General features: G+C 36.7%; 63 protein-coding genes and 1 other annotated feature (1 of these 64 running past the window's edge). Of the genes, 18 read left to right on the top strand and 45 right to left on the bottom strand.

Annotated elements, in window-relative coordinates; genetic code table 11:
• From spoVAC to ABES02_RS20510, 4 genes are all read right to left on the bottom strand, one after another.
• On the bottom strand, positions 1-330 hold the 5' portion of the coding sequence (spoVAC, locus tag ABES02_RS20525; RefSeq protein WP_430139121.1) for a stage V sporulation protein AC. Its footprint begins 147 nt before the window's first position; only the first 330 of its 477 coding nucleotides appear in the window; the start codon lies at positions 328-330; the stop codon falls past the left edge of the window.
• Between the two features lie 16 nt (positions 331-346).
• A complete protein-coding gene (locus tag ABES02_RS20520) occupies positions 347-814 on the bottom strand; it encodes a YhcN/YlaJ family sporulation lipoprotein (RefSeq protein ID WP_430139119.1) in 468 nt (155 codons plus the stop codon).
• Positions 815-973: 159 nt separating this feature from the next.
• Positions 974-1102 carry a hypothetical protein gene (locus ABES02_RS20515; protein ID WP_430139117.1) on the bottom strand — a complete coding sequence of 43 codons (129 nt, stop codon included), beginning with the start codon at positions 1100-1102 and terminating at the stop codon, positions 974-976.
• Positions 1103-1183: 81 nt separating this feature from the next.
• Complete coding sequence (locus ABES02_RS20510) at positions 1184-1540, bottom strand: DUF1360 domain-containing protein (RefSeq protein ID WP_430139116.1); 357 nt, start codon at positions 1538-1540, stop codon at positions 1184-1186.
• Between the two features lie 128 nt (positions 1541-1668).
• Here ABES02_RS20510 and ABES02_RS20505 point away from each other — a divergent pair, with 128 nt between their 5' ends.
• Positions 1669-2184, top strand: a complete 516-nt coding sequence (locus ABES02_RS20505) for a CotY/CotZ family spore coat protein (protein ID WP_430139115.1) — start codon at positions 1669-1671, stop codon at positions 2182-2184.
• Positions 2185-2229: 45 nt separating this feature from the next.
• Here the strand turns inward: ABES02_RS20505 and ABES02_RS20500 are convergent, their stop codons facing one another.
• The 3 genes from ABES02_RS20500 to ABES02_RS20490 form a co-directional block, all read right to left on the bottom strand.
• A complete protein-coding gene (locus tag ABES02_RS20500; RefSeq protein ID WP_430139113.1) occupies positions 2230-2709 on the bottom strand; it encodes a CotO family spore coat protein in 480 nt (159 codons plus the stop codon).
• Between the two features lie 113 nt (positions 2710-2822).
• Positions 2823-3593 (bottom strand): enoyl-ACP reductase FabI, encoded by a 771-nt coding sequence (fabI, locus tag ABES02_RS20495; protein WP_430139111.1) that lies wholly within the window; start codon positions 3591-3593, stop codon positions 2823-2825.
• Between the two features lie 105 nt (positions 3594-3698).
• The gene (locus tag ABES02_RS20490) at positions 3699-5558 is read right to left on the bottom strand and encodes a monovalent cation:proton antiporter family protein (RefSeq protein WP_430139109.1); all 1860 of its coding nucleotides are present in this window, start codon (positions 5556-5558) and stop codon (positions 3699-3701) included.
• Between the two features lie 96 nt (positions 5559-5654).
• Here ABES02_RS20490 and prpE point away from each other — a divergent pair, with 96 nt between their 5' ends.
• Positions 5655-6410 (top strand): bis(5'-nucleosyl)-tetraphosphatase PrpE, encoded by a 756-nt coding sequence (prpE, locus tag ABES02_RS20485; RefSeq protein WP_430139106.1) that lies wholly within the window; start codon positions 5655-5657, stop codon positions 6408-6410.
• An 18-nt stretch (positions 6411-6428) separates the two neighbouring features.
• On the opposite strand, the gene ABES02_RS20480 is transcribed toward prpE, so the two are convergent.
• Genes ABES02_RS20480 through ABES02_RS20465 form a run of 4 tightly spaced genes read right to left on the bottom strand, consistent with a single transcriptional unit; the run spans position 6429 to position 9209 of the window.
• The gene (locus ABES02_RS20480; RefSeq protein WP_430139103.1) at positions 6429-7331 is read right to left on the bottom strand and encodes an RluA family pseudouridine synthase; all 903 of its coding nucleotides are present in this window, start codon (positions 7329-7331) and stop codon (positions 6429-6431) included.
• Between the two features lie 17 nt (positions 7332-7348).
• The gene (locus tag ABES02_RS20475; RefSeq protein WP_430139100.1) at positions 7349-8143 is read right to left on the bottom strand and encodes an NAD kinase; all 795 of its coding nucleotides are present in this window, start codon (positions 8141-8143) and stop codon (positions 7349-7351) included.
• 50 nt (positions 8144-8193) lie between these two features.
• Positions 8194-8832, bottom strand: a complete 639-nt coding sequence (locus tag ABES02_RS20470) for a GTP pyrophosphokinase (protein ID WP_430139097.1) — start codon at positions 8830-8832, stop codon at positions 8194-8196.
• Positions 8833-8849: 17 nt separating this feature from the next.
• A complete protein-coding gene (locus tag ABES02_RS20465; protein ID WP_430139094.1) occupies positions 8850-9209 on the bottom strand; it encodes a hypothetical protein in 360 nt (119 codons plus the stop codon).
• Positions 9210-9332: 123 nt separating this feature from the next.
• Between ABES02_RS20465 and ABES02_RS20460 the strand changes: the two genes are divergently transcribed.
• The 3 genes from ABES02_RS20460 to ABES02_RS20450 all read left to right on the top strand — a co-directional run bounded on the left by ABES02_RS20460 (position 9333) and on the right by ABES02_RS20450 (position 11381).
• Positions 9333-9923, top strand: coding sequence for a CYTH domain-containing protein (locus ABES02_RS20460; protein WP_430139092.1), 591 nt, complete (start codon positions 9333-9335; stop codon positions 9921-9923).
• Positions 9924-10114: 191 nt separating this feature from the next.
• Positions 10115-10525: a globin gene (locus ABES02_RS20455; RefSeq protein ID WP_430139089.1), complete on the top strand. Its 411-nt coding sequence runs from the start codon at positions 10115-10117 to the stop codon at positions 10523-10525.
• Positions 10512-11381, top strand: coding sequence for a ClpXP adapter SpxH family protein (locus ABES02_RS20450; protein WP_430139086.1), 870 nt, complete (start codon positions 10512-10514; stop codon positions 11379-11381). The genes ABES02_RS20455 and ABES02_RS20450 overlap by 14 nt, the downstream gene beginning before the upstream one ends.
• Before the next feature lie 511 nt (positions 11382-11892).
• Here the strand turns inward: ABES02_RS20450 and pepF are convergent.
• From pepF to spxA, 5 genes are all read right to left on the bottom strand, one after another.
• Positions 11893-13710, bottom strand: a complete 1818-nt coding sequence (pepF, locus tag ABES02_RS20445; RefSeq protein WP_430139084.1) for an oligoendopeptidase F — start codon at positions 13708-13710, stop codon at positions 11893-11895.
• Between the two features lie 134 nt (positions 13711-13844).
• On the bottom strand, positions 13845-15041 hold the full coding sequence (locus ABES02_RS20440; RefSeq protein ID WP_430139081.1) for a competence protein CoiA: 1197 nt from the start codon (positions 15039-15041) through the stop codon (positions 13845-13847).
• A gap of 104 nt (positions 15042-15145) precedes the next feature.
• Positions 15146-16657, bottom strand: coding sequence for a cardiolipin synthase (cls, locus tag ABES02_RS20435; protein WP_430139294.1), 1512 nt, complete (start codon positions 16655-16657; stop codon positions 15146-15148).
• Positions 16658-16731: 74 nt separating this feature from the next.
• Entirely contained in the window at positions 16732-17403 is a 672-nt protein-coding gene (gene mecA / locus ABES02_RS20430) for an adaptor protein MecA (RefSeq protein ID WP_430139078.1), read from the bottom strand.
• A 312-nt stretch (positions 17404-17715) separates the two neighbouring features.
• Positions 17716-18111 carry a transcriptional regulator SpxA gene (spxA, locus tag ABES02_RS20425; protein ID WP_430139075.1) on the bottom strand — a complete coding sequence of 132 codons (396 nt, stop codon included), beginning with the start codon at positions 18109-18111 and terminating at the stop codon, positions 17716-17718.
• Between the two features lie 571 nt (positions 18112-18682).
• Between spxA and ABES02_RS20420 the strand changes: the two genes are divergently transcribed.
• Complete coding sequence (locus ABES02_RS20420) at positions 18683-18868, top strand: hypothetical protein (protein WP_430139072.1); 186 nt, start codon at positions 18683-18685, stop codon at positions 18866-18868.
• Positions 18869-18907: 39 nt separating this feature from the next.
• Here the strand turns inward: ABES02_RS20420 and ABES02_RS20415 are convergent, their stop codons facing one another.
• The 5 genes from ABES02_RS20415 to ABES02_RS20395 all read right to left on the bottom strand — a co-directional run bounded on the left by ABES02_RS20415 (position 18908) and on the right by ABES02_RS20395 (position 24718).
• Complete coding sequence (locus tag ABES02_RS20415; RefSeq protein ID WP_430139069.1) at positions 18908-19849, bottom strand: ABC transporter ATP-binding protein; 942 nt, start codon at positions 19847-19849, stop codon at positions 18908-18910.
• Complete coding sequence (locus ABES02_RS20410; RefSeq protein ID WP_430139066.1) at positions 19850-20935, bottom strand: ABC transporter ATP-binding protein; 1086 nt, start codon at positions 20933-20935, stop codon at positions 19850-19852.
• 17 nt (positions 20936-20952) lie between these two features.
• Entirely contained in the window at positions 20953-21981 is a 1029-nt protein-coding gene (opp3C, locus tag ABES02_RS20405; protein ID WP_430139063.1) for an oligopeptide ABC transporter permease, read from the bottom strand.
• Positions 21978-22910, bottom strand: coding sequence for an oligopeptide ABC transporter permease (gene opp3b, locus ABES02_RS20400; protein WP_430139060.1), 933 nt, complete (start codon positions 22908-22910; stop codon positions 21978-21980). The genes opp3C and opp3b overlap by 4 nt, the downstream gene beginning before the upstream one ends.
• Before the next feature lie 113 nt (positions 22911-23023).
• Positions 23024-24718 (bottom strand): peptide ABC transporter substrate-binding protein, encoded by a 1695-nt coding sequence (locus ABES02_RS20395; protein WP_430139058.1) that lies wholly within the window; start codon positions 24716-24718, stop codon positions 23024-23026.
• 221 nt (positions 24719-24939) lie between these two features.
• Here ABES02_RS20395 and ABES02_RS20390 point away from each other — a divergent pair, with 221 nt between their 5' ends.
• Positions 24940-25305, top strand: a complete 366-nt coding sequence (locus ABES02_RS20390; RefSeq protein WP_430139055.1) for a DUF3899 domain-containing protein — start codon at positions 24940-24942, stop codon at positions 25303-25305.
• Positions 25306-25351: 46 nt separating this feature from the next.
• Positions 25352-25607, top strand: a binding site (T-box leader).
• 50 nt (positions 25608-25657) lie between these two features.
• The gene (trpS, locus tag ABES02_RS20385) at positions 25658-26647 is read left to right on the top strand and encodes a tryptophan--tRNA ligase (RefSeq protein WP_430139052.1); all 990 of its coding nucleotides are present in this window, start codon (positions 25658-25660) and stop codon (positions 26645-26647) included.
• Positions 26648-26704: 57 nt separating this feature from the next.
• On the opposite strand, the gene ABES02_RS20380 is transcribed toward trpS, so the two are convergent.
• From ABES02_RS20380 to ABES02_RS20320, 13 genes are all read right to left on the bottom strand, one after another.
• Entirely contained in the window at positions 26705-27451 is a 747-nt protein-coding gene (locus ABES02_RS20380; RefSeq protein WP_430139049.1) for a YjbA family protein, read from the bottom strand.
• 170 nt (positions 27452-27621) lie between these two features.
• Positions 27622-29412 carry an oligopeptide ABC transporter substrate-binding protein gene (opp4A, locus tag ABES02_RS20375; protein ID WP_430139046.1) on the bottom strand — a complete coding sequence of 597 codons (1791 nt, stop codon included), beginning with the start codon at positions 29410-29412 and terminating at the stop codon, positions 27622-27624.
• A gap of 18 nt (positions 29413-29430) precedes the next feature.
• A complete protein-coding gene (locus ABES02_RS20370) occupies positions 29431-30339 on the bottom strand; it encodes an ABC transporter permease (protein WP_430139043.1) in 909 nt (302 codons plus the stop codon).
• A 22-nt stretch (positions 30340-30361) separates the two neighbouring features.
• The gene (gene opp4B, locus ABES02_RS20365) at positions 30362-31330 is read right to left on the bottom strand and encodes an oligopeptide ABC transporter permease (protein WP_430139040.1); all 969 of its coding nucleotides are present in this window, start codon (positions 31328-31330) and stop codon (positions 30362-30364) included.
• Between the two features lie 17 nt (positions 31331-31347).
• Positions 31348-32274 carry an ABC transporter ATP-binding protein gene (locus ABES02_RS20360; RefSeq protein WP_430139037.1) on the bottom strand — a complete coding sequence of 309 codons (927 nt, stop codon included), beginning with the start codon at positions 32272-32274 and terminating at the stop codon, positions 31348-31350.
• Complete coding sequence (locus ABES02_RS20355) at positions 32261-33283, bottom strand: ABC transporter ATP-binding protein (protein ID WP_430139034.1); 1023 nt, start codon at positions 33281-33283, stop codon at positions 32261-32263. Before ABES02_RS20355 ends, ABES02_RS20360 begins: the two co-directional genes overlap by 14 nt.
• 256 nt (positions 33284-33539) lie before the next feature.
• Complete coding sequence (locus ABES02_RS20350) at positions 33540-34313, bottom strand: DUF2268 domain-containing protein (RefSeq protein WP_430139292.1); 774 nt, start codon at positions 34311-34313, stop codon at positions 33540-33542.
• A 305-nt stretch (positions 34314-34618) separates the two neighbouring features.
• On the bottom strand, positions 34619-35857 hold the full coding sequence (fabF, locus tag ABES02_RS20345) for a beta-ketoacyl-ACP synthase II (RefSeq protein WP_430139030.1): 1239 nt from the start codon (positions 35855-35857) through the stop codon (positions 34619-34621).
• Between the two features lie 50 nt (positions 35858-35907).
• A complete protein-coding gene (locus ABES02_RS20340; protein WP_430139028.1) occupies positions 35908-36840 on the bottom strand; it encodes a beta-ketoacyl-ACP synthase III in 933 nt (310 codons plus the stop codon).
• Positions 36841-37068: 228 nt separating this feature from the next.
• Positions 37069-37266 carry a ComZ family protein gene (locus ABES02_RS20335; protein WP_430139025.1) on the bottom strand — a complete coding sequence of 66 codons (198 nt, stop codon included), beginning with the start codon at positions 37264-37266 and terminating at the stop codon, positions 37069-37071.
• Positions 37267-37286: 20 nt separating this feature from the next.
• The gene (locus ABES02_RS20330) at positions 37287-38234 is read right to left on the bottom strand and encodes a BMP family ABC transporter substrate-binding protein (protein ID WP_430139022.1); all 948 of its coding nucleotides are present in this window, start codon (positions 38232-38234) and stop codon (positions 37287-37289) included.
• A gap of 159 nt (positions 38235-38393) precedes the next feature.
• The gene (locus ABES02_RS20325; RefSeq protein ID WP_430139019.1) at positions 38394-39224 is read right to left on the bottom strand and encodes a hypothetical protein; all 831 of its coding nucleotides are present in this window, start codon (positions 39222-39224) and stop codon (positions 38394-38396) included.
• Positions 39225-39305: 81 nt separating this feature from the next.
• Positions 39306-40028 carry a hydrolase gene (locus ABES02_RS20320; RefSeq protein WP_430139016.1) on the bottom strand — a complete coding sequence of 241 codons (723 nt, stop codon included), beginning with the start codon at positions 40026-40028 and terminating at the stop codon, positions 39306-39308.
• Positions 40029-40227: 199 nt separating this feature from the next.
• On the opposite strand from ABES02_RS20320, the gene ABES02_RS20315 reads away from it, so the two are divergent.
• The gene (locus ABES02_RS20315) at positions 40228-40410 is read left to right on the top strand and encodes a DUF2929 family protein (protein ID WP_430139013.1); all 183 of its coding nucleotides are present in this window, start codon (positions 40228-40230) and stop codon (positions 40408-40410) included.
• Positions 40411-40460: 50 nt separating this feature from the next.
• Here the strand turns inward: ABES02_RS20315 and clpB are convergent, their stop codons facing one another.
• Entirely contained in the window at positions 40461-43055 is a 2595-nt protein-coding gene (gene clpB, locus ABES02_RS20310) for an ATP-dependent chaperone ClpB (protein ID WP_430139011.1), read from the bottom strand.
• A gap of 122 nt (positions 43056-43177) precedes the next feature.
• Complete coding sequence (locus ABES02_RS20305; RefSeq protein ID WP_430139008.1) at positions 43178-43357, bottom strand: YjzC family protein; 180 nt, start codon at positions 43355-43357, stop codon at positions 43178-43180.
• 300 nt (positions 43358-43657) lie between these two features.
• Here ABES02_RS20305 and ABES02_RS20300 point away from each other — a divergent pair, with 300 nt between their 5' ends.
• Positions 43658-44332, top strand: coding sequence for a Crp/Fnr family transcriptional regulator (locus tag ABES02_RS20300; protein ID WP_430139290.1), 675 nt, complete (start codon positions 43658-43660; stop codon positions 44330-44332).
• A gap of 34 nt (positions 44333-44366) precedes the next feature.
• Here the strand turns inward: ABES02_RS20300 and mobB are convergent, their stop codons facing one another.
• Together mobB and ABES02_RS20290 are read right to left on the bottom strand one after the other, a co-directional pair.
• A complete protein-coding gene (gene mobB, locus ABES02_RS20295; protein ID WP_430139004.1) occupies positions 44367-44891 on the bottom strand; it encodes a molybdopterin-guanine dinucleotide biosynthesis protein B in 525 nt (174 codons plus the stop codon).
• On the bottom strand, positions 44885-46150 hold the full coding sequence (locus ABES02_RS20290; protein WP_430139001.1) for a molybdopterin molybdotransferase MoeA: 1266 nt from the start codon (positions 46148-46150) through the stop codon (positions 44885-44887). The genes mobB and ABES02_RS20290 overlap by 7 nt, the downstream gene beginning before the upstream one ends.
• Before the next feature lie 234 nt (positions 46151-46384).
• On the opposite strand from ABES02_RS20290, the gene ric reads away from it, so the two are divergent.
• On the top strand, positions 46385-47080 hold the full coding sequence (ric, locus tag ABES02_RS20285) for an iron-sulfur cluster repair di-iron protein (RefSeq protein WP_430138998.1): 696 nt from the start codon (positions 46385-46387) through the stop codon (positions 47078-47080).
• Positions 47081-47158: 78 nt separating this feature from the next.
• Here ric and moaA read toward each other — a convergent pair whose 3' ends face one another.
• Positions 47159-48175, bottom strand: coding sequence for a GTP 3',8-cyclase MoaA (moaA, locus tag ABES02_RS20280; protein ID WP_430138996.1), 1017 nt, complete (start codon positions 48173-48175; stop codon positions 47159-47161).
• Positions 48176-48474: 299 nt separating this feature from the next.
• Here moaA and ABES02_RS20275 point away from each other — a divergent pair, with 299 nt between their 5' ends.
• A complete protein-coding gene (locus ABES02_RS20275; RefSeq protein ID WP_430138993.1) occupies positions 48475-49173 on the top strand; it encodes a Crp/Fnr family transcriptional regulator in 699 nt (232 codons plus the stop codon).
• 28 nt (positions 49174-49201) lie between these two features.
• On the opposite strand, the gene ABES02_RS20270 is transcribed toward ABES02_RS20275, so the two are convergent.
• Positions 49202-50326: a TIGR04053 family radical SAM/SPASM domain-containing protein gene (locus ABES02_RS20270; RefSeq protein ID WP_430138990.1), complete on the bottom strand. Its 1125-nt coding sequence runs from the start codon at positions 50324-50326 to the stop codon at positions 49202-49204.
• A 173-nt stretch (positions 50327-50499) separates the two neighbouring features.
• Positions 50500-50808 carry a metal-sulfur cluster assembly factor gene (locus ABES02_RS20265; protein WP_430138987.1) on the bottom strand — a complete coding sequence of 103 codons (309 nt, stop codon included), beginning with the start codon at positions 50806-50808 and terminating at the stop codon, positions 50500-50502.
• A 213-nt stretch (positions 50809-51021) separates the two neighbouring features.
• Here ABES02_RS20265 and ABES02_RS20260 point away from each other — a divergent pair, with 213 nt between their 5' ends.
• From ABES02_RS20260 to ABES02_RS20250, 3 genes are all read left to right on the top strand, one after another.
• Complete coding sequence (locus ABES02_RS20260; protein ID WP_430138984.1) at positions 51022-51837, top strand: Cof-type HAD-IIB family hydrolase; 816 nt, start codon at positions 51022-51024, stop codon at positions 51835-51837.
• 111 nt (positions 51838-51948) lie between these two features.
• The gene (locus ABES02_RS20255; RefSeq protein ID WP_430138981.1) at positions 51949-52101 is read left to right on the top strand and encodes a hypothetical protein; all 153 of its coding nucleotides are present in this window, start codon (positions 51949-51951) and stop codon (positions 52099-52101) included.
• Between the two features lies 1 nt (position 52102).
• Positions 52103-52288 (top strand): DUF3813 domain-containing protein, encoded by a 186-nt coding sequence (locus tag ABES02_RS20250; RefSeq protein WP_430138979.1) that lies wholly within the window; start codon positions 52103-52105, stop codon positions 52286-52288.
• Positions 52289-52335: 47 nt separating this feature from the next.
• On the opposite strand, the gene ABES02_RS20245 is transcribed toward ABES02_RS20250, so the two are convergent.
• Positions 52336-53097, bottom strand: coding sequence for a BsuPI-related putative proteinase inhibitor (locus ABES02_RS20245; RefSeq protein ID WP_430138976.1), 762 nt, complete (start codon positions 53095-53097; stop codon positions 52336-52338).
• Positions 53098-53115: 18 nt separating this feature from the next.
• The gene (locus ABES02_RS20240) at positions 53116-53958 is read right to left on the bottom strand and encodes a YitT family protein (RefSeq protein ID WP_430138973.1); all 843 of its coding nucleotides are present in this window, start codon (positions 53956-53958) and stop codon (positions 53116-53118) included.
• A gap of 109 nt (positions 53959-54067) precedes the next feature.
• On the opposite strand from ABES02_RS20240, the gene ABES02_RS20235 reads away from it, so the two are divergent.
• Positions 54068-54922, top strand: coding sequence for a DegV family protein (locus tag ABES02_RS20235; protein ID WP_430138970.1), 855 nt, complete (start codon positions 54068-54070; stop codon positions 54920-54922).
• 26 nt (positions 54923-54948) lie between these two features.
• Here the strand turns inward: ABES02_RS20235 and ABES02_RS20230 are convergent, their stop codons facing one another.
• Complete coding sequence (locus tag ABES02_RS20230) at positions 54949-55080, bottom strand: DUF3941 domain-containing protein (RefSeq protein WP_223592870.1); 132 nt, start codon at positions 55078-55080, stop codon at positions 54949-54951.
• A gap of 71 nt (positions 55081-55151) precedes the next feature.
• Positions 55152-56015: a CvfB family protein gene (locus ABES02_RS20225; RefSeq protein ID WP_430138966.1), complete on the bottom strand. Its 864-nt coding sequence runs from the start codon at positions 56013-56015 to the stop codon at positions 55152-55154.
• 136 nt (positions 56016-56151) lie between these two features.
• Between ABES02_RS20225 and ABES02_RS20220 the strand changes: the two genes are divergently transcribed.
• Both ABES02_RS20220 and ABES02_RS20215 read left to right on the top strand, forming a co-directional pair.
• Complete coding sequence (locus tag ABES02_RS20220; RefSeq protein WP_430138963.1) at positions 56152-56643, top strand: YajQ family cyclic di-GMP-binding protein; 492 nt, start codon at positions 56152-56154, stop codon at positions 56641-56643.
• Between the two features lie 106 nt (positions 56644-56749).
• The gene (locus ABES02_RS20215) at positions 56750-57622 is read left to right on the top strand and encodes an SDR family oxidoreductase (RefSeq protein ID WP_430138960.1); all 873 of its coding nucleotides are present in this window, start codon (positions 56750-56752) and stop codon (positions 57620-57622) included.
• Positions 57623-57671 lie beyond the last annotated feature (49 nt).

Here is a 57671-nt window from a genome sequence, read left to right as displayed (position 1 = left end):
AGCAGAAATAACAGCATTCCCAAAACCGGTTACTGGAACTGCACTGCCAGCACCCGCAAATTGTCCAATTCGGTCATAAATTCCAAAACCGGTTAAAAGCATCGATAAAAAGACCATTGTTGCTACAGTCGGATTTCCAACACTTTGTTCCGTAAAATTGAAGAAATATATGTAAAAATAACTGATAGCCTGGCCTACGACACAAATGATACCGCCTACAAAAAATGCTTTTACACAATTCTTTAGAACAGGGCGTTTAATCTCATGCTTTTGCTGAAGTTGTTGGTAATTTCTCTGCTGGGGCGTCATATTTTTTTGCTTATTCGACATCTTTATTCACCCTTTCTCACTTCAATTCTTCTGTCATTTTGACGATTTCCTTAAACCGATTTTCTGCATCCTTATGAGTAAATTTCTTGGATTTCATTCGTTCATCCAGACGTACTGCTTCCAAAAATATTTTATAGTCACTTGAAACAGTAAAATTCTCTTTCGGATATTTTTTTTCTAGCATTTTATTTACATTCTTTTCAATTTGCTTCATTCGGAACCGATGTAAATGCTTAACCTTGTAAACAACGAGTGTATCTTTTTTCCCTTTTATGACAGCGACATCATATAATTCCGGCATTTCGCTAACATCTTTTTTAATTTCTTCTACTCCGTCACTATTCTTTTTTTTATCTGTAATGACTGGATTAGGATTCGTCGTTTTCAAAAGGGCCAATTTGCTGTCTTTCGCTTGATGATTTTGACTGCAGGAGGAAAGTATTGCAAGAAATACTATGACGATCAATCGAAGAATAATGTGCATATGATTTCCTTCCCTTGATTGAGTTTTTTTGACATTCTGCTACCATGTAGTTTTTTCGACATTCTGTGAAATTATTACTCGATAAGACTAAATTTTTACTACCATCTAATTTTAAAGAAAATTAAAAACTGCTAGACATAACTAGCAGTTTCCACGAGATTACTTTGATGTTTTTTTACCACAGCCGCATCCTTGTGACTTAATTGCCTTTGATGGTTGATAGCCTTGATCAGATTTCGAACTCTTTTTCTTTTTATTTTCGTTATTTGTGCCATTCTTGTCGCTCATTTAACCTCTCCCTCCATATACAAAACAATTGCTACTAGATAGAATATGAGGAATAAGGAAGTCTTGTCTCCACGAAAAACATTATTTTTCAATAAAATAATGTACAATTGTTTCAATCATCGAGGCAAGGCCAGCAATGGCTAAGATAAGAATAATCGGTGCTGAATACCTAGGTATCAGTAAAAAAAATGCTACTACTAAAGCAGAAGCCCAAATTCCCGTACACCAATAACAGCTCAAAAGCTCGCCAAAAAACTTTTTTACTCCTCTTTTCTTTGGCAGGTAATAAACCTCTATTTCACCAGAATCGTTTTCTTCTTCTATTTCATCAAAAAACGGGGCACGGATAAATACAGTTATTTTATCAAAAACAAGTAACCTTGTAAGCCTAAAGCTGGCCAAGGATAAAATGAGTAAGTTAATGATACTTATATCCATATTACATCTATCCCTTCCTTTTATTCGCCTAATTTTTCTATTCAAGGCGTTTGTCCGTTACCCAAAAAGGCTCTGTAAAATATGTTAGTAGTGTAAGAAATATAACAATGTTTAAGGAGGAAAAATAAATGGGTTGTGGATGTCATGATCATGATGATCGTCACGGAAACTGCGTTTGTCAAGTAGTTCGTGCGATAAAAGATATTCAAGATAATGCAGTAGAAGAAGCGGAATGTGCGGAGTGTACCAGTTGTTTTAATGAACCACTTGGTTCATTAGTTTCACCAACTAGAAGAGATCCGGTTGATACTCGTGTTTTTGTATTAAGTACAGCGGATGGATCTCCATTCCATGCTTTCTTTAGCGGCGAAGGCAACGCTTGTGTATCAATCTTCTTCCGTGTGGAAGATGTATTTGATAACTGTTGTGCAACACTTCGGGTATTAGTACCTGGCCGAAGAGAAGGCGGCAACTTTGTTCCAGTCAATCTAGTTTCTAGCGGAGACAGATGCTGTGTTGACCTTACTAGAGTTTGCCAGGTTGAACGTTTCCGTGCTAGTAACGACTGTGTCACTGTTGATTTAAAATGTTTCTGTGCTGTTCAATGTATTGCGGACGTTGACCTAGGAATTTGTAACGCTTAAGTAAATGAGCCAGTCGGGAATCGGCTGGCTTTTTATAATTCTTTCTTATCGTTTAATCCCTATCATAACGACATTTTTTATGTCTTCGAAAGCTACGGTTTTTATTGATTGATTCGGTAATTGGATGGTCACCTGGTTGTCAGCATATTCCTTAAGGTAACCTTGATAGCTTTTATCGACTGTATATAGTACGCATGGCGCAGGTGGGAGAACCTTCGGAAAGTTTATTAAATATTCTAACCGCTCCTTTATATCCATTTCCTTAAAAGGTTTCACTCTAGAAAAAGAAGGTTGTTTATTTTCTTGATGCGAAGCAACTTCTGTTTTGGGAATATCTTTTTGAATGGGTTGATGAATTGCATCCTTTTTCGCTTTCATTTTTGGTTCTTCTTTAGGGATTTCTTCCTTTGGCAGCTCCTTTTCTTGCCGGTTTGTATAAATTTCCTGCATGTTATTGTTCAATGGAGTCTTGGAGTTTGACTGATTAATAAAGAGCAGCGGTTCTTGACTCCTTTTTTTTGACATACTAAAGCACCTCCATTACATATTCCTTCACTTTATATGTATGCGATTTGCCTATCCTCGTTCATATTGTTTTTTACAAATAAAAAGCCCGCTTGGACAGCGGGCTTACTAAATTAAAGAATATGAAATCCAGAATCGACGTGAATGTTTTCGCCTGTGATTCCGCGAGAGAGTTCACTGAAAAGGAATACAGCGGTGTCACCCACTTCTTCAGGTGTTGTCGTTCTTCGTAATGGTGCCTTTTCTTCAATTTCTTTTAAAATGGTATTAAAGTCACTTACACCTTTAGCTGACAAGGTGCGAATTGGTCCAGCAGAGATAGAGTTGACACGGATATTATCTTTACCTAGGTCGGCCGCTAAATAACGAACACTTGCGTCTAATGAGGCTTTGGCAACACCCATAACATTATAGTTTTGAATGGCGCGCTCTCCACCTAAGTAGGTTAGAGTTACAATACTGCCGCCTTCAGTCATTAAGCCGCGAGCTTCCTTCGCCACAGCTGTTAAGGAATAAGAGCTGATATTTTGAGCGAGCAAAAAGCCCTCTCTCGTTGTATTCATATATTCGCCTTGCAGTTCCTCTTTATTGGCAAAGGCGATGCAGTGCGCAACCCCGTGAATCGCTCCTACTTCTTCTTTAATTTCTGCAAAACACTTGGCAATTGCTTCATCACTTGTTACATCACATGGAAGCACAATCGTGCCTTCTGCTTCTAAAGAACCTGCTAAATCACGAACGCTGCTCTCGAGCCTCTCACCTGCGTACGTAAACACTAACCGTGCCCCAGCATTATGAAGTGAACGTGCAATTCCCCATGCGATACTACGTTTATTGGCAACACCCATTACTACATATGTTTTACCAGCTAATGAAAGATTCATCTTGAAAAATTCCTCCCACAATAAATACGTGTTATTAGTACTTGGTACTAATTGTACACTAATTTAAGAAAAATGAAAAGCAGGGCACCAGGATTAGACTACTTTTTAACAGTTTTCACAAAATTCCAGCTCTCTTTTCAGTTCATCAACATATTCCTTTGAACCAGTTACGATTAGACGGTCGTTTTGTTGCAGCTCCGTATCACCATGTGGCACAATGGAATCCTTCCCTCTAAAAATCCGAACAAAAATGATATCTCCTGTAAACGGAAATCTCCTTAACGACATTCCATCAAAATGTTCGTTCATCATTTTTATTTCGAAAAGCCCCGTTTCTTGGTTCGTTAAAATATTTATAATGCTCGGGGATTCAATTAATGCCCGGAGCAATGCTTTCGTTGACATAAAAGAGGAAAACACTTCTATATCTTGCTCACGGAGACTTTGCTCCAAATCTGGACTTTCAATCCGGGCAATGACCCTTGGAGCTCCATTTTCTTTTGCCGCAAGTGAGAGCACCGCATTTTGCTTCTCATCACCTGTTGAAATCACGACAATCTCTGATTGATAAACCTTTGTTTTCGCAATTGTCTCCATTGAATAATCCTCGATTTCCACTATATCAAAAAGAGAGTCGGCAATCTGTCTATCTGACTTTTCCATGATAGTATGATAAAGAATCGGAATATAAAGACCCGATTTTAATTCACGGGAAACCGGCAGCGTAACCTGATTGGCCCCTAAGAAAGCTACACTGACCTTTTTACTGGCAGCCGCTTCTTTTGGAAACAGTTTTTTGAAGACAATCGGTGTAAAAATAGACGTGATAACAGCAACTAATATTAATGTTCCACTCATTTGCTCGGTTATTACTTCCATCCGCTCTCCAATGGTTGCAGCTGCGATGACAAGCGAAAGTGTCGATGTTAAAAGGAAACCTGATGCAGCAACTGTTTTCGTATCATACCAAATTTTTAAAAGGTACACAGGTACTAGCTTAGATAATAGCAGTCCAATCAACAGGAGTGGGATTAATAATAGCAACTTTTTTTCACTAAATAATGACCAAACATCGAGATTTACACCGACCATCACGAAGAAAATTGGGATTAAAAATCCATAGCCGAAAGAATCCAGCTTATGTACAAGCTCTTGGTTTGGAGACAGTAATGAAACAAGAACGCCTGCTAAAAACGCCCCTAAAATGTTTTCTGCTCCGACTGTTTCTGAAAGTCCGACTAAAACAATAATTAGTGTGAATACCGCCCTCGTACCAATTTGAACCGTTCCCGTTGATAATGCCTGCACAAAGCTCCGGCTTTTAAATCTTTTTCCGATAAAGTAAAGTCCGACACCTGCCGCAAATAAAATCAACAGCAGCCATGTATTCCCATGTCCCGCTTCATAAAGCGAAACAAACACGGCAAGTAAAATCATTGTAGCTAAATCAGCGATGACCGCTACCAACAAAATAATTTGGCCAATAACCGTTTTCATTAAATGCGCTTCTTTCAAGGTTGGGACAACCACCCCCAACGAAATGGTCGAAATGATCAACGTCATTAAGAAGGCATTATCAATAAATCCTGCCAAAACAAACAAGAAAGATAATCCAAGTGAAAAAATGAAAATTCCTAAAAAGATGAGAGAGGAGACTACAAACGAATTTGGCTCTTTCTTTCCATTAGGAAGTGTCTCCCGTTTGTTACCTCCAGAGAAGGCAGTAAAATCAATTTCGAGACCACTTAAAAACATTAGAAAAATAAACCCAAGGGTTTTCAAAGTAGATAGCCAAACATCCTCATGAACCAAATCAAATCCACTTTTTCCAATAATAAGTCCCATAATAATTTCTGCAACAACAACGGGAATAAAATTCAACTTAAATCGATGCAACATAATTGGTGTTAGAAAGGCCATTGTGACCACAACTAGCAAAGAAATGACAGATAAATGCTGTTCCATTTTTATGCCTCCTACTGAACCCACGAAGCAAGGATTCTTTTGATAAAAAACGACTATAATACAAAAAATAATTGAGAATGAAGGGGGTTATTGTTTATGAACGTTGATATAATTGGCGATATACATGGGTGTTTACCTGAATTTCAAGATCTTACAAATAAACTTGGATATAGATGGGAAAACGGGATTCCACTTCATCCTGAAAAAAGGATGCTGGGCTTTGTTGGCGACTTAACGGACCGAGGGCCAGCATCACTTAAAGTAGCGGAAATTGTTTGGGAGCTGGTTAATAATTATAAAAGAGCATATTATACGCCTGGCAATCACTGCAATAAACTTTACCGCTTCTTCCTTGGCAACAAAGTTCAGATTACTCACGGACTTGAAACAACTGTAGCAGAATATGAAACATTATATAAAAAGGATAAGCAATCCATTCGTCAAAAATTTATTGAACTATATGAACAAGCACCACTTTATTTAGTACTTGACGATCAAAAATTAGTTGTTGCCCATGCAGGAATTAAACAGGAGTATATCGGAAAAAAACACTCAAAAGTAAAAGAGTTTGTTTTATATGGTGATATAACGGGTGAAAAACACCCTGACGGCTCACCTATTAGAAGGGATTGGGCTCTACACTATCATGGGAATGCCTGTATTATCTATGGCCACACTCCAGTGAATGAACCTAGAATCATTAATAATACTTATAATATTGATACCGGAGCAGTATTCGGTGGAAAACTAACAGCTTTAAGATATCCCGAAATGGAAATAGTTTCGGTCCCTTCTACTATGCCATACATTCCAGAAAAATTTAAACATTTCGACCTCATTGGGAGCAAATAATAAAAAAGGCTGACCTTTTTAAAACGGGTCAGCCTCTAAAATATTTAGCATTTCAGCAGGTAAAGGTGCAAAAAAGGTCATCGTTTCTTTTGAAAATGGATGGATAAATTTGATTTTTTTACAATGAAGGGCTTGCCTTTCCATTAATGAGATTCGCCCACCATATAAATCATCTCCAAGAAGTGGATGCCGGATGTATGACATATGTACCCTAATTTGATGGGTCCGACCCGTTTCGAGTTGAAGTTCGATATGGGTAAACAAATGATGCCTCTTTAGCACCTGAAAATGGGTGCGGGCATATTGTCCATCTTCTCGGACCTCTCTTTCTATGATGCTATCCGCTTTTCTGCCAATTGGAGCGGTTATTGTTCCTGCATCATCTTTTATCGAACCTTCTGCAAAAGCCTCATAGGTCCTCTTCACCTGACCACTCCGCTGCATTAGACTAAATAAATGATGGACATAACGATGTTTAGCAATTAAAACAATTCCTGAAGTATCTCTATCCAGCCTTGTTACGATATGAGAAGTTGCTTGCAGTCCTATGCTTTCATAATAGCCAACGAGGGCATTCGCTAAGCTGCCAGTTGGGTGTTCCCTGGATGGTATGGTATTCATACGGGCGGGCTTATTTACAACAAGCAGGTAGTCATCTTCAAATATAATCTCTAAGGGGATTTCTTCCCCTTTTAACCCTTCACTTGGGTCTTCTGGAGGAAAGATAACTTTTAACTGATCACCCTCAAGAAGCTTATAGCGGACATTTACTTCCTCATTATTAACAAGAATTTTCCCGCCGTTAAACTTGATATCTGTTAAGGCTGTGCGCGATATTTCTTCCTTTTTTAAAAATTCTTTGACTAGCATTCCGGTATTGGCACCTTCAATGACCCATTTCATTTGAAATTGCGATAACATCTATTACGGCCTCCAGATTAATCAGAAATGAAGGAATCGTGTACTCTTTTCCAAAATGGAAACGGACGGAAGCGAGCAAAACGGATTTTTTCATCTGGTACCCGGAATTGAATCGACTTTACGTCTTTATGAAGCAATGTCAGATGATCAATGGTAATCTGGAAATCAGAGCGATTAACAGGCTTAAGCATACAAGTATGATGGGCCGGGAGAATGAGCGGCGAACCTACCGTTCTAAAAACTTTATTATTAATAGAAGCCATTTCTGCCACTTGAAGAGCGGATATGGATGGATGAATGATTGCCCCGCCAAGTGCTTTATTATAGGCTGTACTGCCTGATGGAGTAGAAACGCAGAGCCCATCACCCCGGAAGCGTTCGAAATGCTGACCGCGAATTTCAACATCCATCACTAGTGTTCCCTCAACACTTTTAACAGTCGATTCATTTAAAGCTAAATACCTTGATTCCTTTCCAGCATGTGAATAACGGATAATAACTTCAAGGAGCGGATATTCCACTACTTGATAAGGGGTTTTCGCAATCGCAATCACAAGCTTTTCAATTTCATCTGGAATCCAATCCGCGTAAAAGCCCAGGTGCCCTGTATGAATCCCGACAAACGCAGTTTTATCCAAACGGCTGCTGTAACGATGAAAAGCATAAAGCAGCGTTCCATCACCGCCAATCGAAATAACGATGTCAGGCTGATCTTCATCGTACTTAAGATCAAAATCAAGTAAATAGGTTCTCATTTTGTGCATCAATATATTTGATTTTTGATCTCCTTTTGACGTAATTGCAAATTTCATATCAGTATTTCTCCTTGTTCAAAAAAAATTTCAAAAGGCGGTTCTGGAAATTAGTTTTGTTCTTCTTGTTTCTGTTCTTTCTTTCTGGTAAAAAAAGCCTGTGCCTCTTGGATTTCTCCGCGTATTAATGACATTTCCTCGTCCAAGCGGAATGCCGCTTCAGCAGCCCTTTGCAATCTCATTTTTATATCGCTTGGAAAAACGCCCTTGTATTTATAGTTAAGAGAATGTTCAATTGTTGCCCAAAAATTCATCGCTAATGTTCTGATTTGAATTTCAGCAAGAATTTTCTTTTCCCCATTTATTGTTTGGACTGGGTAGCTTATGACAACATGATAAGAACGATATCCGCTTGTTTTTTCATGGGAAATGTAATCTCTTTCCTCTACGATTTCAAAATCATTACGGTTTCTTAATAGGCCAACAACCCGATGAATGTCTTCTACAAACTGACACATAATACGCATCCCTGCAATATCTTGCATTTCTTCTTGTAATTTATCTAGTGGAATTCCTTTTTGATTTGCTTTATCAAGGATACTTGCAATAGGCTTAACTCTTCCCGTTACAAATTCAATAGGAGAATGTGTTGAGTCAAGTTCAAACTGTCCTCTTATTCCCTTTAGTTTTATTTTCAATTCATTTACTGCTTGTTTATATGGCGCTAAAAATTGGTCCCAATGCTTCATGAATCCCACCTCAATATCTAGAAAATACTCTCAACCTTTGTGACCATTTCATGCCCATAATTACTATTTCCTTTAATATTGCTAATAACAAATTCTAATTCATCATGAAAATTTATTAATTCTATTTCTTGGTCATTTTTTATCATCCATACAGGAAGCTTTTGATCATATGCGGTTTTAATTGAGGTCCAAATTGGTTCAGGTAAAACGATATATGTATAATCTTCTGGATCCTCCATTATATAAATGAAGGAATATTTGTCTGAATCCACAAGAATTTGACCTGATGGGTTTAACCCGTCAATTGGAACATCAGCCTCTAAAAGAAGCTTATTATCAGTTATGTTTGTTTTAAGAATTGATATTCTACTTTTCATATTATTTACCTCCATCGTTCACTCCCCTATTTTAGCATAATTCACCCATTTCTCCCAAGGATTGCAGTTTGTGTAATTCATGAGATAATGAAATGACTAATTAATTGGAAGGAATGACAGTAAGTGACGCAACAGGTTGAAATCGAATTTAAAAATTTGCTAACAAGGCAGGAATATGAAAGGTTTTTAAATGAATTCAATATAGATAAAAAACAAATCTTCACTCAGGAAAACCACTATTTTGATACGTCTGATTTTGCCTTAAAGAGTAGAGTCACTGCGTTAAGAATTCGCCGAAAACAAGATGATTATGAAATGACCCTGAAACAGCCTGCTGATGTTGGCCTCCTTGAAACAAATCAATTAATTACCACTGAAGAAGCGCTTCATGCGTTTCAGGTTGGGGAACTTCCGTTTGGAAATATAAAAAAAATAATCGAAGAAATCGGTATTTCTTTTTCTGAATTAAAATACTTCGGATCATTGCTAACTAACAGGGTCGAAGTCGAATACACCAAAGGCTTACTTGTCCTAGACCATAGTCAATATTTAAACAAAGAGGATTATGAATTAGAATTTGAAGCGGAAAATTTTCAAGAAGGAAAGCTTATTTTCCTTCAACTACTTGATCAATACCATATTCCTATAAGAAAAACAGAAAACAAAATTCAACGATTTTATAATCAAAAATATGCGAACCATGAGCAAATCTAATTGGAGATAATGATTATATGGATATATTTCCATTTGTCATTTTCTCCTTTTTCTATTAAGAAATAACTTCATTGCATACATTAAATAACATGTTAAACTGTTAAATTTGCCTTTTTAAGGCTATTTATTTGAGATATGAAAAATGCCTTGTTAAAATAAAACATACGAAAGTCATTAAAGGAGTTGTCAACATGATAGAGAAAAAGCTTACACCCTTTGAAGCTATTGGGGAGGAAACTCTACACCGTCTTGTGGATACTTTTTATGGACTTGTTGCACAACATCCTGATCTTGCTCCAATATTCCCAAATGAATTTACAGAAATTGCTCGTAAACAAAAGCAATTTTTAACACAATACTTAGGCGGTCCAAGCCTTTATACAGAGGAACACGGTCACCCAATGATGCGGGCCCGTCATTTGCCTTTTCCTGTTACTCCAACTCGTGCTAAAGCTTGGTTATTTTGTATGACTCAAGCGATGGATATGATTGGATTAAGCGGCCCAATTAGGGATGAATTTTACTCACGACTTTACCTAACAGCCCAACATATGATAAATACTCCTGAATTTGAAGAGTATTCTGGTGATGATCGTGAATAGTTCCTGGCATTCAAGCTCTAAGCAAAATTGTACCGATAAAAAGCCGATTGAAATTTACATGTTTATCGATCCTTTATGTCCTGAATGTTGGGCACTTGAACCAATCTTAAAAAAGTTGCAGATTGAATATGGGCGTTATTTTTCAATTAAACATGTTTTAAGTGGAAGACTGGCTAATTTAAATCTAAGCAGAAAGAAAAGTTATGAGAGTATGGCTGATTTATGGGAAAAAACAGCGAGTAGGTCGGGAATGTCATGTGACGGAAGCCTTTGGTTAGAAAATCCGATCAATACTCCATATAATGTTTCCATTGCCTTAAAAGCGGCAGAATTACAAGGGAGACGTGCTGGAATCCGTTTCTTACGTAAAGTACAAGAAGTATTATTTTTAGAGAAGAGGAATATTTCAGATTTAGAAGTTCTTAAGCATTGTGCCCAAAGAGCCGGGCTTGATATAGAAGAATTCACTAATGACATGCACTCTGAAAGTGCCGCAAAAGCCTTTCAATGTGATTTAAAGATTACTTCAGAAATGGATGTTCAAGAAATTCCAACCTTAGTATTTTTTAATGAAAATGTCGAGGATGAAGGAATAAAGATAACTGGTACCTATCCATATGAGGTTTATGTTCAAATTTTAGAGGAAATGATGACGGAAAAGCCGATCCAATCATCCCCTCCACCGTTAGAGACTTTTTTAAAGTTTTTTAAATTTGTTGCTTCGAAGGAAATTGCTGTCGTATATAATATGTCCATTTCACAGATTGAAAAAGAAATGAAAAAACTTCTATTAAAGCAAATAGTCGAACAAATACCAGCAAAATATGGAACGTTTTGGAGATATATCGAAGAATAAAACTGTTGGTTATAAAATTCCGACAGTTTTATAGTTGAACAATAAATAAAAATGCCTTGCAGTTTTTACGGCTGCAAGGCATTTTTTATTAATACGAACAAAGGGGATGGGAGAAATTTTTCACGGTCAAACAAAGGGGTATATGTTTGTAGTGATCAACTTCACGTATTAAATATAGCATGGTGGCCAACAGACTGACAATGAGTTTGTGTGTTATTTCACATTATTGTCAAAAAGTAATAAATTCATGAAATGGACAATAGACTTAGTATTAAATCTCTTTTAAAAGGTGGAAATCGTTTTGGACAAATTTCCTTTTATCGTTATGATTTTTTTTATTTTGATCGCTTTTTTCCTTCATCTTCTTGCATTACTTAAAATATTTCCGATTTTACTTAGTACTCCGATTTTGTTTGTATCCATTTTTATTTTTATATTTTATCTTAATGACCGAAAACGATTTAGAGGATTTTAAAGGGATGGCGCCACATTGGCACCATCCCTTTTTTTATTATGATAACAACTGCTCTAATTCGTTTAGTTTTTCTTCAAATACCTTACATGCATTTTTAATTGGGTCAGCACTGGTCATATCGACTCCCGCTTTCTTTAACACTTCAATCGGGTAATCCGAACTACCTGCACTTAGAAATTCGATATAACGTTTTACCGCCGGTTCTCCCTCTTCTAAAATTTGCTTGCTTAAGGCAGTGGCAGCACTGAAGCCGGTTGCGTATTGGTAAACATAATAATTGTAATAGAAATGTGGAATTCTTGCCCATTCTAATCCAATTTCCTCATCTAACACAATACCCTCGTCACCAAAATATTTTTTATTTAAAGCATAGTAGCTCTCCGTTAGGGAATCGGCCGTTAAGGCTTCATTATTTTGTGCTTTTTGATGAATTAAGTGTTCAAATTCAGCAAACATTGTTTGGCGGAAAACAGTTCCTCTAAAACCTTCTAAATAATGATTTAATAAGTAAATCCTTTTTTGTTCATCATCAATTGTTTTTAATAAATAATCATTTAAAAGTGTTTCGTTACAAGTCGAAGCGACTTCAGCCACAAAGATCGAATAGTTTCCATACGGATATGGCTGTGATTTTCTAGTGTAATAGCTGTGCACGGAATGGCCAAACTCATGAGCAAGAGTAAATAGATTATTCACATTATCCTGCCAATTCATGAGAATATATGGATGGGTGCCATATGCTCCTGAAGAATAGGCTCCACTGCGTTTACCTTTATTTTCATGAACATCGACCCAGCGGTTTTCAAAACCTTCTTGTAAGATTTTAGAATATTCCTCACCTAATGGCGCCAATCCCTTAATAACTAAATCCTTTGCTTCGTCGTATTTAATCTCCATTTTTACATCTTTCACAAGCGGTGTGTACAAATCATACATATGAAGCTCTTCCAAGCCTAAAACCTTTTTGCGCAGCTTTACATATCGATGTAATAAATGAAGGTTATCTGTAACTGTATTAACAAGGTTATCATAGACGCTTTCAGGAATATTGTTAGCCGAAAGAGCTGAATGTCTTGCAGAATCATATTTCCTAATTCTTGCATTAAAATTATCTTTTTTCACATTGCCGCTCAAAGTACTAGAGAAAGTATTTTTAAAATTTCCATATGTTTTATAGACTGCTTTAAAGGCATCACGTCTTACCCGCTGATCTTTGCTTTCCAAAAAGCGAATATAGCGGCCATGAGTAATTTCTACTTCTTCCCCATTTTCATCTTTGATTGATGGAAACTCTAAGTCAGCATTATTCAGCATACCAAATGTATTACTAGAAGCATCCATTACTTCACTTGCTTCTGCAAGCAATGCCTCCTGCTCAGCAGTCAGAACATGTGGTCTCTGTAAATTAATTTCCGCAATTGCATGTTCATAAAGCTTTAATTCTGGCTTTTCCTTTAAAAAACCAGTTACTTTGCTTTCTTCAATCGCTAAAATTTCAGGTACAATATAGGCAAGTTGGCTGCCAGCTTGGGAATATAGAGCTTTCATTCTATCGTCTAAGCCCTGATAAAAGGAGTTTGTTGTATCCTGATCATATCTCATATGGGAATATGTATAAAGCTTTCCTATTCTCTCGAGCAATTTATCCTGATATTGAAGGGCTTTATAAAAGGTCTCAGCACTCTCACCCAATTTACCCTCAAATTCTTTAATACCGCCAATTTGACTTTTTACAGCTTGGAACTCTTTTTCCCATTCCTCATCACTTGCAAAGATATCTTCTAATCTCCATGTATCCTCAACTGAAATCTCACTTCTTGTTGGTAGCGATTTTACTGCTGCCTCATTTGCCATCATTTATCCTCCATTCTTTTTGACGAAAAATTCATTCTAAATTTATATTCTCCTAATCCTTCCAATTTCCTCTTTTCAGGTTTAGAAAAGAAACCAATTTCCACTCTATATTATGCCCATTGCGCACATTTCATTTATTGTTTCGTTAGCATATATAGATATTTTTGATGGAAGCCTAGCTTTGCTTCTTCTCTTTCTCGATTTGACCTTGGAATCATTATTTTTCTCTCTAATTTAAAACTGTTTTCTCCATGTTCGGATAATATTCCAAGCTTAGCTAAACATCGTAAATAGGAAATCTCTGCAGTGATTGGATGGAGTGAATCTAACAGCGGCAATTTTCGAAGAACAATTTCCTTTCTGTAGACCCTTTTTTTGAAATGAAAGTTTATTTCCTTAAGTGTTAGAATATCGTTTGGCCTTTTGTCTGCAAGCACATCAAGAAATAAATAGGTTTGCCAAATAATAGGAGGTGTTTGAATTAGGACTGAATGAGGAATTTGAAGGCCAATTTCAGGTGGCAGTAAAAACATGTTCAGATCTCGATTATAGACCTCATTTAGAAAATTTTTTTGCTTGGGGTTAGGATGGAGCATCCAATTAATAATAAACGAATCCATTTCTTTACCCCAGTTTTCACTATTTAGATTCGATAATAATTTAGGCTCTAAAAGTCCTTCTAGACTTAATTGATTAAGTGGAAATATAGAATGTTGAACGAAAGCATTTTTTATTGAAATGGGATGAATTGATTCTAGGATATGAAATTGTCTTCTTTCGGGGCAATACGATGGAATATAGTAATTTTCTAATGGAGTATTCCGTAAAAATAAATAATCAAAATTGGAGAATGCCATGATATTAATTCTTTTTCGATGGATATGATTGGCAGAGATAATCCAAAGTGGAATATATTCATGTGTAATGTAAGTATTAGATCTCTTGATAAAATCCTTTTCTGGTAATGGGGAACATTGATATTCCAATGCGAACTTCTTACCCCTATAAATAAACATTATGTCTGGGCGCTGCCCTATTGCCTTGTCATAAAACTCTAAGACCGCAGGAACTTTTTGCCCTAAAAGCCATTGAAAAAGTTGTCGCTTCCCTTCCATATGGTTTATAGTTTCATTCTCAAATACCTCTCTACAAGTCCCACCTCTTTGATGAGCAAAATGAAAAATTCGTTGATCCCCTAATTTTAGACAAACACTTTCCCCACATATTGGGCAAAGAAATTCTTCATTATTCCGAAGGGAAATAAGAGTTTCCTTTCTATAATTATATCCAAGAGAAATTTTTTTACCTGATTTCGTATTTGCAGTTAACAATGGTTTCTCCTCCTTTCACATAAAAATATTCGCCAAATTTCGTCAAAAACCTCTTTTTTACATAAATAAAAACTCGTCAGTCGACGAGTTCCTCATTATCAATATTATAAAAGCGGAGAAAGCAATCGGGCTGTTGATTCTAGTAATCTAAAACCAATATGTCTCTGTTCAAAGGTTTGTAAATCAAGCTGCTTGGAAGATTTAAGATCATTAGTATATTCTGCAACTAATTTTTGTGTGCTTTTTGTCCTAAATAAGAAAGCATTGACCTCAAAATTTAAATGAAAGCTTCGCATATCCATATTAGACGTGCCAATGGATGCAAGTTCATCATCAACAATGACAATTTTACTATGCATAAAACCTCGCTCATATTCGTATACCTTTACCCCTGCTTCTAGTAGCTCAGGAAAATAGGATCTGGATGCATGAAATACAATCCGTTTATCTGGCCGATTCGGAACGAGCAGCCTTACATCAATTCCACTTAATGCCGCAACTTTTATAGCTGAAAAAATATCTTCATCTGGAATAAAATAGGGTGAAGCGATCCAAACAGATTTTTTGGCCGCAGCAATCATCGAGAAAAAGATATTTTTAATTACACTCCATTCATTATCAGGACCCCCGGCAATAAGCTGAACACCACCGTGGCTTTTAAAATCATTTTGTGGGGATAAGTATTCTGCAGTTAAAAAACTATGATTGGTCATATAATACCAGTCCTGAAGAAAAATGAGTTGTAAAGTTCGAACAGCTTCTCCTTTTAACATTAAGTGTGTATCACGCCAAAAACCAATTTCTTTGTCTCTGCCTAAATATTCATCACCAATGTTCAATCCCCCAACAAAGCCGATTGTTCCGTCAATAACAATGATTTTACGATGATTACGGAAATTGAATTTATTATTTAAAAAAGGCAACTTAACCGGTCCAAAGGAAACTGTTTCAATTCCGGAATTTTTCAAATCATTAATGTATCCTTTTGAAAGCTGCCAAGAACCTACAGCATCATATAAAAATCGCACCTTAACTCCTTGTTGCGCTTTTTCGATTAAAATATTTTTAATTTCCTGACCAATATGATCATGGCGTACGATATAGTATTCTAAATGAATATGATGTTTAGCTTTTTTTAATTGTTCGATGATATGATGAAACGTTTCTACCCCATTTGTTAATATTTTTGTTGAAGTATCGAAGGAAATGGGGCTATTACCAAGTTTTTGAGCTAAAGTAAATAGTTTTCCATGATGCTCACCCAAGAGATTAAGCTTTTCTTCACTTCTTGGATCATTTTCCCCCTCAATAGTAAGAAAGGCTTGTTTATCAAGGAAATATTTTTTTCTGAACATCTTCTCCTTGCGGTAATTACGACCAAAAAGGAGGTAAAAGATAAACCCGACGAGAGGAAAGCTTCCTAATACAACAAGCCAGGTAATGGTTTGGGTTGGATGACGGTTTTCTAAAAAGATAACAAAGCCAATAAAAATGACTGAAAGCGATATTAAAACGCTTAAGAAGCCAAGTATCCCACTTTCCAATTGACCCTTAAAGAAAAACAATAGTGTGGATAGTATTAAAAGAAAGGCCACAACCCTTACAGTGTTTTTCAGTGTCCTCACCTGCCAGAAGATCCAAATTTAAATCATAGTAAAATACCGATTTCAATACTGAAATCGGTACTTGTTTAGCTAAAATGTTCTCGCAATGTTTCAAAAACATTTTCAGAAATTATTTCTTTTCCATATTCTTGAATCCGATGAATAGTTAGTTGTGTCTCGTAACCATACTCAAGTAATATACTTAAAATGTCATCAATTTCATCTTCTTCAAATAAATCTTCCGGAAATTCAGTATATAAATAGTATTTTCCTTCAAAGTGATATAACTTGGTTACTAAATCGTCCAATCCAGAACGCTTCGATAACATAATGACATCCTCAAAGTCTTTAAAGGCGAGGATAAACTCCAAAGTCACTTCTTCGAGTAAAATCTCGTCTTCATCACCATGATTTGAATTGAAATGCTGATCTAAGAGCTCGTCAATTTTATCGTCTACTGGTAAATCCTTTAGTTTATCATTAGGGATGGGGAGCTCGAACTTTTGGCCATCTTTTGAAAGCTGGGCTCTTGTAACAAGGACCTCTAAACCCTTGTCTAGAGCTTGAACTTGAATCCAAAGGGGTCCTTCGACGACAAACTCCTCTTCGTCATGAACTTCATCCATCATTTCCCAAAAGAGTTCTTCACTACGTTCGCGATTGTACCAAATTTCTTCGCGATCAAATCCTCTTTCTTCTATATCACCGTAGGAAATATAAAATTTTACTGTATTTTCATTTATGCGTTCAATCTCCAACTTTACCTCTCCCTTCCATTGTCGATATTGAAGGGACTAAATACCCCCAGCAGATAATGCCAATTAGCATTTACTCAAATAAAAAGGTTTATTCAATAATCACTTTCAAAAAAGTAAATACTCTTGCACTTTCATTTTATGACAAAAGAACTAATAAGGGAAATAAAAAAATCTAAATTAAAAAAATCAATTATAAGCCTATTTATTCGGGATAAAATGAATAGGATATTCCTTTTATTATAACAAATTTAACCCAGAAAAACAAACATTCCTAATGTAAAAAAGACCTTCTTTAGAAGAAGGCCTAATTATTTAATTAACCATTCGTTGTGCTTCACGTAATTGGAATGTCCTCACTCGTCTTGGCAAGAAACGTCTAATTTCATCTTCATTGTATCCAACCTGTAAACGCTTTTCATCTATTATTATTGGACGTCTTAGGAGGCCTGGATTTTCTTTTATCAATTTAAATAAATCTTGAAGAGGCATGGTATCTAAATTTACATCTAGTTTTTGAAAAGTTTTTGATCGGGTGGAAATAATCTCATCAGTTCCGTCCTCTGTCATACGAAGAATTTCCTTTATCTCTTCCATTGAAAGAGGTTCAGAAAAGATATTTCTTTCTTTGTATGGGATCTCATGCTCTTCTAACCATGATTTTGCTTTGCGACATGATGTACAACTTGGTGAAGTGTATAATGTTACCATTTATTCTCCACACTCCTCTTTAATTTACGAATTAAGTTTATATAGATATCAAGAATAAGTCATAGTATAAAAAAACAGAAGCTTTAATAATTAAAATTATTATAAATAAGGAATTTATATCATTTATTATACACCACTGTTTCTAAAAAGGATATCCTTTTTTAAAAAATTGTTAAATCACAATAAGAGCTACAATTTTATCTGTTTCATATTATTAGACGAATAATACATGTAAAAGTTTCAAAAATAGTGACTTTTTCTCAACGATTTTTTTTATTAGCAACTATTCTTCCTTTAATAATGTTCGTATCTTAAGTCTTCCTTTTTGAGGGCCCTTTATGAACTTTAGGTGAAATTTCCCAACCTTAAGACACCTACCATAAAAAATTACAAAGTTATTCTCAATTAAGTTACTGGAAATGAAAACGCATACATAATTCCACTAAACTTTCATCAAGTTAAGTGATTTTCCTCTTTTCATACTTTGTTAATTCTTTTACAATATAGAGTAAGGGGATAGTCATTTTTTTTTGCAGATTCAATTTTTGTTAGTAAAAATGGAGGGTATAACATGGGTGGTTACATAACTGATTTAACGATGGTTGCTTTATTAATTGTTGGGATTACGGCCCTAATGGGTGTTATAACAAACAGTTTTGGAGAGAAGGTTTTTGGTGGTAAACGCCGCACTGAATTTACAGACCGAGGTGCTAAATATCAAACTGGTTGGAAAAATGTCGGTGGAAATAGAAAATGATTTATGAAAAAACGATCTCAAACTCGAGATCGTTTTTTTTTAATGTTTACTTTGTGCTAGATATTGTTTATATTCTCTCTCAGAACAGAGAACAAAGTGTCCAGGTGTAACTTCTCTAAATTCAACAGCCTCATTATCCTGATAATTATGACTAGCAGGATCATAGGATTTACGTCTGCGAGTTCTTTCACTGATCGGATCAGGAGCCGGAATGGCTGATAATAATGATTGTGTATACGGATGAAGAGGGTTTCTGTATAATTCATCCGCAGGTGCAAGCTCGACCATTTTACCAAAATACATTACACCAATACGGTCACTAATATATTTTACCATGGAAAGATCATGTGCAATAAAAAGGTACGTCAATTCTTTTTCACTTTGGAGCTTTTTCATTAAATTAACAACTTGAGCTTGAATTGAAACATCCAAAGCGGAGATTGGCTCATCCGCAATGATAAACTCAGGTTGAACGGCAAGAGCACGAGCAATACCAATACGCTGGCGCTGACCACCAGAAAATTCATGAGGGTAACGGTTAGCGTGTTCCCTATTTAAACCAACAGTCTCTAACAATTCATAAACCTGATTCATCCGGTCTTCTTTCGATTTTGCCAACCCATGAATATCAATTCCCTCGGCAATTACATCGGCAATTTTTAATCTTGGGTTTAAAGATGCATATGGGTCCTGAAAAATCATTTGCATTTTCCGGTTAAACTCTTTTAACTGTTTTTTAGATTTCCTGCCGTGAACATCAACACCGTCATATAAAACTTCTCCGCCCGTAGCATCATATAAACGGATAATAGTTCGACCAGTAGTTGATTTCCCACAGCCTGACTCGCCAACAAGCCCCATTACTTCGCCTTTATAAATATCAAACGAAACATTATCTACTGCTTTTACTTCATTTGCCTTACCTTCATTAAAATATTGCTTTAAATTTTTTATTTCTAATAGTTTCTTCTTTTCAGCCATTTATTTTCCCTCCTTAATTCCAGGGAATTGACTTCCTGCCCCAACACCCACACCAGTGGTTCCTAAATATTGATTTTGACGTCTCTTTACAGCATCAGGCGGTTCAACCTTTGGTGCATCCGGATGCAAAAGCCATGTCGCAGCATAGTGTGTATCAGACACTTTGAAAAACGGCGGCTCCTGCTCTAAGTCAATCTTCATGACATATGGATTACGCGGAGCAAAGGCATCACCCTTAGGAGGGTCTAATAAATCAGGTGGCGTACCTGGTATAGAGAATAACTCCTCATCATCAGTTTCCATGTCTGGCATTGAACTGATTAATCCCCAAGTATATGGATGCTGTGGATTGTAGAAAATCTCATCAGCAGTTCCAATTTCGACAATTTTCCCACCATACATAACTGCGACCCGATCAGCTACATTGGCAACAACACCCAGATCATGAGTGATGAAAATAATCGATGTATCAATTTTTTTCTGCAAATCCTTCATTAATTCAAGAATTTGTGCTTGAATGGTTACATCCAGCGCTGTTGTCGGTTCATCGGCAATAAGAACTTTCGGATTACATGCCAATGCAATAGCGATAACAACCCTTTGCCTCATCCCACCAGAAAATTGGTGTGGATATTGATTAACACGAATCTCCGGCTTTGGAATCCCAACTAATTTTAATAATTCAACCGCTCTTTCTTTCGCAGCATGTCTACTCATGTTTTGATGTTTAATTAACGGTTCCATTATCTGATTAGAGATTTTCATTGTCGGATTCAAAGAAGTCATCGGATCCTGGAATATCATCGAAATATCTTTACCACGAATTTTTTGCATATCTTTATCTTTTAATTTTGTTAAATCTTTTCCGTCAAATAAGATTTCACCACTTTTTATTTCAGAATTATGCTCTGGAAGCAGACGCATAATTGATTTTGTAGTTACTGATTTACCTGAACCTGATTCACCCACAATTGCAAGCGTCTCCCCTTTATATAACTCAAAGTTAACGCCACGAATCGCTTTTACTTCACCTGAAAAAGTGTGAAACGATATATTTAAATCTTTTACTTGTAATACTTTCTCCACTACCATTCACCTGCCTTCTAATCACGCATTTTTGGATCTAGCGCATCACGTAATCCATCAGCTACTAGGTTAAAACAAACCATAATTAATGCAATCATAACAGACGGAATAATCATTTGATATGGAAAAGCAATCATTGCTTTAAATCCATCATTTACTAATGTACCTAATGAAGCATTTGGCTCTTGAAGTCCTAACCCAATAAAGCTTAAGAATGCTTCAAAGAAAATTGCATTTGGAATAGAAAACATTGTATTAATAATAATTACTCCAAACATGTTCGGAATCATATGCTTGAATATAATCGAGCTATTCGATGCTCCAAGAGTTTTAGCTGCAAGTACAAATTCCTGACCTTTAAATTTCAATACTTGGGCACGAACAACACGCGCCATACTAGTCCATCCAGTAATTGTCAGGGCGATAATAATTGGAATAATCCCCGGTTTTAGGACTAGAATCATGAGTACAACGACAATTAAGTTCGGTATACCAACGATTACTTCAATTATCCGCTGCATAAAACTATCCAATTTACCGCCTATATATCCTGATATAGCACCATATGATACACCAATCAACATATCAATTAATGCTGCCATGAATGCAATAAATAAGGAGACTTGAGTACCTTTCCATGTACGAGCAAACAAGTCGCGGCCTAGGTTATCAGTACCGAACCAATAATAGGCATCTACCTTTCGTACTTCATAGGCGTTATATTCAGTGCCATCTCTTCTTGATAAAGTTCCATCAAACGGAAGCCAATGGACATTCTCTAGCCCTTGAATCCGTGGCGGAAGGTTATTATGCTTCGTTGTTTGCGTGTCATATGCATATGGTGTAATTAATGGTCCAACAAATGCCATGACAATTAAAATTACAAGTACTACAAGACTGAATACAGCCCCCTTATTTTTGCGAACCCTGAGCCATGAATCCTGCCAGAAGTTTAAGCTTGGCTTAGAGATTTTTTCACTTTTCGAAGGGTCGACAAGTGCGGGTGCAAACATGTCTTTAGAAATTAAAGTTTCTTTGTTAATCATTTAGTCTTCCCCCCCGAAATACGGATACGTGGGTCAATAATTCCATAAAGGATATCAACAACTAAGATAATGACGACAAACAACACTGCAAATAAAATATTTGTTCCCATGATTACAGGGTAGTCGTTGACACTGATTGACTTTACAAATTGTTCCCCTAAACCAGGAATAGCAAAAATTCTTTCAATTACTAATGATCCTGTCATTAAGCTGACTGCTAGAGGACCAAGAACGGTAACAACCGGAATTAAGGCATTCCTTAAAGCATGCTTTATGCTAATTTGCCAAAAGCTGGCGCCTTTTGCCTTTGCAAGGGTAATGTAATCCGAGCCCAATACTTCAATCATTTCAGTTCGCATAAATCGTGCTGCGATAGAAATTGGGAACATAGCTAAAGCTATCGTTGGAAGGATGGTATATTCTGGACCCCTCCAAAACATAACTGGAAGCCACCCTAATTTAACGGCTACGTAATATTGAAGCAAACCAGCAAAAATGAATGACGGAACCGATTTACCAACAACCGCTAAAAAAGTAGAACCATAATCAACCCAAGTATTTTGCTTTAAAGCAGCAAGAACACCTAGAAAAATACCAATAATTGAACCAAAAAGCATAGCTTCAAAACCTAATGTCGCAGAAGGACCAATTCGGTTTGCAAGAAGTTCTGTAACAGGGGTATTATCAAATTGGAAGGAGATCCCCAAATCACCCTTCACCATATTTTCCATATAGTGTAAATATTGAACGGGCACGGGGTCATTTAAATTGTACTTATCAAGCAAAATGTTGCGTTGAACTTCCGTAAGCTTTTCAAAGTTATTAAAGGGACTACCTGGAATAAGCTTCATGAGGAAAAAGGTAACAGATGCTACAATTAAAAGTGTAATTAACATATAGATAACACGCTGCAATAAATATTTAGCCATGCCTACACCTCCTAATTTGTGAAATATTCGACATTTTTCGACAATTCTGATACAGGTAAAAAGAGAGTATATTTTTCCAATATACTCTCTTTCTATTTGATTGGGTCTAGCTACTACTTAAGGAGTTTAATCCATTGGTAACTATATTCTGCACCAAATGCATGGTGAGCAAATCCTTTAACCTTTTGATTTACTAAAAGGTTAGCAGAACGTTGGTATAATGGTGTGATTGCAGCATCGTCTTCTAACAAGATTTTTTCAGCATCTTGAAGAGCTTTCCAACGATCTTTTGGTTTAAGAGCTAAATCTTTATTTGACGCATTAATAAGTTTGTCAAATTCTGGGTTACCATAATCCATATGGTTTTGGCCTCCGCCAGTTACCCAAAGATCCATGAAAGTCATAGGGTCTGCATAGTCTGGACCCCAACCGCCCATTAATAAGCCATAATCTTCTTTATCTTCACGAGCGATACGGATTTTGAATGGTACGCTTTCAATCGTTAGCTTTAATCCAGGAAGATTTTTCTCTAATTGGTCTTTAATGAAAGCATCAGTTGTTTTTGCTGCTTCAGTGTCTTGTCCAACATAAACTAGAGAAACTTCTTTAAGACCAAGTTCTTTTAACCCTTGTTCCCAAAGTTTTTTAGCTTCTTCTTTATTAGTTTTTAGGTAAGTTCCAGCAGTATCACGGAAGTCTTTACCATCTAAGAATGCAAAATCTTTTGGTACTAAGAAGTCAGCAGCGATTGAACCGTTTGCTAATACATCGTCAACTAAAGCTTTTTTATCAACAGACAAAGCGATAGCTTTACGGATGTTCTTGTTTTTCAAAGCAGGAATCTTTTCATTCATTTTTAACCACCAAATTGATGGCTCTTGGTAACGAAGTAAATCTTTTGTTCCTTCAAATTGTGAAAGAATTGCAGCTTGTGAAAGCTTTGGTGTGATATCAGTTTCGCCAGCTGTGAATGCGTTAGCAGAAGCCTGACCATCTTTTGATACGTTAAAATTGATTTTTGTTAAAGTTACATTTTTTGCATCCCAATAAGTTTCGTTCTTTTCAACTACCCATTCAGTTGCAGTTGGGCCATCCCACTTAGTCATTTTGAATGGTCCGTTGTATACTAGGTTAGCAGCATCCTTTGCAAAGTCTGCGCCTTTTTCAGTAACGAACTTTTTATTTTGAGGGTAGAACAATGAGAATGTTAGGTAAGACTCAATGTAAGGAATTGGACCTGTTAAAGTGATTTCTAATGTATTAGGGTCAATCGCTTTAATTCCTAAGTCTTCAAGTTTTGCTTTACCTTCAGTAATTTCAGTTGCGTTTTTGATTTTGCCCATCATGAAGTATGGACCGTAAGGAGAAGCAGTTTTTGGATCGATTGCACGTTGCCATGCAAACACGAAGTCTTCTGCAGTTACAGCGTCTCCGTTAGACCATTTTGCATCTTTTTTCAATTTAATTGTTAAAACTGTTTTGTCATCATTATAAGTTGGCATACCGTCAGCAACACCTGGGATAACCTTTTGGTCTGGATCTAAACGGTATAGACCTTCGTTAATTGCTCCTAAAATGGTACCACCAAGAACGTCTTGGTTCATAACACTATCCAATGATGGAATTTCAGCAGATTCTAAAACATTAAGTTCTTGAGTGTCTGCTAATTGCTCTGTTGCAGCGCCTTTGTCCTTGCCTGTGTCTTTGCTAGTATCCTTGCTTGTGTCCTTACCGCCAGAGCAAGCTGCTAGGAACATGCTAAGAACTAGTGATAGTACTAGTAGTAGTGAAAGTTTAGATTTCTTCACTAGTAGACCTCCCTTTTCTATTATTCTGAAAAATTACTACATTCTCTATTATACATATTTTCAACTAATTGTACATTACTTTTTGAAAATTAATTTACAGATTAGAAACAACCTTTACGTAAACATTACAATTTCCTGTGTTATAATTTAGACTTATTGTGATTTTTGGGTATAATATAGCTATGTTTTTCTTATTAAATCAATGTTTTGGAGGTTTGCATGTGAATTCAATTCTTAGAAAAAGAATATTAATGGTAGCGTTTACACAACTTTCCATTTTTGTCTTGTCCTTTATTTTCAATCATAAAATTTCATTATTAAGCTATATCAATATATCTTTTTACATCTCAGCCGCTTTCATTTTAACCTCCTTGCTGGTATATACAATCAATAGTGGATTTTATGATGTCATTTCAAGATCCTTTACACTTGCATTTTCAAGGGGACATAAGCACAAAAAATTTGATGAAATCCCGGGATTATCAGAGCTTGTTACCATAAATCAAAAACCGCTTCTATTTAATGGAATTGTGAATGGGGCTTTGATGCTAGTTGCCCTCTTCGCCTATTATTTTTTGCTGACTTGAAATTAAATATGCACTTCATTTATAATGTGAGTAAATGAATAATGGCAATAAAGCGATGATAAAGAGTAGTATGTACTATTTTTCGATGCAGAGAGTTTGTGGTTGGTGGAAACAAACACGAAAAAGTACTGAATGGACTTTGGAGCTTCTTTCTGAACCCTTCCATTTTTGGAACCAATAGTAGGAGTAGACGTTTTCCTTGCGTTAATAAGGAATCCTAATCAACCCATTAATTGATTATGGAACTGAGTGACTCATTTTGAGTAATTTAGGGTGGTACCGCGAAACCATTCGTCCCTATTGTTTTTAGGGATGAATGGTTTTTTATTTAGATTTTTTAGGAGGAAATGAAATGAAAACAATATTTTCAGGAATTCAGCCGAGTGGAACGATTACACTTGGGAACTATATTGGAGCATTGAAACAATTCGTGGACTTACAGCATGATTACAATTGCTTCTTTTGTATCGTTGATCAGCACGCAATAACCGTTCCACAAGATCCGGTGACTCTTCGTAAAAACATTCGCAGCTTAGCTGCATTGTATCTCGCAGTAGGAATTGATCCGGAAAAAGCAACCTTATTTATTCAATCGGAAGTCCCTGCACATGCTCAGGCAGGATGGATGATGCAATGTGTTTCATATATCGGAGAATTAGAAAGAATGACTCAATTTAAAGATAAATCAGCTGGGAAAGAAGCTGTTTCCGCAAGTTTGTTAACTTATCCACCGCTGATGGCAGCAGATATTTTATTGTATAACACAGATCTTGTTCCAGTTGGAGAAGATCAAAAGCAGCATTTAGAATTAACCCGAGATCTAGCAGAAAGATTTAATAAAAAATACAATGACATTCTAACCATTCCTGAAATTAGTATTCCTAAGGTTGGCGCACGTATTATGTCACTCCAAGAGCCTACGAAAAAAATGAGCAAATCTGATCCAAATCAAAAAGCATCCATTACGCTTTTGGACGATCCAAAACAAATGGAGAAAAAAATCAAAAGTGCTGTAACCGATTCGGAAGGAATCGTAAAACTAGACAAGGAAAATAAACCTGGTATTTCAAATCTTTTATCCATTTATTCCATATTAGGAGGACAATCGATTCAAGAGCTTGAGGAAATGTATCATGGTAAAGGCTATGGGGATTTCAAAGGTGATTTAGCAGAAGTAGTTGTAAATTTCTTTAAGCCGATTCAAGAAAAGTATTTTCATTTAATGGAATCGTCTGAGCTTGATGATATTTTAGACCGCGGTGCTGAAAAAGCAAACCTTGTTGCTACAAAAACACTAAAGAAAATGGAACGTGCAATGGGGCTTGGAAGAAAAAGGAGATAAATACAAAAAAGCCTGATCCACAAAAGGTATATGTGACACACCTTTTGGGTCAGGCTTTTAGTTTACTTTTGGACCATGTTCCATTTCCCATAGTTTTTCAAAAAATGGCTGACCTTTAATTAAATTTTCACAAAATGTCTCGTGCTTTTTGGACCAGCCGTATTTTGCTTCGTCAAACAACTGTTCCCAAGCTTCTTCAAAATTCAGCTCTTGAATGGTGGAATACTGTTCTGGGCACCACTCGGTGAACCAATAGCGAATCTCTGCTTCATTATTAGATGAAAGAAGTTGATCAAGCGCCATAAATAACAGTTGTTTTAATTGTCGTTCTTTTCGGGTTAATCCTCTCATTAGTTCTGGTTCTGGGGAGAGAATATGGAAATCTTTCGTTCTTGGCTGTTGATAGAAATGATATTTCTGGGCATCATGTGTCCCAATCATTTCATACACAAGCTGTTCCTGTCTTGGGATTAGTCTGCTTTTCCTTATTGGGATATTATATCCAATTGTATCAATGGCAAGTATCCCTACCCCATCTGTTACCACAAAGCAATAATCTAACTGGACTCTTTCATGATTTTTCCTTAAGTATGCTTTTTGATAAATATCATCTAGAAGTTGTTGAGGTAACTCTGACAAATCATTTTCAATATAGTTAAATAGAATAGGTTCGACTTTTAACAGTGGAACCTGATCTAATAGTTCCACTCCGTCATCCTTACGCCATTCATGAAAGTGGCAAACATTATAACCGTTTTCTTCACCTTCAAACCAATTTACCCAAACATCATGAAGATACAACATCGTACATCCCCTCACTTCAAGAAACTATTTGTCAATCAGTATGGGCAGACATAAGTTAAATTATTCCTTTATATATATTTTGCTCCAGATAACATAATAATATTTTCCCTAATTGTGTTTTGACAAAAAAAAGAGATGATCCTAAATGAAGATCATCTCTTTCTATATTATTATTCTACATCTGGAGTCTTGCTTGAGACACCAACTTTAGACCATACAAAGCTGCTATCTTTTGGATCCACTGAATAGTCTGTTACACGATTATTAACCGAGGTAATTACTGAACGGAACAATGTTGGAATTACCGGCATTTCATCGTTCATGAATTTTTGCCAATCTTCGTAGGCTTTCTTACGGTAATCATGGTCAAATGCTTTTTCGGAATGACCATCAGCTAATAACTGATCGTTTTTCTCACTAATAAAACGTGAGAAGTTAAATGGTACATCTTTACCATATAGTCCGTATGGATCAACATCGGTACCTGTGCTCCATGCAGCCTGGAAAACCTCTACTTTAGGGTCATCGTTCTGAACCATATCATAGAATGAGTTGAATTCTGCTAAACGGCCATCATTAAGAGATACATCTAAACCAACATTTTTCCATGATTGAATATAGAATTTTGCTAGTGGTTCAGCTGCATCTCCTCCACTCATTGCCAAGAAATTGATATGAAATTTTTCACCTTTCGGATCTTCACGGAGTCCATCGCCATCTACATCCTTATAACCTGCTTCATCCAATAGTTTTTTTGCTTTTGCTGGGTCATAACCAATTGGGTTGGCATTGTTGCTAGACCAACTAGGGAAGGAAGGTGGAATTAATGAAGTTGCCGGGAACCGTAAACCATTGTAAATTTTATCACCGACTGATTTTTGATCTAAAGCATAAGCCATTGCCTGACGTAAACGTTTGTCTTGGAACTTTGGATTATCCATGACGTTAATACCCTTATCGGCATCCCAATGACCTAATTTAAAGCCAATATAACTGTAGGCTAAATCGATTTTTCCAAGGAATTGGAAGTTTTTAGACCCTTTTGCGGCCGCATATTGGTCTACTGGGTATTCAGCAATATCAACTTCACCTTTTTTCATTGATTGTAAAATAACTTTAGGATTAACAACTTTTAATACAACGCTCTTTAATTTTGGCTTTCCTGCATAATAGTCATCATTACGTTCATATTCAACGGATTCTCCTGGGACCATCTTTTTAATTTTAAACGGTCCAAAACCAATAGGATCTTTATGAATTTTATCCGACTTTGCTAAGTCCTTAATGGCAACATCACCTAGGTAATGCTTAGGAAGCGCGTATGGCCATAAGCCAGTTAATAACGATGGATTTGCTTGTGTAAATGTAATCGAAAGGGTTTTATCATCGATAATTTTGATACCTGAGATATTTTGAGCTTTTCCTTCATGGTATTCGTTCATTCCTACAATACTTTGAATAATGGCGTCACCGTATCGGACCCCAGTGTAATCCTTATTTCCAATTACCAGGAATGAATATTCATAGTCTTGAGCAGTTACTGGCTTTCCATCAGTCCAATTTACATTGTCTTTAATTTTTACAGTAATCGTTTTATTGTCTTTAGACATTTCATATGTGGCAGCACCATCATTTGTATATTCATAGTCTCCATTTGTTGAAAATAATGGCTCATCAAAAAATTGAAGAACGAGGAAATCTGGATTTCCATCATAAAAAGCATAGTTTAAAGTGCCTTCAAATGGGGTATCCGATACTAAACCATAGGTTAGAGAGCCATCATTTATTGCATTCTTATCATTCTTCACTACTAATGGAAAGTTCCCAATGTTTTCTTTCGGCTTACCATTTGATGTTTCTGTTTTCTTACCGCTCCCGCCTGTTGAATTGCTGCAAGCGGATAAAACTAATACGAGTAAAGCCATGAAACTGAAAAGCTTGAATAAATATTTTTTCTTCATTCTTCCTTTCCCCCTTTATTATCCTAGTCTTTGTCTTGCATCGGCTGCACGTTTTAACGCTTGGCCAATGAAATTTATACATAACATCATTACTAAAATAAGCAATGATGCAGGTAACCAAATCCACCATTTATTTTGGAGAACATCCGGATTTGAGGCATAACTCACTAGAGTCCCTAAGCTTGGTGTGCTTTCCGGTAAACCGAATCCTAAATAGGTTAAACCAGACTCAATTCCAATATTTCCAGCAAGATTTAGTGTTAAATTCACGATAATAATAGAACTTAAGTTTGGCAGCACTTCACGAAACATGATTTTCCAATTAGGTGTACCAAGTGTTTTGGAAGCTTGGACATAATCGAGTTCTCTTTCAGCAAGAGTTTTTGAACGTATTAATCTTGCTTTACCTGTCCACAAAAACGCACTCATAATCAGTATAAACGTGTAAACATTGTAATCTGGTACGATTGTCACAAAAACAATAACTAGCATTAAGGTTGGAAGAATAAGAACAAAATCGATAATTCGCATGATAATATTGTCAACCGTTCCACCGAAGTAACCTGCACATATTCCTACACAAAGGCCGAAACAACCGGTTAACAAGGTAATACATAAGCCGATTGTAAATGAATTTTTGGCTCCAATGATTAACTGTCCTAGTATATCTCTTCCACCATAATCCGTTCCAAGTAAATGTTCGGAGGATGGAGGTGAGTAAATCGATAATAAATCTACTGTCACGATTTTCTCTTGATCTAACAAAAGAGAAGCTCCATAAACTAATATAAGAATGAGCCCTAGTAGGATCAACGACCCAATCGCCTTTTTATCCTTTACCATTTCTCTCCACATAACTGAAAAAGCGCCAGAGCTTTTTTCTTTCTTTACTTTATGTTCTTTTGTACCGGTAAATTCGACTTTCATGATGATCCCCCTCTCATCCCTGTTATTCAATCCTGATACGCGGATCGACAGCACTTAAAATGATATCAGATAATAATGTTCCTATTAATGTAGCTAAACCAAATATCATAACAAGTGCAGTAACGACACTGAAATCACGTTGAAGGATGGAGGAAACGAACAACTGCCCAATTCCCGGGTATCCATAAATCGTTTCTAAGAAAACGGATCCGCCAATTAAATAGACAATTTCATAACCAAGAAAAGCAGCAATCGGTAAAAAGGAATTTCGCAAAATATGGTTTGTATAAACCTTTGATTCATTGACCCCTTTTGCTCTGGCTGTTTTTACAAAATCTTTTATTTTTGTATCGATAATTTCATTTCGTAAATATTGAATGGTTACGGTTGTACTAACAATTGCTCCTGAAAACGCCGGGAGAATCAAATGATCCAACTTGCTCATATAGTAAGCAAATGTGCCATTTTCTACCCGAATATCTACACTTCCACTGGTTGGAAACCATCCAAGAATAAATCCAAAAATAAACAATACGATAAGCGCCAAGATAAATAATGGCGTAGCAAAAGTTAAATAATTGTAACCAACGATCATTTTATCAGCCCAAGAATCAGTCCATCTGCCTCCAACTATTCCAAGTGGGATTGAAATTAGATAACTTAGGATGAGGATGGCTCCGGATAAAAGAACTGTATTCCACATTCTTCCTGCTAATAAATGTGTTACTTTTGTTTGATGAATCATGGATAATCCTAGGTCGCCATGTACCAGTCCTTTTATCCATCTAACATATTGTACATAGGGAGGGTCGAACATCCCTAATTTTTGTTTTAATTCGAGAATGGTTTTTGCGTCCATCTTTGGATTGCTAACCAATTGACCTGTCAATGCATCACCAGGCATTGCTTTTGCCATTATGAAAATAAGAATACTTAGAATAAATAGCTGAGGGATCATGGTTAGGATTCTTCGTAAGATAAATTTAAACAATTTCTTCAATCCCCTCTCTATGGCAGTGCAACTGAGTGTGTCTCAGAAATGGGTTTTAATGAATAGACTTTTCCTTCAGAATTAAAATATTTATCATACGAATGATTATATTCAGTATTTATTTCTCGTCTTAGTTCCACTTGCTTTCCTCTGTTTTCAGGATTAATGTCAGGGATAGCTGAAATTAATCTTTTCGTATAAATATGCAATGGATTTGAATATATTTCTTCACTTTTACCTTCTTCCACGAGTTGACCACCATACATAATCCCTATCCGGTCACACATATGCCGAATGATCCCTAAATCGTGACTAATAAATAAATAGGTTAAGTTAAATTCCTTCTGGATATCCTGCATAAAGTTTAATACTTGGGCCTGAACTGAAACATCCAAGGCGGAAACAGGCTCATCTGCAATAATTAGTTTTGGGTTTAGTGTAAGTGCGCGGGCAATCCCAATCCGTTGGCGTTGACCACCGGAAAATTCATGAGGATATTTATAAACGGATTCTGGATTTAATCCAACTTTTTCTATGTAATACTGAACTTTTTGTCGTTCTTCCGCAGGGGAAAGTCTTTCAAAATTCCGTAAAGGCTCAGCAACAATATCCAATACACGTTTTCTGGGATTTAATGAAGAATAAGGATCCTGAAAGATCATTTGAATGTCTCTACGGAAATGATGAAATTCATTCCGGGTAAGTTTTGTTAGTTCTTTACCTTCAAAAGAGATTTCACCTGATGTAGCTTTATTAAGCCCAATAATGGTCCTCCCTGTTGTTGTTTTTCCGCACCCTGATTCACCAACGAGTCCATAGGTTTCTCCTTGCTTTAATTCGAAACTTACATCGTCTACAGCTTTTACATGAGCGAGCACTCTTCTAAAAAAACCGCCACGGATTGGATAGTGTACTCTTAGATTATTAATTTTAAGAAATGTCATAGTTTTTGTCCCCCATGCCGTTTACTGAAAAGTGAAAGTTTTTATAACATGTACAGCGAACAAAATGGTTTGGCTTTACTTCTCGTAAAATTGGAGTTTTTTCATGGGATTGATCTTGCATCCAGTCAATTCGATCTTTAAAACGGCATCCTTGCCTTGGTAATTTTTGTAGTGAAGGTACAATTCCTTTAATGACGTGCAGTCTGGCCTTTGCGGTTGTGGAAGATGGAATGGAATTTAATAGTGACCGAGTGTACGGATGTAATGGGTTCTTAAATAAAGTAGCAACATCTGCTAATTCTACTATTTCTCCTGCATACATAACCGCGACACGATCTGCCATTTCAGCAACAACCCCAAGGTCATGAGTGATGAGGATAATCCCAGTCTTCATTTGCTTTTGAAGTTCTTTTAGCAAGTCCATTATTTGAGCTTGTATAGTAACATCCAATGCGGTTGTAGGCTCATCTGCGATGACAAGCGACGGCTCACAGGCTACCGCTATGGCAATTACAACACGTTGACGCATTCCCCCAGATAATTCATGTGGATATTGTTTGTATGTGCGCTCAGGATTTGGTATACCCACCTTTTTTAATAGTTCTATTGCCTTTTGTTTTTTTTCTGATCCGGATAAATTCGTATGAAAAGTCATACTTTCTTCGATTTGTTTACCACAGGTCATTAATGGATTAAGTGCCGTAAGTGGGTCTTGAAAAATCATTCCAATATCTTTTCCACGGATTTTATTCATCTCTGAAGTGGATAGTGAAAGGAGGTTACGGCCTCCGAAGTTGACATTTCCTTCTATCTTTGTCCGTCCCTTTTCATGCAGCCCCATTATCGAAAGTGCCAAAGCGCTTTTTCCACAGCCTGATTCACCTACGATGGCAACCACTTCGTTTTCTTTTACGGTTAACGTTACATCATCAACTGCAGCAAAATATTGATCTTGGATACGGAATGAAGTACGAAGGTTTTGTATTTCTAAAAGTGGCTGATTACTCAATATGAATCCCCCCTAACAAGGTATGCTTTATGTATATTTTATAATTAGCTCAGTATTTATATTTTTCGGTTTTTATTTTCAAAGATTTGAACATAAAAGCGGCTGAATTATTTTTAATGTTCTCTTTATATGTATCTTGAATTCTATTACAGAATTGTTACAATTGCAAGATTTATTTAGAATATTGGTAATTTTCAATTTAATACTATTAAAAAAAGCCTATATTCATAGGCTTTCATTGCTAATATTAATATTTTCATTTTATATATTCGGTTGCCGGGATGGCGAATGATAGTTTTGTAGAATAATGATTCTTTTCATAAAACTTGCCAACAATGTCATATCCAGCAGCATATCCAAGCAATTTTGGAATTCTTCCTCCTCCATATAAGAGTTGGTCATGAATTCTTTCATCTTTTTTCTTAGCTAACTGTTCTTTTATAAATTTATCCCAAAAAATAGATAATTCTTTGTCAGTATACATACGAACCCAATTGGCTAAGTACTCTTTGCCGCAATTTTTTAATACGGTATATTCTGCCAAACCTTCAATGACAATTGAGTCGAGCAGTGTATAGTCCTCCATCTTTTTGTTAAGTGCTTGCAGCCTGCAAACATGATGGTATTCATGAATGAGAAGTGCCTCAATTTCTTTTGAGTCCTTTAAATCTGAAAGAAATAGAAACATTTTATCAGGGAATGAAACCCCAGCTTTTTGCTCCTCCTTCTGCCTCATAAAAATCCCACCAGACTGTCCTAATGGAAAAAGGAAGATTGGGACATCAGGTCCAGACCATTTGTCTTTATACTTCTGAAATAATCGATGTACTAGACTCCATGCCTTGTTATCAACCATATTGCTTAAGTTTTTGCTTGAGTTTCCGGATGGCCGATACATTCCAAAGTTTAATAAAAGAGTATAAATTTCATGTGTAGATTTCCCATTAAAATATGGCTTAAGCCTTTCACAGATTTTGATAGGCCTGCTGAAATCCTCTTCTAACCATTTATCTGTTCGAATGATTCCCATTTTGCTCACCTCAAATACCCCATCTTCTGAACATCATATGAATCTTGAAAGGATACGTTCAATTGGAGAACAGATTAATATTTGAAAGGCAATGTTAATGGTCAATGTTGAATTTGTACCAATGTTGATTGTAGCGGAAGGCGCGAAGACTCCTGCGGGAGGACGGGGCAGGGGAGACCCGGCAGGAGCGAAGCGACGAGGAGGCTCCCCGGACCGCCCGCGGAAAGCGAAGCGCCTGGAGCGGAAATCACACAGCCATTCAACAAAAAATCGACCAAGCACGTTAGCTTGGTCGAGTAGGTGAATTATTCATATTTTTTAAAGACAATCGTTGCGTTATGACCGCCAAAACCTAATGAATTACTCATTGCCGTCTTAATTTCCATTGGACGTGCTGCATTTACAACATAATCCAAATCACATTCTGGATCTGCAGTTACATAATTCATAGTTGGCGGTAGAATGCTATCTCTCATTGCTAAAACTGTAAAAATTGCTTCCACACCACCTGCAGCACCAAGCAAATGCCCAGTCATTGATTTTGTTGAACTCATCGCTAGTTTATAAGCATGTTCGCCAAAAACCTCTTTAACAGCCAGTGTTTCAAATTTATCATTATACTCCGTACTAGTTCCATGGGCATTAATATAGTCCATGTCTTCTGGCTTTAATCCACCATCATGAATGGCCATCTTCATTGCTCGGGCGCCACCCTCACCACCTGGTGCTGGAGCAGTGATATGATATGCATCCCCAGTTGCCCCGTATCCTACGATTTCAGCATAAATTTTAGCCCCACGTGCCAATGCATGTTCTAATTCTTCAAGAACGATGATCCCTGCCCCTTCACCAATTACAAAACCATCGCGGTTTTTATCAAACGGCCTGCTTGCGGTTTGTGCATCTGGATTTGTAGAAAGTGCTGTGTTCGCACAGAATCCTGCTACAGACATTTTCGTTATAGGTGCTTCTGCACCGCCAGATATCATAGCATCTGCGTCACCGCGCTGAATTACTTTAAAGGCATCACCTATTGAATTTGTTCCTGTGGCACAAGCTGTTACTGTACAGGAATTAAATCCTCTAGCACCAAGAGTAATCGATACCTGGCCAGTTGCCATATCTGGAATTAACATAGGGACAAAGAACGGGCTAACCCGTTTATAGCCTCTTTTTTGAAAGATCTCAAATTGCTGTTCAAATGTTTCCATTCCGCCGATCCCTGAACCAATCCATACACCTACACGGTGGGAATTTTCTTCATTGATAGTTAAATTTGCATCTTTTACCGCCATTATTGCACTTGCAACTGCAAATTGGGTAAACCGATCCATTTTTCTTGCTTCTTTTTTATCCATAAAGACTTCTGGATTAAAATCTTTTACCTCTGCTGCTACCTTTACAGGATACTCATCAGCGTTTACTCTTGTTAAGGGACCAACTCCTGATTTTCCTTCAATAATCCCTTTCCAAGTTGTTTCAGCATCATTCCCAAGAGGAGTCACCGCTCCCACGCCTGTTACTACAACTCTGCGCTTTTCCATTTGTACATCTCCTTTTCAATACCAACTTTTCCTAATATTCAAATCTATTTTTATTTACCCCACCTAATTGCAATAGCTCCCCAGGTTAATCCCCCGCCAAATCCTACCATGACAATGAGGTCATCATCTTTAAGTTTTCCTGCTTCCAATTCTTCTACTATTGAAATCGGGATAGATGCAGCTGAGGTATTTCCGTATTTATTAATCGTTTTGGACATTTTTTCTATTGGAAGCTCCAATCTTTGTCTTGATGCTTCCATGATGCGAATGTTGGCTTGATGAGGTATAAGGAAATCCACATCATCCTTCGTTAGTCCTGCTTTTTCAAGCACATTAATACAGCTTTCCCCCATTTGCCTAACTGCAAATTTGAAAACTTCTCGTCCATTCATAATTATAAATTCATCTTGGTAAAGGTGTTTTGACCCAGTGCCATCAGCTCCAAGCTCGAAGGAAAGAATTCCTCGACTTTCAGAAACAGGACCAAGAACGACTGCACCCGCACCGTCTCCGAATAATACAGCTGTATTTCGGTCGCTCCAGTCAGTAATTTTAGAAAGCTTTTCAACTCCAACAACAAGAACATTTTTATAAACTTCCGTCTCAATAAATTGTTTCCCAGTTACAATCCCATACATAAAGCCCGCACATGCAGCACTGACATCCATTGCCGCTGCCTTAAAAGCCCCTAATCTTTCTTGAATTCTGCAAGCAACAGATGGAAATGGTGAATCTGGTGTAACAGTAGCGACTAAGATTAAATCAATCTCTTCAGGGGTAATTCCAGCGTTCTCAATTGCTTTTTGAGCAGCCGCAAAGGCCATATCAGATGTATCCACATCATCAGATGCGATTCTTCTCTCTTCTATACCTGTCATGGTTCGAATCCATTCATCAGAGGTATCCATCATTTTTTCCAAATCGTGATTGGTGAGAATTTTTTCAGGTAAATACCGTCCAATTCCAACAATACCAGCTTTCATCGTTCCATCTCCTTAAATTTTTATAAGATTCTCTATACCTAAGATTAATATCAATTATTATGACTTGGTACTAATTTTATCAAATGAGACCTCATTTAATCAACTGTAACTTCTTCGCAACTGCAAATGTACATTCCAATTGTTAGTTTGTTCATTTTCTAGTAGTAATCTTGCCATTTTTCAAAAAAGAAATAAGCTGCCGAATTATAAGCGGCAGCTCTTCTTTGATTATTGTTTTACTTCACTAAGTGCCTCTTCTCGGCCAAGATCATATGCTTCTTGCATAACTTTTGTAAATAAATTCATAAATGGCTCAATCAAATCCATTGATAGTTCGACTCCAGACTTTTCGAGTTGCTCTTTTGCTTCAGGCAAATATTTCATAGCGATCATCATAAATTGTAATTGTTTGTCTTGGTGGCTCATATGTATCTCCTTAAGATAATTTAGTTTGGTAATTTCCCAGTTTTTTTATATGTCTCTATTTGTTTGTTCATCTTTCGAATAAACTCTTTGCTCACTAAAGGACTATATTTCCCTAATGATATTACATTATCCTGAAAATCAAAAGAAAGATTACCTGCTTTTAACTTTCGATTATTATATTGTTCTGCAACCTTTACATATAAAGAATCAACCTGTTGAATGGTGCTGGTTAAGACCGTTGATTCACCTAAATCTGATTGGTCGGAAACATAACCAATAACATATTGCCCCCGTTCCTTGACCCTTTCGATTACAGGGACATTAAACCCATCCCCAGCAGGATAAACTACATCTACGCCTTCTTCCATCATTCGGTCAACTAATTGAATGGCCTTTTTTTCATCATCCCAATTCCCTACGTATTCTATACTTACATGTGTATTTTTATTTTCAGCCAGTGCCCCTTGATAAAAACCTTCTATTTCAGGCTGCCACTCATAAGCAGCTATAACCCCAATCTTTTGGTCTTTCGACATATGCGCAGCAACCATGCCACCAAAAAAGCCCATCGCGTGAGCTTCAAAATTTAAGCTGGTAGTGTTTTTATTTTTAGCATCGCCATTAAAGCTTACAAAATGAATGTTAGGATAGTCATTTGAGATTTTATTAAAATACTCTGCATACTCTGAGCCATGACCAAAAATAAGATTTACTCCTTTTTGATCAAACTCCTTAACAGCACGTTCAACTACAGATTCAGAATTCATTCCTTCTTTATAAAAAACGTCTACATTGAATTTTGATTGAATTTTTAACATTCCTTTAAAGCCCTTTGTCCCCCATACTTGGTCATTTACCGTTTCAGGCACTAACAGACCTACCTTTTGTAGTTTCTCTGTAGGTTTTGTTACCCCACAAGCTCCAAGTAAAAAAAAACATAAAAGAATGATCCCGAAACGGTTTAGCATTCAATGCATCTCCTTCAAACGATTGCCACATAATAACTTGTTTCTCACTAGATATAATCCGAAAAGTAAACCTGCATTTTTCAATTTTTATTCTACCCTTTGAAAAGTAAAATGAAAAGATAATTTTCCTAAACTACCACTTTTTTACTTTCAGTTAAATTACTGATGCTTTCCAAACAATTGCTCCACATTCTCTTTTTGTTTCAGTAGAGATTGTGAAATTGGGGTGATTTTTTTTAAAGGAATTTTAACAATCTGATCCTTGATTTGAAAAGATTGAAGCTGGTTTGAATCCATTAATTTCTCTTCTATATTTAAAAGGGCGGCACACATCTTCCAATAATCCTTCATTCCGCTTTCTAGTAAATAGCTTCCAGTTTCTTCCGTTTCCATTGTTTCAAGGATGCAATCAATGGCATCACCAACAAAAAGGGTATCCTCCGTCCATTCCCTTTCGGATTTTGAAATATTTATGCTTTGATAAGCTAACATCATTGCTTGTTGGAACATAAAGCTAGCTGGTTGCCATGGTCCGTAAATGGATGGTAAGTAAAATACTTGAATTCTTTTGACCATGCTCCTTATCTGTTCCAAGAAGCTTTTGTAGATTCTTTCTTCACTTTGCCTAAGCATTTGAATAGGGAGAATGAATACAAGCTCTGTGTATGTTTTATTTTCTATTACATATTTTAAAATCGACTCAGTAACTTCTTGAAAAAGGTCATCTTTATTTCGTATATATAAATCAAAAAATGAAAAAATAAGTGTTGTCTTAGGGTTTTCTTGAATGTTACTCTTCTCCAATTGGGAGAGGCTTTGTTCAACAAAATTGGCATTTCGTCCTACTTCAAATCTTTTTTCATCAAGATATTGAATTTTTTCCATATCTTCAATCTGAATACCATAAACCTCTATACCTTTGTTTAATAAGGTTTTGCAAATATGAAAGCTTACGAAGTCGTAAACACCAAAAATAATGGCCTTGTCCATAAAAATTTTCCTCCCCAAACTATCCTTAATGAATCCTATGCCGATTTATATGGAAATATTTCATGTTGGGGAGGATCATGCTTAAAGTACCGTTTCATGGCTTGTGAAAAACCTAATAATGATATTGCCTAGCTGCTGTTTTTTTTCCGGCAGCATAAACGTTGGGTTAATTTCTGGGTTACTAATTATCTTTTGATACAGTTTTGATTGGTTATACGATTTCCCGCCTGCCAGAACATGAATAATCTTGACGGGATATCCATACTCAAGGTTAATTTGATCATCCATACTAAAAATAGTGCTTTCAAGCAACGTTTGTTCCATTTGATGTGCCGTAACTAGTTCTTTTATTAATTTTTTATAAAAAAATTTATGCTCCTTTTCTTGTTCTAAATGATGTTTTAATGAAAGGATTGGATTTAGGAGGATAACAGATCGAATACACCCCTTCATTTTTTCCATTAACTTTACGGCTACTAGTGCTCCCATCCCTTCTGCTAATATATGAATTTTATTATTTAGGATTTCGCTTCGAATGACATAATGATAAAGTCGCTCTGCTAGTTCCACAGCACTTCCACTGCCCCAGTTTCGCCCATAAAGATTTGAGGAAAACAGCGTGTAGCCTTTTTCTTTCATTTGGTCAATGATAGCGGACTTCCCTTCATTTTGTGTCCAAAAGCTTTTACTATCATCCACAAAATGCCGTTCATCTCCGATTATTAAGACCCCAAATCCTGTAGGCTTATCAGGGTAGTAAATAATATTCCATTGGGCATCCATCTGAAAATTACGACTGTCCATTGGTAAATCTCCTTTTACATATTTCCTCAACATATTGTATGTCGGTCTTCCCAAGATGAAAGGGAGTTTGCCCATATTTATAATTTACATTTATGTATAGGAATGATGTTAAATGAGTGAATTGTCAAATAAACATTTATTAAATAGAAATCATATGGTAATATTAGAAATGATGAAAAAAGGTTAGAGGTGAAAAATAGTGCGATTCTTTTGGACTTTTTTCTGGTTATTTTTACTAGTGCAAATGCTTACATATGTTGTAAGTTCTATGAATGGTGTTGGGTTTGATTTTAAATTAGGCTCCATTTTAGCTGTAGCGGTAACCGTTTTAGTTTTTGTTGTATCAAGTTTGATACCAAATGAGCCAGTTGAAAAACATTAATTCTTTATAAAAGAGGTCTTCCAAATAATTTGGAAGACCTCTTTTACTAGTTATTTTATTAAAATTGATACTTCTTCATTTTGAACCGTTATTTCCACATTTGAACCATCGTGTACCCTTCCGGCAATAATTTCCCTTGCCAGTTTTGTCTCGATACTCCTTTGAATATAACGCTTCAGTGGTCTGGCACCATAATTAGGGTCAAATCCGTTAACTGCTATAAATTCTTTTGCTTCTTCACTAATTGAGATATGAATTTGCTGCTCTTTTAATCTATTTTGAAGCTCTTTCAGCATCTTGACGACAATATTCTGGATTTCCTCTAATGATAATGGCTTAAATAGAATGGTTTCGTCAATTCGGTTTAAGAATTCCGGACGAAAATGCACTCTTAATTGGCCAAGTACCCTTTCTCTCGCCGTATCAGAAATCACAATTTCATTTTCTGCCCTTTCAAGTAAAAATTGTGAACCAATATTAGAGGTCATTATGATAACCGTATTTTTAAAATCGACAACACGTCCCTGTGAATCAGTGATTCGTCCATCATCGAGAGCTTGAAGGAGAATATTGAAGACTTCAGGATGAGCCTTTTCAATTTCATCCATTAGAATAACGGAATATGGCCTTCTTCTTACCGCTTCTGTCAGCTGTCCCCCTTCCTCATAGCCTACATAGCCCGGAGGTGCACCAATTAGGCGTGATACCGCATGTTTTTCCATATATTCTGACATATCGATTCGAATAATATGTTCTTCGCTATCAAATAAAGATTCTGCTAAAGCTTTTGCCAACTCCGTTTTTCCTACCCCTGTTGGACCTAAAAATAAAAATGATCCAATTGGTCGATTAGGGTCTTTTATTCCGGCTCTAGCCCTAAGTACTGCATCAGCAACTAAGTTTACGGCTTCATTTTGCCCGATTACCCTTTCATGGAGTATTGATTCCAATTTCAACAGTTTTTCTCGCTCTCCTTCAACAAGTTTAGAAAGCGGTATTCCTGTCCATCTAGAAACAATATTCGAAATTTCTTCCCCCGTGACTTCTTCTCTCAGCAGCCGGTTTTCCTTTTTTGTTTCCAATTCTAATGTTTTAAGTTCCTTTTCAACTAATGGTATTTGACCATGACGAAGTTCAGCTGCACGATTTAGATCGTATTTATCTTCTGCTTGCTGAAGTTCGCGGCGAAGTTTCTCTAGCTGCTCCCTTTTTTCTTGTAATGTCTGAATACTTTGTTTCTCTGCAAGCCATTTAGCTTTCATTGTGTTTACTTGATCCTTTAAATCTGCCAATTCTTTTAAAAGGGACCCAAGTCTGTGTTTACTTGCTTCATCATGTTCTTTTCTTAAGGCAGCCTCCTCAATCTCGAGCTGCATTACGCGACGGGTCACTTCATCTAATTCAGTTGGCATCGAATCAATTTCAGTGCGAATTAAGGCACACGCTTCATCGACAAGATCAATGGCCTTATCAGGCAAGAATCGATCCGTTATATACCGATCAGACAATGTAGTTGCTGCCACTAAAGCATGATCGTGGATTTTCACCCCATGATGTACTTCAAATCTTTCCTTTAATCCACGTAAAATGGAAATGGTATCTTCTACATTTGGTTCTTGTACAAGAACCTGCTGAAATCTCCGTTCCAATGCTGGATCCTTCTCGATATATTTCCGGTGCTCATCCAGTGTAGTCGCTCCAATACAATGAAGTTCGCCCCGAGCAAGCATGGGCTTTAACATATTACCTGCGTCCATGGCACCTTCTGTTTTCCCTGCACCGACAATAGTATGAATTTCATCGATAAACAGTAATATTTGTCCTTCACTTTTTTTGATTTCGTTTAAAACTGCTTTCAATCTTTCTTCGAATTCACCTCTGAATTTTGCCCCTGCAATTAGTGAGCTCATATCTAATGAGAATATGGTTTTATCCTTTAGCCCTTCGGGTACATCCTTTCTGACAATCCGCTGGGCCAGTCCCTCAACAATTGCTGTTTTCCCCACTCCAGGTTCTCCGATTAAAACGGGATTATTTTTTGTCTTCCTTGAAAGGATCCGAATTACATTCCGAATCTCTGTGTCTCTGCCAATGACTGGATCCACTTTACCCGCTCTTACTTCAGCTACTAGATCCCTTCCATATTTTTTTAAAGCATCATATCCTGCTTCAGGATTTTGTGAGGTCACTCTTTGATTCCCCCTAATTTCTTTTATTGCTTTTAAAATATCTTCAGGTGTATGACCAAATGATTGAATAATCCGTTTCATCTCTGAATGATTGGCATAGGCTGCAGCTAGGAGAATATGTTCAATCGATAGATATTCGTCAGAAAACTTATCTGCAAATTCTTCAGCATTTGATAACAGTTTTTGAAGTTTTGCTGTAATATAAAGCTTTCCGTGCTCTACACCACTTCCAGTAACTTGCGGTTTTTTTGCCAGATTATCTAACAGGCTCTTTTTCACTTTTTCTGGTGGTAGTGCAATACGTCTAAATATAGCCTCGATGAGACTATCTTCTTGATCCATTAATGATAAAAATAAATGAGATTCATCAATCTCTTGATGATTATTTTTTACTGCTCTCGATTGAGCATCCATTAAACCAGTTTGCAACCGTTCTGTCATTCGGCTTAAGTCCATTTTCCTCACTTCCTTTTGACCTTTTTTGACCTATTACCTTTATTATAAATCAATCCAGGAATCAATGTAAAATTTAGGATATCAAAAAAGTCATCCTGCTTGGATGACTTTATCTCTAAAAATTATGGTTTTCGCTGATACGTCCAAACACGATTATGATTGGATGTCTCAGGAAATGGATCGCCTGCTTTAAGCTTAATTTTTTTGGGGTTTACGACATTGTCACCTGTTTCACCAACTTCAATATACACTCCATTATTAGGGGCTTTTTTCCCTGATTTAAATTGATGATTTTGTCCCATTCTTTTCCCTCCTTGTCGTCACATTCATTATTATTTCCTTTTCTAGTGTGTCCATTAAAGGAATTTCTTTCATATTTTTTAGCATTGTTCGACAATATTTCCTAAGAAATAACCAAATTTTGTTTGGCTTTTTGACGATTATATGAACTTATTCCACATATATTGCTAAATATTACTTATAAACAATATAATGATAGTAATATCTAGTAAAATCCAGCCTTGACTGTCATTAATAAATTCAAAATTATGATTTATGTCGTACCATTAAAGGTGGTTATTTATATGCAGGCAGTAAAAGAAATGCCGGTACCGTTGTCACATCTTCTTGACACAGTTCATCATATTAGAAAAATAGAAAAAGGCACTTTTTTATTTCAAGAAGGCTCACCAGCAGATGAAATGTATATCGTTCAAAGCGGGATTCTGCAAATCAGTAAAATTATTCCTGATGGAAGAGAACTTACATTAAGAATGTGCTCTAACGGTGATTTTGTTGGAGAGTTAAATTTATTTTCTCCTTCTTCAAGATATTTATTAAGTGCCCGAGTCATTGAAAGTGGTGAAGTGGCAGTTATTATGAAAGATGTTCTTGAAGAAAAGCTAGGGCAAAATATATCGCTTTCCTTTGAATTCATCAAATGGATGAGTCAGCAATATCGGAAAACCCAAACGAAGTTTCGCGATCTTGTTCTGCATGGTAAAAAAGGGGCTTTATATTCTACGTTGATTCGATTCAGTAATAGCTACGGGATAAAAACTAATAAAGGAATACTGATTGAATTACCACTAACTAACCAGGAATTAGCCAATTTTTGCGGAACTTCCAGGGAAGTTGTCAACCGTTTATTAAGCGACCTGAGAAAAGCAAAAATTCTTTCGATTGAAAAAGGAACGATTACCATTCATGATTTAGAATTCCTTAAGAATGACATTGACTGTGAGGATTGCCCAACGGAAATATGTAAGGTTGATTAGGTAAATAACTTTATTCTCTTAAAAAAAATCGGTCTTATAGGACCGATTTTTTTATTAATTCTATAATCCAGCAAATGGCTGATTCATCTTCAATATAAAAATGTGGGAGGTTCATACGGGATGAAAGCCCCTCACTCATATTTTCCTGCCAATAAACAACAGCCTTAACATTAGACACGTTTTTTAACAAAGAAAGGTCATCTAAATCCCTTAATATTACCAACTTTGGGTAATTTTTTTGTTTATAGCCTTCAATTAAAATCACATCTGGATGAAAAAAATTCATCAACTCAATCTGAGCCTCAAGGCTATGGCCCCCCTCTTCAACTTGAAGAATCAGTCTGCCGTCCCCTTCTATAATCGAGGCAGCCGCCCCTGCTGTGAGATATTTGGTTGAATCCTTCTTTTGCACGATATCCGGCTTACCACCATGGCCATGATGTTTGATTGCCGTTGTTATTAGGCCTTGATCCTTTAAGCTTTTGATTAACCTTTCCATAAAAGTAGTTTTTCCGCTATTTTGGTATCCAACGATTTGAAAGATAATCGGCTTTACCAAGGCCAAACACTGCCGGTCTTTTCTTCTAGCAGGAGAACTTCTACCACTGTGCCCGCCGTAAACCCACGAGTACCACCCGGTAAGATGATCAATGAATTAGCCCCTGCCAGACTCATGATGATATTTGACTTATCAAGACCGCTAGGCCTCGCTTTAAGTCTTCCCTCCTCAATAAAAGCGGTACTGCGAACAAATCGTGTAAATGGATTTGCTTTAGGGAAATCTGCCTCAAGCAGTGCTTTTTCCTTCCTAAGATGTGGTTCTTCTGAGAATAAAAACCTTCGAATAATCGGCCTTGTAAACAATTCGAATCCGACATAACAGGCAGATGGGTTGCCAGAAAGCCCGAATAAAATCTTCCCATCATAGCGCGCGACAGTTGTCACACTGCCTGGACGCATGGCAACTTTATTAAATATTACCTCTGCTCCCAATTTTTCATATATCTCTGGAAGATAATCAAAGTCCCCAACAGACACTCCACCAGTTGTAATTAACAAATCTACTTCATTTAAAGCATTTTTTACAGCTTCGTAGCATGTGTCAAATTCATCCGGAAGCTTCCCAAAATAGTGAACCATTCCACCGGCACGTTCAATTTGAGCGGAAATCATATGGGAATTGCTGTTTCGAATTTTTCCTGGAACTAATGCCTCGCCCACTTCTAATAGTTCTGTACCAGTTGCGAATAATCCAATTAGGGGTTTTTTGGCAACAGGGACTTGATTGTAGCCGAAGGTTGCCAGCATTGCCTGAATACCTGGATTAATTTGGGTTCCCTTTTTAACTAAAATTTCACCTTCTTTTGCGTCCTCACCCCTGAATGAAACATTCTCTCCTTTTTTAAAGCTCCTTTTAATTGAAATATATGGTATATCATCTTTTTCAAACGCTCTTGAAACTTCAAACATAACAACACAATCTGTTCCTTCTGGCATCATCGCTCCTGTCATAATTCTGACAGCTTGATTTTGTTTAACCACCTTAGAAGAAACCATTCCAGCCCCAATATGATCAATCACTTCTAATTCAACGGGATTTGATTGTGAAGCATCACTGGTGTCCATCGACCTAACAGCAAAGCCATCGTATGGAGCTCGGTTGAAATGGGGCACATCGCTCGTTGCCACTAAATCTTCAGCTAAAAAGCGACCATAGCTTTCTTCAATTGCTACATGTTCAATTATCCCCTGAAGTTGGAAGTCCATAATTTTTTTGACTGCTTCCCCAATTGGCAGCGGTATTCTTCTTTCAAACAAAGTAATCGTCTCCTATCTCTAAAAAACTGTATGTATATTTTCCAATCATTACTTTCCATTATAAGCGTACAAAAAACTTGCAGACATATCAAATATCACAAAATTGACGGAACTTAAATTTAAAAATAAAAAACATTGAATATGTGTGATACGCATCACCAAGTTTTATTTTTATTTAGAGTATGCTTGTGTTAGAAACTAAATAGCTTTATTTATCTTAAGGAGGAACTACTGATGACTTTTCCCTTTTCGTCTACTTCATTAGTTAAAGATATTGTAAATGAATTACCTAAATCAAGTGATGTTTTCAAGAAAAATCGAATCGATTTCTGCTGTGGCGGAAACATTCCACTTTCAGAGGCAGTGGAGAAAAATGGACTTAACATGGAGGCATTATTAGAAGAATTAAAAGTGGTATTTGAAAAATATGAACACGAGGAAAAAGATGTTGATGTCTGGACTGATTCAGATACTAATACCATTATCGATCACGTTATAACAAATTACCATCGTGCCTCTGAAGAAGAATTAACAATGCTTAGCCCTTATGTAACAAAAGTGTCACGTGTACATGGAGATCACCACCCTGAACTATTAAAAGTATACGAACTATTTTATGAGTTCAAAAAAGAACTGACTGAGCATATGGAAAAAGAAGAAGCGATTGTATTCCCTTTAATCAAAAAGTTAGCAGATGGAACCGTTGAAAACCGCGAGGAAGCCATACAATTAATTACAGAGCTTGAAAAAGAGCATGACCATGCGGGCGAGATTTTAAGAAAAATTCGTGAAGTAACTTCTGATTACACTTTACCTTTAGACGCTTGTGGAACATATCGCTTAGTCTATGCGCGTTTAGAAGCACTTGAAGGTTTAACCTTCATGCATGTACACCTTGAAAACAATATTTTGTTCCCAAGATATATATAATAAAAGTGACAGCCTGCTTTGAATAAAAGCAGGCTGTCACTTTTACGTAAACAACTCTTTTGTAAAAAGAAGAGAGCTTTAACCGCCTATATAGGACATTTCAATTTTTTTACGGTTTTTGTTTGTTTCAGCCGTTCTTTCATCTGAATATCTATCGTTTCGACCATTCCAAATGGCTGTAATATGCGCAGTTATTTCCTCATCAGTGGCACCATTTCTCATAAAATTCCTGATATCATGGCCATTTCCATTAAATAAGCACGTAAAAAGTTGACCATTTGCGGACAAACGGGAACGTGTACAGCTAGAACAGAATGACTCTGAAACAGAAGTAATAAATCCTACATTTACATCAGTGTCTTTATAATGATAAAGTTTTGCTACTTCACCAAAATAGGACGGCCCAACAGGCTCTAACTCAAAATGCCCTTTTAATAGATGGTAAATCTGTTTTTTGGTCACTACATCATCCATCTTCCAGCCGTTAGTGGAACCAACATCCATAAACTCGATATATCTCAGTTCTAATCCATGCTTTTTGCAGTATTCTGCCATTGGAATAATTTCACTATCATTTAGACCCTTTTTTACAACCATGTTAATTTTGACACCAAGCCCCGCCTGTTTAGCCGCTTTAATCCCTTCTAATACAGGACCTGTGCCAACGCCGCGTCCATTAATTTGGCCAAACAATTCATCATTTAAAGTATCAAGGCTGACATTGACTCTTTTTAGTCCAGCAGTTTTTAACTCATCAGCTAATTTGGGAAGCAAGATGCCATTTGTCGTTAAGCCAAGGTCACTTAAGCCTTCAATCGCAGAAAGTTTTTTGACAAGAATCGGCAAATCCTTGCGAAGCAGTGGCTCTCCACCTGTTAAGCGAATTTTTTCTACTCCAAGACTGACAAATATCTTCCCTAGACGTTCAATTTCTTCATATGTTAATAAGGCACTTCTAGGAAGAAATTCAAAATCTGGTCCGAATTGCTCGGCCGGCATACAGTATTGGCAGCGAAAATTACAGCGGTCAATCACCGAGATCCGCAGGTCACGTAATGGACGGTTCAATTTATCTTTAATAATGGTTTTATCCATTTATATATCAACTCCACTATTTCAAAAGAAGCTCATTCTATTTTAATTGTATCAAGGTTTTTATAATTAGGCTGTTACTTTATTCACTATTTTTATACTTATTAATGTAAGTTTAATCTTATCAAATGTTTAACGGTGATAAAATAACTGTTTTGGATAAAATCAATTTAAGTTTTCACTATATTGTCATTGTTTACTTCTATTTATTGGCTTGTATTGAGATAAAATGTTACTAACGAATCTAACGACAAAACTTTATTAAATATAAATTGTTCAAAAATTGAGTAGAGGTGAATCCAATGATGACACAAATGAAACCAACCCATTCCATAGAAATAAAAGAATTACTCAAATTTGCTGACAGGAAATTTAAAAGTGAAAGAGATAGTTTTTTATTTCAAGAGGGGATGTTAGCAGAAGAACTTTTCGTCATTATTTCAGGTAAAATTCAAATTAGTAAAATTACATCAGACGGACGGGAGCTATCCTTAAGAATTTGCGGAGCAAATGATATTTGCGGTGAATTAACTCTTTTCACCGATAATCCAAGGTATTTATTAAGTGCCAAGGTCCTTGAAGAAGGCGAAATAGTGGCAATAAAAAAAGATGTTATTGAAAGTGAAATATTCCAAAACAGTAAGTTGGCCTTTGAATTTATGAAATGGATGAGTGATCATTTTCGAAAAACACAAACAAAATTCCGCGATCTTGTCCTAAATGGAAAACGAGGCGCACTTTTTTCAACGCTGATCCGGATGACGAATAGCTACGGTGTCCAAAAGGGAAATGAAATATTAATTGACTTACCGTTAACGAATCAAGAACTAGCCAATTTCTGTGGCACTTCTCGTGAAAGTACAAATCGAATTCTTAGTGAGCTTAAAAAAGATAATATCATATCAGTTAAAAAAGGAAAAATTACTATATTGGATTTACAATATTTAAAGGATGAAATTGGCTGTGAAAATTGCTCAGCTGTTTATTGCAATATTGAGTAGGATGGGATTTCTCCCATCCTTTTTTTGTTTACTGTACCTGTTTCTCTCTAAACGCTTTTGGAACATAAACACAAAATGGTTCACTTTCTAAGTAATCGCCTGTCATTGCAAATGCTCTTGATCTTGAACCACCGCAAACATGGCGGAATTCACAGACTCCACATTTACCTTTAAATCCATCTGGATTTCTTAAAGCCTTAAAGATTGGTGACTCGCGATAAATTTCCGCTAATGGCTGTTCTCGAACATTTCCGGCTTTTACAGGAAGCAGACCACTTGGATACACATCGCCAATATGCGAAATGAACACAAAGCCATTCCCATCATTAACGCCCTTTGGTGCCCTTCCTAGACCGTTAATTGAGCCTGTTAAACCTTTTTCCGTTAGTGCACTTAAATAATCGATTTCAGCTGTCGTTTCCTTCGCTTCGCGCATTTTCTGTTGAATCACAACACGGCGGTAATGCATGGCTTCGGTTGTTTTAATATCAAAGGATACTCGCTTACTTAGATCATAGAGCCATCTAAACACCTTTTCATGCTCAACTGGGGAGATCATATCAGATGCTTGACCTCTTCCTGTTGGAACTAAGAAAAAGACACTCCATAATACACAACCTAGGTCTTCAACCATCTTTGCCATTTCATCAAGATATTCAATATTGTACCTTGATATTACTGTATTAATCTGAATCGGTAAGCCAACTTCATGCAGATATTTAATTTTTTCCATGGTAAGGTCAAATGACCCAGCCGTGCCGCGGAAATGGTCATGAACCTCTGCTGTTGGCCCATCAATACTAAATGCCCAACGAGCCAGTCCAACTTCTTTAGCTTTTTCAATTGCTTCTTTTGTTACATTCGGTGTAGCACTTGGTGTCATTGAAACACGTACACCTTTATCGATGGCATATTTTGCAATATCAAAAATGTCTTCTCTCATGAGCGGATCACCGCCAGTAAATACCAACATCGGATTGTTCATTTCATATATTTGATCAATTAAATGTTTACCTTCTTCAAAAGATAGTTCCCGTGGGTCCCTTCGATACTGAGCATCTGCACGGCAATGCAAGCACTTTAATTGACATGCACGTGTAAGTTCCCAAATAACGATAAATGGATCTTTATTAAAATCTCGGCTAAAAGCCATCTTGAAACGCCTCCTAAAACGGCTATTTCAAACTCAAACAGCCTTAATACTCAGTATTATAAAGGTGTTTATATTCTGAATAAGTGACCTTCCTCACAAACAGAGTTTTATATATGTCTTATTTGTGAAAGCAAAAAAAAAACAACAGACGGCGCTGCTGTTTTTTAATATGTTTATCTAATTCCTAATGCAATTTTTGCATAACGTGACATCATTTCTTTGTTCCATGGCGGATTCCAAACGATATTTACATCCACATCTTTAATTTCAGGGATATCCGCTAATGCACGTTTAACTTGATCCACGATTGTTCCAGCCAACGGGCAGCCCATTGCCGTTAGAGTCATTGTTACCGTTACTTTTCCTTCGTCATCCATCTCAACATTATATACTAAGCCTAAATTAACTATATCTACACCTAGCTCCGGGTCGATAACTAACTCCAAAGCCCCCATTATATTTTCTTTTAATTCTTCGTTCATGTAAAATCACTCCTAAAGCATTTTATTTTTATTATAACAAAAGGTATATTTTAAACTACTCTAGCGCTTAGTATAAAGTTTTTTTAACCCTTTTAATGTGAATTTTTTTACACTTTAGATATAAAATTGTTAACATAGAAACTATAGAAATAAAAATTTCCATATCCATAGTGTATCATGGAAATAAAATATTTCCTAAATAAAGGAGTCCATATGGCAGAAAAACATTTAATAGCATTAGATTTAGATGGGACATTATTAAAGGATGATAAAACCATTTCTGAAACAACAAAGGAAACCTTAAAGAAGGCTCGTGAGGAAGGCCATATCGTGATGATTGCCACAGGCAGACCGTATCGTTCCAGCGAAATGTATTATCATGAACTCGAGTTAGACACACCTATTGTCAATTTTAATGGTGCATTTATGCATCATCCCCGAAATCCAAATTGGGGTTTTTACCATGAACCTTTGGATGTCAAAGTGGCTAAGGAGATTGTTGAAGCCTGTAGAAGCTTCCAATTTCATAATATTATCGCTGAAGTAATAGACGATGTTTATTTCCACTACCATGATGAAAAGCTTTTAGATATTTTTAATTTTGGAAATCCCAAAATCACTACAGGAGATTTAGCTAATTATTTACAGGATTCCCCGACTAGTTTGCTTATTCATACAGAGGAGAACCAATTAAAAATGATTCGTGACCATTTATCGGAGGTTCATGCTGAAGTTGTAGATCATCGCAGCTGGGCGGCGCCATGGCATGTAATTGAAATCATTAAAGTTGGCTTAAATAAAGCAGTAGGTTTGAAAAAAGCATCTGATTACTTTGGGATTCCGGCTGAGCGAATTGTCGCCTTTGGTGATGAAGATAATGATCTTGAAATGCTTGAATTTGCCGGGCATGGCATCGCAATGGGAAATGCCATCGATAAAGTGAAGAATATTGCCAATGGTGTCACTCTTACAAATGAAGAAGATGGTGTTGCACAATATTTGACGGATTTGTTAAATTTAAAATTTTAACCTCATTTCACCATTGTTTACCTAAATGAACGAATCTTTATTGGAGCATACTATTTTATGAGACAGCGCTGCTGTTTCAATTTGAGCTTTGAGCATATTGGAGGGATTCGAATGGGTAAACGAAACAAATCAAAACGCTTTGTCCAGCAAGGAAGGGATACCGTTAGTAAGCATGACGAACGTATTCCTTATCACATGACCTACGCTGAAGCGGAAGCTCAGAAAATGGCCAATGTGCACGAATCCTCGCTTGGAGGAATATAAAATGGGAAACCAATTGTTCCAGGAAGCACGAAGATTTGTTGAAATGGCGAAGTCTGCCAGCCCTGCTGATGCAGAATCTGCAGTCGCTAAAGCAAAGAATGCCCTAAGTTCTGCATTCGCTAATTCGACTGTTGCAGAGCAAGCACAGCTCCAACAAATGCAACAAGAGCTTGAACAGATTACTTAAATGATAATAAGAAAAGCGGAAGCTCTTAAGGTGAGCTCCCGCTTTTCTTATTGAAAGGATTCCAATAGTAATGGATATTGGTTAATCACTTTCTTTTCCTGATCCCGTTCATAGAGATTCAAGAATAATGAACCATTATCCGGAAGTTTATTTTCTGGGATTTGAATATGAAGCTTGAACGGCTCCCACTGATTTCTGCTTTTCACGTGAACCTGTTTTTCATTCAAGTACTCCATATGGCCATCCTCAACCAAATAATAAAATTTATCATTCGCAGACTTAAATTCTCCAGTAATCAGATAATTCCCCTTGGTGCCTGACACCTTTACAAATCTAAAGGCTGTGTTTTCAGCTGGAACATTTAATTTTTGGATACTTTGTAGTTTCGTTCGATTTTGGATAGGTCCATCATTTAGTCTTATAGGCTTTAGCATGGCATGAACAGTATATTCGCCTGGTGGAACCCTTTTCCCTCTAAATTGATAATTCCATTTTTCATATCTTTTTATGGTTTGATTAGGTTCCACATCAATGGTCTGAAAAGCCTGCAAGAAATACTTCCCCTTTGAATAAACGTACACCTCCGAACCAGCTGGGTCGGTTATGGTTATTTCAACCATTTGTGAGGTAGGAAATTCAAAATGGAGCGGAATATCTCCCTCATTTTTTAAAACAATTTCAAACAAGACCATTTCAGGGCCCGCTTTCGGGATTAGATAAAATGAATAATTGAAATCGTTCACCCCGTTTGCATTAGTATGAATGGCCATTGGAAAGAAAAGCAGGATTATACATAGAAGAATTCGCATGCTGGTCTCCTTTTTCCTTTATTCTCTTCGAAAAAATCCGTAAACTCCTGTTGTCTGAATGATATTGGTAAAAGCCTTTGGATCGACATCCCTAATAATTCTTTCTAAATCATATAGTTCATAGCGGGTAATAACAATCATCATAATTTCCCGAGTCTCGTTGGTAAAGGCTCCTTTACCTTGGATCATCGTAATGCCCCTTACAAGTTTGGCATGAATGGCCTTTTTCATCTCATCTGCTTTTTTCGTAATAATAAAAGCGGTAAGCTTCGCATGACGTGTATGGATAGCATCGACAACTCGTGTCGAGGTATATAAGAATACCAGCGTATAAAGGGCTTTTTCAGCACCATATAAGAAACCAGCTGTAATAATAATAAGGCTATTTAAAATAAACATATACGGCCCAATAGGTTTGTCTTTTAGTCTTGATAACACCATTGCAATGATATCCAGCCCACCAGTAGAAGCCCCCCATTTCAATGTAATACCTACACCTGCAGCTACAATGACACCTCCAAACACCGCATTCAGTAAAATATCGTGTGATACTTGCTTAACAGGAATTAGCTCTAAAAATAATGACGAAATGACCACACTAAGAAAGCTGTATACGGTAAATGACCTTCCCACTTTCATCCATCCAAGAATAGCAACTGGAATATTCAATACTAGCAGTAAAAATCCCATTGAAACATGGATGGGTGTATGTTCACTTAATACTCTAGATAATAATTGAGCTATTCCTGTAACCCCGCTGGAATATATATTTGCAGGTATCAAAAACAAATTCATACCCAGTGCATTTAAAAATGCACCAGCAATGACAATAATGATTTTCTTCGTTTGGAGCCAAAGCAAAACAATCCCCTCCTTTATTTTCACCCGAAGACAAAATAGATAATTGTATTTTTAAGGCGAAACCGATAAACTGAAATTAAATATAATAGCTTGAAAGCAGGTGAGCTTCATGCCGGTAAAGATACTAGCTGACAGCGCATGCGATTTACCACTTAGGTTTTACGAAGAACATAATGTCACATTAATCCCTTTGAAGGTTCATGTTAATGACAAAGAATATGAAGATGTAAAAACGATTGATCCAAAAACGGTTTATGAAGCCATTCGTGGCGGAATTGTCCCAAAAACCTCTCAAGCCTCACCGCTTTTGTTTGAAGAAATCTTTACGCAAATGGCAGAAAACAATGAAGATGGAATTTACATAGCCTTTTCTTCCGAATTATCAGGAACATATTCCACCGCTGTTATGATTCTTGACCAAGTGAAAGAAAAATATCCAAATTTTAATTTAACGATAGTCGATACGAAGTGTGCTTCGCTTGGACAGGGATTAGTAGTCAAGGAAGCTGCAAAGCTTTCTGAAAAAAATGTATCAAAAGAAGAAATCTTAAAAGATATCCAATCTAGAAGCAAACATATGGAACATCTATTTACAGTTGAAGATTTGGATTATTTGGCAAAGGGCGGTCGTGTTTCGAAAGCATCTGCTTTTCTCGGCGGATTGCTAAATATCAAGCCAATTTTAAATGTAGAAGATGGTAAACTTGTACCAATCGAAAAATTACGGGGAAAGAAAAAAGTATTTCGCAGGATAATTGAACTAATGCAAGAACGGGGTTCTGATATGCACGAACAAATTATTGGGATTAGCCACGCTGATAATGAAGAAACAGCTTTAGAAGTGAAAGCAATGATTGAGGAAGCAATACAACCAAAAGAATTTTACATTTCTTCAATTGGCTCTGCCATCGGCTCCCATACTGGTGCTGGCACCATCGCCATTTTCTTTTTAAATCAAACATAAAAAACAGAGCGGATTCGCTCTGTTTTTTATTTGTGATCTGTTGTTTTCGAGTATTGATTTTTCCCGGCCTGACGATTTTTTTCGCGCATCATATTTTTTTCATGACGAAGTGCATTATTATCTTTTGCTTTTTTATCATTATCTGAAGTGTGCGGCATGATATTTACCCCTTTCAAATGACTTCGTTCTTTAGTTTCTGTCAAATTGAAAAAGATATGTAATGGACTTGTTAATCTTTCTTTGCATAGGTCCAGCTGCCTTCTTGATAGACTTTACCCTCTTTCATTAACTTTCCTAGCGCCCTCTTGAACGCGGCTTTGCTTAAGTTAAATCGTTCCTGAATTTCCTCCGGCATACTTTTATCGTTAAATGGCATTGCCCCATTTCTGCTCATTAAATATTCGTAAATCTTCGTTGCATCCAGATCTTGCGATTCTTCTTTTCTGGCAAGCATGGAAACATTAATCGTTCCGTCTTCTTTAATGTCAATAATCCGCCCCTCTACCTTTTCTCCTAAACGCGGTTCCTGATTGCGCTGCGACTCATGGATGAATCCTTTAAAGCCTTCAATCGTGTAGATCCAGCTTCCCACTTTCGCAGTTCTGTAAATATGACCTTGGACATTTTTGTTAAAATCACTTCTGGATGCTTTTGTTGATATCGATTGAATAACCTGATCACTTGCCAACTTCGCGTACAAAAGATAATTTCGAGTAACTTTTAAGGTTATATATACAAAATCTCCTACCATTGGCCATACCGATCTATAGGACGGAAGATCATCTCTCCCTAAAAGAATATCTTTTTGAAGACCAATGTTTAAAAAGACACCAAGATCTGGGTTTGTGTCGGTTACCTTGACCCAGGCGTATTTGCCGACAGCTATCTCCGGTATATTTGTCGAGGCAGAGGTACGTCCTTCTGCATCAACGTATAGAAAAACCTCAACCTCATCCCCCTCTTCGAATTCTTGATGCGTTTCATTTTTATGTAATAACACATCCTCATTTCCATCGGTTAAAAAATATCCGAAAGCAGCTTGTCTAGCTACGGATAGCGTTGTTGTTTGACCAATAAGTTCTTGTAAAGACATATTTGACTCTCCTTTTCGTTTTGGAGCATTTCCTTTAAGTTGTAATAGCCTGCTATATTTTACTATAATGTACCCATAAAGGGAAACTTTAGTAGAGATGGATTCTACGTAAAGGTTAATAATTGGAGGTTTTGTTATGTCTAAAGATAGCTCATTTGATATTGTTTCCAAAGTTGATTTTTCAGAGGTCACCAATGCCATTACCCAAACAATGAAGGAAATTAGCACACGCTACGATTTTAAAGGCAGCAAAAGCGAGGTTTCACTCGACAAGGAAGAACTTGTTCTTGTTTCAGATGATGAATATAAAATGGATCAACTAAAAGATGTTTTGCTTGGAAAATTAATCAAAAGAGGTGTTCCAGTAAGGAATCTTGATTACTCTAAAATCGAAAAAGCTTCAGGTGGCACAGTCCGTCAAAGGGCTAAGCTTGTTCAGGGGATTGATAAGGAAAATGCGAAAAAGATTAATACTATCATTAAGAATAGTGGCGTTAAGGTAAAGAGTCAGGTTCAAGATGACCAAGTACGTGTAAGCGGAAAAAGCCGTGACGATTTGCAAAAAATCATTTCCTTGGTTCGTGAAGCGGATCTAACAGTTGATGTGCAATTTATTAATTATCGTTAAAATCTTCGACGTTAGGATTTTTATCCTGACGTCCTTTTTATAGTATTCATCTTCAACTTTTCTCGAAAACTAACAGGGTGAAATGATAACTTGGAGGTTTTCATCTATGAGTAATAATCAAAATCAAAAAAAGGTTCTCTTCCCACCACAACATCAAAATCATCAGCCAGGCGTAGAAAGTGAAATGAATCCCCTCCCAAATTCAGTTGATCCGAATTATCAGCCAGGTGGGAAATTAGCTGGAAAAACTGCCATTATTACCGGTGGGGACAGTGGCATCGGCAAATCTGTTGCCATTTATTTTGCCAAAGAAGGCGCAGATGTCGCCATTGTGTATTTAGAAGAACATGGGGATGCTGAAGAAACAAAACAGCTAATTGAAGCGGAAGGGCGCCGTTGCCTTCTTTATGCGGGAGATATCGGCAACGAGAATTTTTGTAAGGAGATCATAAATATGATGGTCTCTGAATTTGGTAAGCTTGATATTTTGGTAAACAATGCAGCGGAACAGCATCCGCAAAAAAGCTTGCTGAATATTACATCTGCCCAACTAGAAAAAACGTTTCGGACAAATATTTTTTCCTTTTTTTATATGACTAAAATGGCATTGCCACATTTAAAAAAGGGCGCATCCATTATTAATACTGCTTCCATCACTGCATACGAAGGAAACGAACAATTACTGGATTACTCAGCAACAAAGGGTGCGATTGTAAGCTTTACCCGTTCCCTCGCAAAATCCTTAGCCCCTCAAGGAATCCGTGTAAACGGGGTTGCTCCAGGACCAATCTGGACCCCGCTTATCCCTTCCACCTTTCCGGCAGATCAAGTCGCAACCTTTGGATCGACGACGACAATGGGAAGGGCCGGACAGCCTTGCGAACTTGCACCAAGCTATGTTTTCCTTGCATCTGACGACTCTTCCTTTGTCAGCGGCCAGATGATCCACGTGAACGGCGGAACAATTGTAAATGGGTAAGAAAAAACGCATTGGGAGGAAGTGTCCCTGATCTGACCCCATAAAGTTG

It is taken from the genome of Neobacillus pocheonensis (assembly GCF_050477905.1).
GTDB lineage: Bacteria > Bacillota > Bacilli > Bacillales > Cytobacillaceae > Neobacillus > Neobacillus pocheonensis_A.
This window is presented reverse-complemented; position numbering and strand designations above follow the sequence as displayed.

Bases quoted from the DNA above. Each gene is read 5' to 3' on its own strand.
- ABES02_RS20325 (WP_430139019.1), bottom strand. From the start codon at position 39,224: ATGGACAAGGCCATTATTTTTGGTGTTTACGACTTCGTAAGCTTTCAT.
- ABES02_RS20215 (WP_430138960.1), top strand. From the start codon at position 56,750: ATGAGTAATAATCAAAATCAAAAAAAGGTTCTCTTCCCACCACAACAT.
- ABES02_RS20465 (WP_430139094.1), bottom strand. From the start codon at position 9,209: ATGAAAAGTAGAATATCAATTCTTAAAACAAACATAACTGATAATAAG.
- ABES02_RS20450 (WP_430139086.1), top strand. From the start codon at position 10,512: ATGATCGTGAATAGTTCCTGGCATTCAAGCTCTAAGCAAAATTGTACC.
- ABES02_RS20350 (WP_430139292.1), bottom strand. From the start codon at position 34,313: ATGGGAATCATTCGAACAGATAAATGGTTAGAAGAGGATTTCAGCAGG.
- ABES02_RS20515 (WP_430139117.1), bottom strand. From the start codon at position 1,102: ATGAGCGACAAGAATGGCACAAATAACGAAAATAAAAAGAAAAAGAGT.
- ABES02_RS20420 (WP_430139072.1), top strand. From the start codon at position 18,683: ATGGGTGGTTACATAACTGATTTAACGATGGTTGCTTTATTAATTGTT.
- ABES02_RS20220 (WP_430138963.1), top strand. From the start codon at position 56,152: ATGTCTAAAGATAGCTCATTTGATATTGTTTCCAAAGTTGATTTTTCA.
- moaA (WP_430138996.1), bottom strand. From the start codon at position 48,175: ATGGATAAAACCATTATTAAAGATAAATTGAACCGTCCATTACGTGAC.
- ABES02_RS20250 (WP_430138979.1), top strand. From the start codon at position 52,103: ATGGGAAACCAATTGTTCCAGGAAGCACGAAGATTTGTTGAAATGGCG.
- ABES02_RS20270 (WP_430138990.1), bottom strand. From the start codon at position 50,326: ATGGCTTTTAGCCGAGATTTTAATAAAGATCCATTTATCGTTATTTGG.
- ABES02_RS20260 (WP_430138984.1), top strand. From the start codon at position 51,022: ATGGCAGAAAAACATTTAATAGCATTAGATTTAGATGGGACATTATTA.
- opp3C (WP_430139063.1), bottom strand. From the start codon at position 21,981: ATGATTAACAAAGAAACTTTAATTTCTAAAGACATGTTTGCACCCGCA.
- ABES02_RS20235 (WP_430138970.1), top strand. From the start codon at position 54,068: ATGCCGGTAAAGATACTAGCTGACAGCGCATGCGATTTACCACTTAGG.
- ABES02_RS20510 (WP_430139116.1), bottom strand. From the start codon at position 1,540: ATGGATATAAGTATCATTAACTTACTCATTTTATCCTTGGCCAGCTTT.
- ABES02_RS20225 (WP_430138966.1), bottom strand. From the start codon at position 56,015: ATGTCTTTACAAGAACTTATTGGTCAAACAACAACGCTATCCGTAGCT.
- ABES02_RS20480 (WP_430139103.1), bottom strand. From the start codon at position 7,331: ATGTTATCGCAATTTCAAATGAAATGGGTCATTGAAGGTGCCAATACC.
- ABES02_RS20470 (WP_430139097.1), bottom strand. From the start codon at position 8,832: ATGAAGCATTGGGACCAATTTTTAGCGCCATATAAACAAGCAGTAAAT.
- ABES02_RS20475 (WP_430139100.1), bottom strand. From the start codon at position 8,143: ATGAAATTTGCAATTACGTCAAAAGGAGATCAAAAATCAAATATATTG.
- ABES02_RS20505 (WP_430139115.1), top strand. From the start codon at position 1,669: ATGGGTTGTGGATGTCATGATCATGATGATCGTCACGGAAACTGCGTT.
- ABES02_RS20490 (WP_430139109.1), bottom strand. From the start codon at position 5,558: ATGGAACAGCATTTATCTGTCATTTCTTTGCTAGTTGTGGTCACAATG.
- ABES02_RS20330 (WP_430139022.1), bottom strand. From the start codon at position 38,234: ATGCTAAACCGTTTCGGGATCATTCTTTTATGTTTTTTTTTACTTGGA.
- ABES02_RS20335 (WP_430139025.1), bottom strand. From the start codon at position 37,266: ATGAGCCACCAAGACAAACAATTACAATTTATGATGATCGCTATGAAA.
- spxA (WP_430139075.1), bottom strand. From the start codon at position 18,111: ATGGTAACATTATACACTTCACCAAGTTGTACATCATGTCGCAAAGCA.
- ABES02_RS20265 (WP_430138987.1), bottom strand. From the start codon at position 50,808: ATGAACGAAGAATTAAAAGAAAATATAATGGGGGCTTTGGAGTTAGTT.
- prpE (WP_430139106.1), top strand. From the start codon at position 5,655: ATGAACGTTGATATAATTGGCGATATACATGGGTGTTTACCTGAATTT.
- ABES02_RS20520 (WP_430139119.1), bottom strand. From the start codon at position 814: ATGCACATTATTCTTCGATTGATCGTCATAGTATTTCTTGCAATACTT.
- ABES02_RS20360 (WP_430139037.1), bottom strand. From the start codon at position 32,274: ATGACATTTCTTAAAATTAATAATCTAAGAGTACACTATCCAATCCGT.
- ABES02_RS20320 (WP_430139016.1), bottom strand. From the start codon at position 40,028: ATGGACAGTCGTAATTTTCAGATGGATGCCCAATGGAATATTATTTAC.
- trpS (WP_430139052.1), top strand. From the start codon at position 25,658: ATGAAAACAATATTTTCAGGAATTCAGCCGAGTGGAACGATTACACTT.
- fabI (WP_430139111.1), bottom strand. From the start codon at position 3,593: ATGAATCTTTCATTAGCTGGTAAAACATATGTAGTAATGGGTGTTGCC.
- ABES02_RS20300 (WP_430139290.1), top strand. From the start codon at position 43,658: ATGCCGGTACCGTTGTCACATCTTCTTGACACAGTTCATCATATTAGA.
- clpB (WP_430139011.1), bottom strand. From the start codon at position 43,055: ATGGACTTAAGCCGAATGACAGAACGGTTGCAAACTGGTTTAATGGAT.
- pepF (WP_430139084.1), bottom strand. From the start codon at position 13,710: ATGGCAAATGAGGCAGCAGTAAAATCGCTACCAACAAGAAGTGAGATT.
- ABES02_RS20275 (WP_430138993.1), top strand. From the start codon at position 48,475: ATGATGACACAAATGAAACCAACCCATTCCATAGAAATAAAAGAATTA.
- ABES02_RS20370 (WP_430139043.1), bottom strand. From the start codon at position 30,339: ATGAAAGTCGAATTTACCGGTACAAAAGAACATAAAGTAAAGAAAGAA.
- ABES02_RS20245 (WP_430138976.1), bottom strand. From the start codon at position 53,097: ATGCGAATTCTTCTATGTATAATCCTGCTTTTCTTTCCAATGGCCATT.
- ric (WP_430138998.1), top strand. From the start codon at position 46,385: ATGACTTTTCCCTTTTCGTCTACTTCATTAGTTAAAGATATTGTAAAT.
- opp4A (WP_430139046.1), bottom strand. From the start codon at position 29,412: ATGAAGAAAAAATATTTATTCAAGCTTTTCAGTTTCATGGCTTTACTC.
- opp3b (WP_430139060.1), bottom strand. From the start codon at position 22,910: ATGGCTAAATATTTATTGCAGCGTGTTATCTATATGTTAATTACACTT.
- ABES02_RS20415 (WP_430139069.1), bottom strand. From the start codon at position 19,849: ATGGCTGAAAAGAAGAAACTATTAGAAATAAAAAATTTAAAGCAATAT.
- ABES02_RS20305 (WP_430139008.1), bottom strand. From the start codon at position 43,357: ATGGGACAAAATCATCAATTTAAATCAGGGAAAAAAGCCCCTAATAAT.
- ABES02_RS20455 (WP_430139089.1), top strand. From the start codon at position 10,115: ATGATAGAGAAAAAGCTTACACCCTTTGAAGCTATTGGGGAGGAAACT.
- ABES02_RS20340 (WP_430139028.1), bottom strand. From the start codon at position 36,840: ATGAAAGCTGGTATTGTTGGAATTGGACGGTATTTACCTGAAAAAATT.
- ABES02_RS20380 (WP_430139049.1), bottom strand. From the start codon at position 27,451: ATGTTGTATCTTCATGATGTTTGGGTAAATTGGTTTGAAGGTGAAGAA.
- fabF (WP_430139030.1), bottom strand. From the start codon at position 35,857: ATGGAAAAGCGCAGAGTTGTAGTAACAGGCGTGGGAGCGGTGACTCCT.
- ABES02_RS20230 (WP_223592870.1), bottom strand. From the start codon at position 55,080: ATGCCGCACACTTCAGATAATGATAAAAAAGCAAAAGATAATAATGCA.
- ABES02_RS20255 (WP_430138981.1), top strand. From the start codon at position 51,949: ATGGGTAAACGAAACAAATCAAAACGCTTTGTCCAGCAAGGAAGGGAT.
- ABES02_RS20500 (WP_430139113.1), bottom strand. From the start codon at position 2,709: ATGTCAAAAAAAAGGAGTCAAGAACCGCTGCTCTTTATTAATCAGTCA.